The sequence below is a fragment of the Amycolatopsis sp. MJM2582 genome, from assembly GCF_000754115.1.
In the GTDB taxonomy this organism is placed as follows: Bacteria; Actinomycetota; Actinomycetes; order Mycobacteriales; family Pseudonocardiaceae; genus Amycolatopsis; species Amycolatopsis japonica.
Genome location: NZ_JPLW01000001.1, coordinates 1447156 through 1502654, shown reverse-complemented (window position 1 = coordinate 1502654; position 55499 = coordinate 1447156). Strand labels below are relative to the sequence as shown.

At 67.9% G+C, this 55499-nt stretch carries 58 protein-coding genes, 1 tRNA gene and 1 pseudogene (1 of these 60 running past the window's edge); 26 read left to right on the top strand and 34 right to left on the bottom strand.

What is annotated here, in order from left to right; translation table 11 throughout:
- From ED92_RS07375 to ED92_RS07365, 3 genes are all read right to left on the bottom strand, one after another.
- Positions 1 to 25 carry the 5' portion of an FtsX-like permease family protein gene (locus ED92_RS07375; protein WP_037336193.1) on the bottom strand. The gene continues 2510 nt to the left of window position 1, outside the view, so 25 of the gene's 2535 nt are visible here — the first part of the coding sequence; its start codon is at positions 23 to 25; the stop codon falls past the left edge of the window.
- Entirely contained in the window at positions 25 to 783 is a 759-nt protein-coding gene (locus ED92_RS07370; RefSeq protein ID WP_037334523.1) for an ABC transporter ATP-binding protein, read from the bottom strand. Before ED92_RS07370 ends, ED92_RS07375 begins: the two co-directional genes overlap by 1 nt.
- Positions 784 to 854: 71 nt before the next feature.
- Complete coding sequence (locus tag ED92_RS07365; RefSeq protein ID WP_037334520.1) at positions 855 to 1334, bottom strand: PepSY domain-containing protein; 480 nt, start codon at positions 1332 to 1334, stop codon at positions 855 to 857.
- Between the two features lie 61 nt (positions 1335 to 1395).
- Here ED92_RS07365 and ED92_RS07360 point away from each other — a divergent pair, with 61 nt between their 5' ends.
- The gene (locus ED92_RS07360) at positions 1396 to 2076 is read left to right on the top strand and encodes an MgtC/SapB family protein (protein WP_037336191.1); all 681 of its coding nucleotides are present in this window, start codon (positions 1396 to 1398) and stop codon (positions 2074 to 2076) included.
- On the opposite strand, the gene ED92_RS07355 is transcribed toward ED92_RS07360, so the two are convergent.
- Positions 2073 to 2840 (bottom strand): SDR family oxidoreductase, encoded by a 768-nt coding sequence (locus ED92_RS07355; RefSeq protein ID WP_037334517.1) that lies wholly within the window; start codon positions 2838 to 2840, stop codon positions 2073 to 2075. The genes ED92_RS07360 and ED92_RS07355 overlap by 4 nt on opposite strands.
- A gap of 121 nt (positions 2841 to 2961) precedes the next feature.
- Between ED92_RS07355 and ED92_RS07350 the strand changes: the two genes are divergently transcribed.
- The gene (locus tag ED92_RS07350) at positions 2962 to 4095 is read left to right on the top strand and encodes a hypothetical protein (RefSeq protein ID WP_037334514.1); all 1134 of its coding nucleotides are present in this window, start codon (positions 2962 to 2964) and stop codon (positions 4093 to 4095) included.
- On the opposite strand, the gene ED92_RS07345 is transcribed toward ED92_RS07350, so the two are convergent.
- The 4 genes from ED92_RS07345 to ED92_RS07330 form a co-directional block, all read right to left on the bottom strand.
- Complete coding sequence (locus ED92_RS07345) at positions 4092 to 4802, bottom strand: hypothetical protein (protein ID WP_037334510.1); 711 nt, start codon at positions 4800 to 4802, stop codon at positions 4092 to 4094. The genes ED92_RS07350 and ED92_RS07345 overlap by 4 nt on opposite strands.
- A 286-nt stretch (positions 4803 to 5088) precedes the next feature.
- Complete coding sequence (gene clpB / locus ED92_RS07340; protein WP_037334507.1) at positions 5089 to 7686, bottom strand: ATP-dependent chaperone ClpB; 2598 nt, start codon at positions 7684 to 7686, stop codon at positions 5089 to 5091.
- An 88-nt stretch (positions 7687 to 7774) separates the two neighbouring features.
- On the bottom strand, positions 7775 to 8959 hold the full coding sequence (locus ED92_RS07335) for an MFS transporter (protein WP_037334504.1): 1185 nt from the start codon (positions 8957 to 8959) through the stop codon (positions 7775 to 7777).
- A gap of 75 nt (positions 8960 to 9034) precedes the next feature.
- Complete coding sequence (locus ED92_RS07330; protein ID WP_037334501.1) at positions 9035 to 9499, bottom strand: MarR family winged helix-turn-helix transcriptional regulator; 465 nt, start codon at positions 9497 to 9499, stop codon at positions 9035 to 9037.
- A 270-nt stretch (positions 9500 to 9769) separates the two neighbouring features.
- Between ED92_RS07330 and ED92_RS07325 the strand changes: the two genes are divergently transcribed.
- The 4 genes from ED92_RS07325 (at position 9770) to ED92_RS07310 (ending at position 13982) form a co-directional block, all read left to right on the top strand.
- On the top strand, positions 9770 to 10975 hold the full coding sequence (locus tag ED92_RS07325; RefSeq protein ID WP_172843548.1) for a globin domain-containing protein: 1206 nt from the start codon (positions 9770 to 9772) through the stop codon (positions 10973 to 10975).
- Positions 10976 to 11248: 273 nt separating this feature from the next.
- Positions 11249 to 12457: a globin domain-containing protein gene (locus ED92_RS07320; RefSeq protein ID WP_369797379.1), complete on the top strand. Its 1209-nt coding sequence runs from the start codon at positions 11249 to 11251 to the stop codon at positions 12455 to 12457.
- Between the two features lie 159 nt (positions 12458 to 12616).
- Positions 12617 to 13372, top strand: a complete 756-nt coding sequence (locus ED92_RS07315) for a lytic polysaccharide monooxygenase (RefSeq protein WP_037334498.1) — start codon at positions 12617 to 12619, stop codon at positions 13370 to 13372.
- Between the two features lie 7 nt (positions 13373 to 13379).
- Entirely contained in the window at positions 13380 to 13982 is a 603-nt protein-coding gene (locus tag ED92_RS07310) for a DUF305 domain-containing protein (protein ID WP_235213212.1), read from the top strand.
- Positions 13983 to 14097: 115 nt separating this feature from the next.
- Here the strand turns inward: ED92_RS07310 and ED92_RS07305 are convergent, their stop codons facing one another.
- The 7 genes from ED92_RS07305 to ED92_RS07275 form a co-directional block, all read right to left on the bottom strand.
- Positions 14098 to 14526 carry a heat shock protein transcriptional repressor HspR gene (locus ED92_RS07305; protein WP_037336183.1) on the bottom strand — a complete coding sequence of 143 codons (429 nt, stop codon included), beginning with the start codon at positions 14524 to 14526 and terminating at the stop codon, positions 14098 to 14100.
- 5 nt (positions 14527 to 14531) lie between these two features.
- Positions 14532 to 15707 carry a molecular chaperone DnaJ gene (dnaJ, locus tag ED92_RS07300; RefSeq protein ID WP_037334492.1) on the bottom strand — a complete coding sequence of 392 codons (1176 nt, stop codon included), beginning with the start codon at positions 15705 to 15707 and terminating at the stop codon, positions 14532 to 14534.
- 33 nt (positions 15708 to 15740) lie between these two features.
- Complete coding sequence (gene grpE, locus ED92_RS07295) at positions 15741 to 16484, bottom strand: nucleotide exchange factor GrpE (RefSeq protein ID WP_037334489.1); 744 nt, start codon at positions 16482 to 16484, stop codon at positions 15741 to 15743.
- Positions 16481 to 18352: a molecular chaperone DnaK gene (gene dnaK, locus ED92_RS07290; protein ID WP_037334486.1), complete on the bottom strand. Its 1872-nt coding sequence runs from the start codon at positions 18350 to 18352 to the stop codon at positions 16481 to 16483. The genes grpE and dnaK overlap by 4 nt, the downstream gene beginning before the upstream one ends.
- Before the next feature lie 166 nt (positions 18353 to 18518).
- Complete coding sequence (locus ED92_RS07285; protein ID WP_037334484.1) at positions 18519 to 19925, bottom strand: alpha/beta hydrolase; 1407 nt, start codon at positions 19923 to 19925, stop codon at positions 18519 to 18521.
- On the bottom strand, positions 19922 to 20593 hold the full coding sequence (locus tag ED92_RS07280) for a DUF4097 family beta strand repeat-containing protein (protein WP_037334481.1): 672 nt from the start codon (positions 20591 to 20593) through the stop codon (positions 19922 to 19924). Before ED92_RS07280 ends, ED92_RS07285 begins: the two co-directional genes overlap by 4 nt.
- A 26-nt stretch (positions 20594 to 20619) precedes the next feature.
- A complete protein-coding gene (locus ED92_RS07275) occupies positions 20620 to 21387 on the bottom strand; it encodes a DUF4097 family beta strand repeat-containing protein (RefSeq protein ID WP_037334478.1) in 768 nt (255 codons plus the stop codon).
- Positions 21388 to 21548: 161 nt separating this feature from the next.
- On the opposite strand from ED92_RS07275, the gene ED92_RS07270 reads away from it, so the two are divergent.
- The gene (locus ED92_RS07270; protein WP_037334475.1) at positions 21549 to 22088 is read left to right on the top strand and encodes a YbhB/YbcL family Raf kinase inhibitor-like protein; all 540 of its coding nucleotides are present in this window, start codon (positions 21549 to 21551) and stop codon (positions 22086 to 22088) included.
- Between the two features lie 62 nt (positions 22089 to 22150).
- Here ED92_RS07270 and ED92_RS07265 read toward each other — a convergent pair whose 3' ends face one another.
- Genes ED92_RS07265 through ED92_RS07255 form a run of 3 tightly spaced genes read right to left on the bottom strand, consistent with a single transcriptional unit; the run spans position 22151 to position 23495 of the window.
- Entirely contained in the window at positions 22151 to 22585 is a 435-nt protein-coding gene (locus tag ED92_RS07265) for a GNAT family N-acetyltransferase (protein WP_037334472.1), read from the bottom strand.
- A gap of 22 nt (positions 22586 to 22607) precedes the next feature.
- Positions 22608 to 23168, bottom strand: a complete 561-nt coding sequence (locus tag ED92_RS07260) for a TetR/AcrR family transcriptional regulator (protein ID WP_016338154.1) — start codon at positions 23166 to 23168, stop codon at positions 22608 to 22610.
- Positions 23169 to 23495 carry a multidrug efflux SMR transporter gene (locus ED92_RS07255; RefSeq protein WP_037334469.1) on the bottom strand — a complete coding sequence of 109 codons (327 nt, stop codon included), beginning with the start codon at positions 23493 to 23495 and terminating at the stop codon, positions 23169 to 23171.
- Between the two features lie 153 nt (positions 23496 to 23648).
- On the opposite strand from ED92_RS07255, the gene ED92_RS07250 reads away from it, so the two are divergent.
- The 3 genes from ED92_RS07250 (at position 23649) to ED92_RS07240 (ending at position 27637) form a co-directional block, all read left to right on the top strand.
- Positions 23649 to 25943 (top strand): (Fe-S)-binding protein, encoded by a 2295-nt coding sequence (locus tag ED92_RS07250; protein ID WP_037334467.1) that lies wholly within the window; start codon positions 23649 to 23651, stop codon positions 25941 to 25943.
- Between the two features lie 155 nt (positions 25944 to 26098).
- Positions 26099 to 26611 (top strand): DUF742 domain-containing protein, encoded by a 513-nt coding sequence (locus ED92_RS07245; RefSeq protein WP_037334464.1) that lies wholly within the window; start codon positions 26099 to 26101, stop codon positions 26609 to 26611.
- Between the two features lie 30 nt (positions 26612 to 26641).
- Positions 26642 to 27637, top strand: coding sequence for a cation diffusion facilitator family transporter (locus ED92_RS07240; protein WP_037334462.1), 996 nt, complete (start codon positions 26642 to 26644; stop codon positions 27635 to 27637).
- Here ED92_RS07240 and ED92_RS07235 read toward each other — a convergent pair.
- Both ED92_RS07235 and ED92_RS07230 read right to left on the bottom strand, forming a co-directional pair.
- Positions 27631 to 28323, bottom strand: a complete 693-nt coding sequence (locus ED92_RS07235; RefSeq protein WP_152610839.1) for a CAP domain-containing protein — start codon at positions 28321 to 28323, stop codon at positions 27631 to 27633. The genes ED92_RS07240 and ED92_RS07235 overlap by 7 nt on opposite strands.
- Positions 28324 to 28444: 121 nt before the next feature.
- Positions 28445 to 28903 (bottom strand): MarR family winged helix-turn-helix transcriptional regulator, encoded by a 459-nt coding sequence (locus ED92_RS07230; RefSeq protein WP_037334456.1) that lies wholly within the window; start codon positions 28901 to 28903, stop codon positions 28445 to 28447.
- A 73-nt stretch (positions 28904 to 28976) separates the two neighbouring features.
- Between ED92_RS07230 and ED92_RS07225 the strand changes: the two genes are divergently transcribed.
- Positions 28977 to 30164 carry an NAD(P)/FAD-dependent oxidoreductase gene (locus ED92_RS07225; protein ID WP_037334453.1) on the top strand — a complete coding sequence of 396 codons (1188 nt, stop codon included), beginning with the start codon at positions 28977 to 28979 and terminating at the stop codon, positions 30162 to 30164.
- Here ED92_RS07225 and dcd read toward each other — a convergent pair.
- Together dcd and ED92_RS07215 are read right to left on the bottom strand one after the other, a co-directional pair.
- Positions 30161 to 30742, bottom strand: a complete 582-nt coding sequence (gene dcd / locus ED92_RS07220) for a dCTP deaminase (RefSeq protein WP_016338162.1) — start codon at positions 30740 to 30742, stop codon at positions 30161 to 30163. The two genes, ED92_RS07225 and dcd, sit on opposite strands and share 4 nt — an antisense overlap.
- 13 nt (positions 30743 to 30755) lie before the next feature.
- On the bottom strand, positions 30756 to 31961 hold the full coding sequence (locus ED92_RS07215) for an oxygenase MpaB family protein (protein WP_037336180.1): 1206 nt from the start codon (positions 31959 to 31961) through the stop codon (positions 30756 to 30758).
- A 110-nt stretch (positions 31962 to 32071) separates the two neighbouring features.
- Here ED92_RS07215 and ED92_RS07210 point away from each other — a divergent pair.
- A tRNA-Gly gene (locus ED92_RS07210) sits at positions 32072 to 32142 on the top strand.
- A gap of 65 nt (positions 32143 to 32207) precedes the next feature.
- Positions 32208 to 32855, top strand: a complete 648-nt coding sequence (locus tag ED92_RS07205; protein WP_037334449.1) for a YdcF family protein — start codon at positions 32208 to 32210, stop codon at positions 32853 to 32855.
- Positions 32856 to 32887: 32 nt separating this feature from the next.
- On the opposite strand, the gene ED92_RS42410 is transcribed toward ED92_RS07205, so the two are convergent.
- Positions 32888 to 33880 (bottom strand): hypothetical protein, encoded by a 993-nt coding sequence (locus ED92_RS42410; protein ID WP_152610838.1) that lies wholly within the window; start codon positions 33878 to 33880, stop codon positions 32888 to 32890.
- Positions 33881 to 34519: 639 nt separating this feature from the next.
- On the opposite strand from ED92_RS42410, the pseudogene ED92_RS43280 reads away from it, so the two are divergent.
- From ED92_RS43280 to ED92_RS07195, 3 genes and pseudogenes are all read left to right on the top strand, one after another.
- A pseudogene (locus tag ED92_RS43280) lies at positions 34520 to 34726 on the top strand (YdcF family protein); the annotation flags it as partial.
- Positions 34727 to 34856: 130 nt separating this feature from the next.
- The gene (locus tag ED92_RS07200; RefSeq protein ID WP_235213211.1) at positions 34857 to 35372 is read left to right on the top strand and encodes a hypothetical protein; all 516 of its coding nucleotides are present in this window, start codon (positions 34857 to 34859) and stop codon (positions 35370 to 35372) included.
- Positions 35373 to 35399: 27 nt separating this feature from the next.
- Positions 35400 to 35894, top strand: coding sequence for a GNAT family N-acetyltransferase (locus tag ED92_RS07195; RefSeq protein ID WP_037334443.1), 495 nt, complete (start codon positions 35400 to 35402; stop codon positions 35892 to 35894).
- A gap of 3 nt (positions 35895 to 35897) precedes the next feature.
- On the opposite strand, the gene ED92_RS07190 is transcribed toward ED92_RS07195, so the two are convergent.
- Both ED92_RS07190 and ED92_RS07185 read right to left on the bottom strand, forming a co-directional pair.
- Positions 35898 to 36551 carry a hypothetical protein gene (locus ED92_RS07190; RefSeq protein ID WP_037334440.1) on the bottom strand — a complete coding sequence of 218 codons (654 nt, stop codon included), beginning with the start codon at positions 36549 to 36551 and terminating at the stop codon, positions 35898 to 35900.
- A 61-nt stretch (positions 36552 to 36612) separates the two neighbouring features.
- Positions 36613 to 37014 carry a DUF4279 domain-containing protein gene (locus ED92_RS07185; protein ID WP_016338169.1) on the bottom strand — a complete coding sequence of 134 codons (402 nt, stop codon included), beginning with the start codon at positions 37012 to 37014 and terminating at the stop codon, positions 36613 to 36615.
- Positions 37015 to 37050: 36 nt separating this feature from the next.
- Here ED92_RS07185 and ED92_RS07180 point away from each other — a divergent pair, with 36 nt between their 5' ends.
- Together ED92_RS07180 and ED92_RS07175 are read left to right on the top strand one after the other, a co-directional pair.
- The gene (locus tag ED92_RS07180) at positions 37051 to 37443 is read left to right on the top strand and encodes a pyridoxamine 5'-phosphate oxidase family protein (RefSeq protein WP_037334437.1); all 393 of its coding nucleotides are present in this window, start codon (positions 37051 to 37053) and stop codon (positions 37441 to 37443) included.
- 34 nt (positions 37444 to 37477) lie between these two features.
- On the top strand, positions 37478 to 38005 hold the full coding sequence (locus ED92_RS07175; RefSeq protein ID WP_037334434.1) for a GNAT family N-acetyltransferase: 528 nt from the start codon (positions 37478 to 37480) through the stop codon (positions 38003 to 38005).
- Here ED92_RS07175 and ED92_RS07170 read toward each other — a convergent pair.
- The 3 genes from ED92_RS07170 to ED92_RS07160 form a co-directional block, all read right to left on the bottom strand.
- Positions 38002 to 38340: an MmcQ/YjbR family DNA-binding protein gene (locus ED92_RS07170; protein ID WP_037334431.1), complete on the bottom strand. Its 339-nt coding sequence runs from the start codon at positions 38338 to 38340 to the stop codon at positions 38002 to 38004. The genes ED92_RS07175 and ED92_RS07170 overlap by 4 nt on opposite strands.
- A gap of 109 nt (positions 38341 to 38449) precedes the next feature.
- Positions 38450 to 40135, bottom strand: coding sequence for a bifunctional UDP-sugar hydrolase/5'-nucleotidase (locus ED92_RS07165; protein WP_037334428.1), 1686 nt, complete (start codon positions 40133 to 40135; stop codon positions 38450 to 38452).
- A 120-nt stretch (positions 40136 to 40255) separates the two neighbouring features.
- Entirely contained in the window at positions 40256 to 40741 is a 486-nt protein-coding gene (locus ED92_RS07160) for a GNAT family N-acetyltransferase (protein WP_037334426.1), read from the bottom strand.
- Positions 40742 to 40891: 150 nt separating this feature from the next.
- On the opposite strand from ED92_RS07160, the gene ED92_RS07155 reads away from it, so the two are divergent.
- Positions 40892 to 41539, top strand: coding sequence for a VanZ family protein (locus tag ED92_RS07155; RefSeq protein WP_037336175.1), 648 nt, complete (start codon positions 40892 to 40894; stop codon positions 41537 to 41539).
- Here the strand turns inward: ED92_RS07155 and ED92_RS07150 are convergent.
- A complete protein-coding gene (locus ED92_RS07150) occupies positions 41480 to 42406 on the bottom strand; it encodes a bifunctional 2-polyprenyl-6-hydroxyphenol methylase/3-demethylubiquinol 3-O-methyltransferase UbiG (protein WP_235213210.1) in 927 nt (308 codons plus the stop codon). The two genes, ED92_RS07155 and ED92_RS07150, sit on opposite strands and share 60 nt — an antisense overlap.
- A 28-nt stretch (positions 42407 to 42434) precedes the next feature.
- Here ED92_RS07150 and mug point away from each other — a divergent pair, with 28 nt between their 5' ends.
- The 6 genes from mug (at position 42435) to ED92_RS07120 (ending at position 47569) form a co-directional block, all read left to right on the top strand.
- On the top strand, positions 42435 to 42986 hold the full coding sequence (mug, locus tag ED92_RS07145) for a G/U mismatch-specific DNA glycosylase (protein WP_037334422.1): 552 nt from the start codon (positions 42435 to 42437) through the stop codon (positions 42984 to 42986).
- A gap of 282 nt (positions 42987 to 43268) precedes the next feature.
- Positions 43269 to 44069, top strand: coding sequence for a response regulator transcription factor (locus ED92_RS07140; RefSeq protein WP_037336170.1), 801 nt, complete (start codon positions 43269 to 43271; stop codon positions 44067 to 44069).
- Between the two features lie 149 nt (positions 44070 to 44218).
- A complete protein-coding gene (locus ED92_RS07135) occupies positions 44219 to 46063 on the top strand; it encodes an acyl-CoA dehydrogenase (RefSeq protein ID WP_037334419.1) in 1845 nt (614 codons plus the stop codon).
- Positions 46064 to 46187: 124 nt separating this feature from the next.
- Positions 46188 to 46463: a GlsB/YeaQ/YmgE family stress response membrane protein gene (locus tag ED92_RS07130; protein WP_037334416.1), complete on the top strand. Its 276-nt coding sequence runs from the start codon at positions 46188 to 46190 to the stop codon at positions 46461 to 46463.
- A gap of 73 nt (positions 46464 to 46536) precedes the next feature.
- The gene (locus tag ED92_RS07125; protein WP_037334414.1) at positions 46537 to 46830 is read left to right on the top strand and encodes a GlsB/YeaQ/YmgE family stress response membrane protein; all 294 of its coding nucleotides are present in this window, start codon (positions 46537 to 46539) and stop codon (positions 46828 to 46830) included.
- A 22-nt stretch (positions 46831 to 46852) separates the two neighbouring features.
- Positions 46853 to 47569: a leucine-rich repeat domain-containing protein gene (locus tag ED92_RS07120; RefSeq protein ID WP_037334411.1), complete on the top strand. Its 717-nt coding sequence runs from the start codon at positions 46853 to 46855 to the stop codon at positions 47567 to 47569.
- Between the two features lie 178 nt (positions 47570 to 47747).
- Here the strand turns inward: ED92_RS07120 and ED92_RS07115 are convergent, their stop codons facing one another.
- From ED92_RS07115 to ED92_RS07105, 3 genes are read right to left on the bottom strand one after another with little or no spacing between them, the layout of a single operon-like run.
- Complete coding sequence (locus ED92_RS07115; protein ID WP_037334408.1) at positions 47748 to 49592, bottom strand: VanW family protein; 1845 nt, start codon at positions 49590 to 49592, stop codon at positions 47748 to 47750.
- Between the two features lie 30 nt (positions 49593 to 49622).
- Positions 49623 to 49916 (bottom strand): co-chaperone GroES, encoded by a 294-nt coding sequence (locus tag ED92_RS07110; RefSeq protein ID WP_007032412.1) that lies wholly within the window; start codon positions 49914 to 49916, stop codon positions 49623 to 49625.
- A gap of 40 nt (positions 49917 to 49956) precedes the next feature.
- Positions 49957 to 51765, bottom strand: coding sequence for an NHL domain-containing thioredoxin family protein (locus ED92_RS07105; protein WP_037334405.1), 1809 nt, complete (start codon positions 51763 to 51765; stop codon positions 49957 to 49959).
- A 179-nt stretch (positions 51766 to 51944) separates the two neighbouring features.
- Between ED92_RS07105 and ED92_RS07100 the strand changes: the two genes are divergently transcribed.
- Entirely contained in the window at positions 51945 to 52514 is a 570-nt protein-coding gene (locus ED92_RS07100) for a hypothetical protein (protein WP_037334403.1), read from the top strand.
- A gap of 141 nt (positions 52515 to 52655) precedes the next feature.
- On the opposite strand, the gene ED92_RS07095 is transcribed toward ED92_RS07100, so the two are convergent.
- Together ED92_RS07095 and ED92_RS07090 are read right to left on the bottom strand one after the other, a co-directional pair.
- The gene (locus ED92_RS07095; RefSeq protein WP_037334400.1) at positions 52656 to 53117 is read right to left on the bottom strand and encodes an SRPBCC family protein; all 462 of its coding nucleotides are present in this window, start codon (positions 53115 to 53117) and stop codon (positions 52656 to 52658) included.
- 35 nt (positions 53118 to 53152) lie between these two features.
- Positions 53153 to 55498, bottom strand: coding sequence for a hypothetical protein (locus ED92_RS07090; RefSeq protein WP_037334397.1), 2346 nt, complete (start codon positions 55496 to 55498; stop codon positions 53153 to 53155).
- Between the last annotated feature and the right edge of the window lies 1 nt (position 55499).

The following is a 55499-nucleotide window of genomic DNA, read 5'->3' as shown; positions in this document are numbered from 1 at the left end:
AGGTCCGGAAGGCGAGTCGCAGCATCACGCACCCGTCCTGGCCGGGCTGCCCCAGGCACCCAGGTGGGTCATGCGTTCGGCGACGACATCCGCGGTCGGCGCGTGCAGTTCGTCCGCGATCCGGCCGTCGGCCAGGAAGATGACGCGGTCCGCGTACGAAGCCGCCATCGGGTCGTGGGTCACCATGATCACCGTCTGACCGGTGGTGCGGACCGAAGCGCGCAGCAGTTCGAGGACTTCGGCGGCGGTGCGGGTGTCGAGCGCCCCGGTCGGCTCGTCGGCGAAGACCACCGCGGGCCGGGTGACCAGTGCCCGCGCGATCGCCACGCGCTGTGCCTGCCCGCCGGACAGTTCACCGGGAAGGTGCTTGCGGCGGCCGGAAAGCCCGACGCGGGCCAGCATCTCCTCGACGACGCGACGATCCGGCTTGGCACCGGCGAGCTGCTGCGGGAGCGTGACGTTCTGTTCGACGGTCAGCGCCGGAAGCAGGTTGAAGGCCTGGAAGATGAAGCCCACCCGGTCGCGTCGCAGCTTCGTCAGCTTCGTCTCGCTCATCCCGGCGAGCTCCTGCCCGTCGAGCACGACGGATCCCGACGTCGGCCGGTCCAGCCCGGCCGCGCAGTGCAGGAAGGTGCTCTTGCCCGAGCCGGAAGGGCCCATCACGGCGGTGAAGCCACCACGCGGGAACGCGAGCGTCACGCCGTCCAGCGCGACGACGCCCTTGCCGTACTCCTTGCGGACGCCGTCGAGCCGGACCGCGTCTCCGTTCCACCCAGGGTTCATGCTGAAAACCCTAGGAATCCCAGGTCGGAAGCACCCTGGGGCGAGCGTGCGTCTCCTTGGTAGGGCGGGCCCTACCTGACCGCCCCGGTCTTGGCGTCCACGTCGAGGTCGTGCTCGATCCCCTTGCCGTCACGCAAGCCGACCTGCCAGACGAGGGCACCGTCGGTGGCGCGGTCGATCTCCATCTCGTCGAGCTCACCCGGCTGCCGTTGCTGCGCGGTCTGCAGTGCCTTGACCGCGTCGACGTCCGCCTGTGCGATCTTCGCCAGATCGTCGCTCGGCTTCGCCGTTTGCCGATCGCCGAGGACCTGCCCGCCGTCCCGGCTCACGCGGATCTCGTGTTCCTGCCCGCCGGACGCGACCTTGATCGCCCAGCCGTCGTTCGCGGGCTCCACGTCGAACACCCGCCCGCCGGGCACGGCGGCCGCCGCGGCCTGGATCGCCTTCACCGGCTGGGCTTCCGGTCCCGGAGCCGCGGGCCCCGGCGGTGGCTCGGTGGAACAGGCGGCCAGCGTCAGCGCGACCGCGATGACGAGAAGTGATGACTTCATGATCCGCGCGTACCCGCCCGCCGCCGGCTCGAACCGTCGCCGGACCGGATGGCACTGTGGGGTGATGGTCTCGAACGGACAGGGCTGGCTCCAGATCGGCGAGCTGACGACGGCGTTCGCGCTTTCGGCGGCGATCGGGCTGGAGCGGCAGATCAGGGGCAAGAGCGCCGGGCTGCGGACCCAGACGATCGTGGGCACGGCGTCCGCGCTGATCCTTTTGGTCAGCAAGTACGGTTTCGGCGACATCCTCGCGACCGGGCAGGTGGTACTCGACCCGTCGCGGATCGCGGCGCAGATCGTCTCCGGTGTCGGCTTCCTCGGCGCCGGGCTGATCATCACCAGGCAGGGCGCGATCCGGGGACTCACGACGGCCGCCGCGGTCTGGGAAACCGCGGCCATCGGGATGGCGGCGGGTGCCGGCTTGCTGCTGCTGGCGGTCGTCGTGACGGCCATGCATTTCGTGGTGGTACTCGGTTTCACCTGGCTGACCGAGCATCTTCCTGGCGGCACGGGTACGACCAGGCTGCGCGTGAGTTACGCGGACGGGCAGGGCGTCCTGCGCGATCTGCTCGCGCTCTGCACGAGCCACCGATGGTCGATCACGTCCTTGCGGATCACCGACGACCGCGACGGCGAGGTGACGGTCTCACTCGACCTCACCGGCCCGGATCACGCCACGGCCCCGACCGTGCTCGCCGCGACCGAAGGCGTGCGGTCCATCGAAACCGCCGATGACGACTAGGTGCGGCCTTTGCCGCCAAAGCCTCCGCCGAGTTTGCGCAGCACCGCCCTCGGCAACAATCCGCCGACCGCGACGAGTGCCTTGTACTGCAGGCTCGGCACCGAAATCACCTTGCCGCGACGCAGATCCGCGAGCGCCTCGTCGACGACCTGGTCGACACCGAGCCAGAACGCCTTCGGTCCTGGCTTGTCCAGCCCCGCCCGCTCGTGGAACTCCGTGGTGGTGAACCCGGGGCACAGCGCCATCATGCGGATGTTCTTCGGCAGCGAGGCGGCGATGCCCTCGGTGAACGAGGTGACCCAGTTCTTGCTGGCGGTGTAGGTCGAGCCGCGGCCGCTGAAGAAACCGGCGACCGAGCTGACGTTGATGATCGCGCCCTCGCCGCGGTCGATCATGCCCGGCAGCGCGGCGCGGGTCAGCCGCAGGACGGCCGTGACGTTGACGTCGAGCTGACGCTGCAGCGCGTCCGGCGGGATGGTCCAGAAATCGCCGTTGAGGCCGAAACCCGCGTTGTTCACCAGCAGGTCCACCGGCTCGTCTTCCAAGCGGGCCTCGACCAGCGCTCGTCCGTCCACTTCGGACAGATCGGCGGGCAGGACGACGACGTCGACCCCGTGCGCCTCGATCAGTTCCGCCGCGAAGCCCTCCAGCCGGTCGACGTCGCGGGCGACGAGCACGAGGTCGTACCCCTCGGCGGCGAGCCGACGCGCGAACTGCGCACCGATGCCGGCGGTGGCACCGGTGATCAGGGCGGTCTGTGTCATGCCGCCGAACCTACTCCTCGGTCGGATTCCGGGAAGACGCTCGGCTGAGCCGGGTGTGGGGGTCACCCACCGTGGGGATTTGACGTGCAATGGCCGGAGTCGGGAAGTATCGTCCGCCCCCATGGGGAAGCACAGCAGGCGAAAGCCGAGCTACCTGCCCAAAGTCGCGGTCGGCGCGGCGCCGCTGGCGTTGTTGCTCGCCGGCCCGGCCACCGCGATCGCCGCCCAGACCGACCCGTCGATCCCGCTGCCCCTCGACCACCAGCGCGAAGGCAGCCTCGACCGCGGGGCCGGCTTCACCACCGAAGGCGACACATCCGTCTTCCGCGGTTTCTTGACCAGCACCGAACGGAACGTCTTCGGCAAGGACCTGGGCGACGCGAAGGCCGTCGCGGACGTCCGCCGCTCGGTGAGCGAGACCGTCGAGACCCGCGAGAGTGTCACGGCCCGCCCGGACAAGGTCGGCGCGCTCGGCGCGGCGAAGACGACCGAGACCCTCAAACAAGGCCAGCGCGAAGCCGTGAAGGTCGACCGCTACGGCAGCGTCGTCGCCGGGAACGAGACCGAACTCGAGCGGACCGGCGCCCGGCTGACCGAGGTCGCGCTCGACCCGCGCACCGGCGTCCCCAGCTTTGTTTCCCAGGACGGCCGCGGTCTCCGCGCCTCCGAAGGGACCTACCACGCCGTCCGTCCGCTGCCCGGGGTCGGCGTGATCAACGAGACCGACCAGCGAGCAGGCGGCACTCTCGACCGCGCCTTCCGGCTCGACGGCGGATTCTCCGGCGACCTCGGCGGTGTCCTGGAGGCCGGGCGGTCGTCCGGGCACGCGGTCGACGTCGGCGAGCTCGCGGCCGTCGGGACGACGTCGGCACAGCACGGCAACGGCCGGTTCAAGGGTGTTCTTCCGCTCGACGTCGGCTCGGGCGCCGCCTTCGGCCAGGAACACGCGTTCGGCGGCACCGTCGGCCCGGCGACCGGGCTGGTGACCACCGGACAGGACGTGGATCTGGCGCAGCACGGCGGCGGATTCACCGGAGGCGGTTCGCACACGATCAGCGGCGACCTCGGCATCGGCGAGGTCGCCGCCGTGCACGGCACCACGACGTCGTCCGTGCGCGGGGTCCTGCCCACCACCGATCCGGCGGAGGCGGGGCATGGGACGCAGTCCGGGACGCTCGACCTGACGTTGCTCGGTCAGCCGGCGCACACCGGCTACGTCGCCGGGGCGCTCCCGCTGGAACTCAAGCCGGCTTAGGCCTGCGGCTCGATGTCGTCGGCGGCCTCGGCCTGCCAGTGACGGCCCGGGGTCGACGCGTTGTCGTACTCCTCGTCGAACGGGTCCACGATGTCGGCGATCTCGCCGAGGTCACGCAGCAGCCGCTCGAGCCGCGACGGCCCGGCGTTCGGGGCGACACTCGCGAGCACCCACTCGTTCTCCAGCCACGCCACGCCGACGTCGCCGCCGAGCGAATCCGCCGCGTCGACGAGTTCCTGCGTGATCACCTTGCGAGCACCCTCGGAATCGTCCGCGAAGGCGTAGCGCTGACCGATCGGGCCGAGCATCTCGGGCATGTCCTGGCGCTGGAACGGCACGCTGGACAGCCACATCTCCAGCGGCGTCTCGTGCACGCGGTTGCAGCGCACGGCGACCACGACCGCCGGGATCTGGCCCTCGGTCTCGATGTCGAAGATGAAGACGGGGCGCCGTCCGTCTGAGGTGAAGGTGGACCCGGCCACGACGTTGACCGCCAGCTGCGCGCCGAAGTAGCCGATCGCGCCGTTGGACCACTGCCGCGGCAACCGCTCGTCCTCTTCGACGAACTGCCAGCCGCGCAGCTCGGCCCAGCGCATGCGCTCGCGATTGCGCGAGCCCTCCTTCGCCCGGTCGGCCGCGAGCAGCGCCAGCCCCGCCACCAAGGCGACGGCGGCGATGACGAACCAGATCCACGCCGGAATACCCACGACGGTCAGGGTATCCCCCTGCCCTCACCGGATGTGATCGCCGGGCGCCGTGTCGCGCGCCCCTTTCGGTGCGGCACCCGGGAAAGACCACGAAAGACGCAAGGAAAGGTCGACAAATCTCCCTGTCGCCAATGCCATGAAAGGTCCTTTCCTTGCGAAATTTGCAAGGAAAGGACCTTTCATGGCACTCAGGCGAGGGAACCCAGGCGCCTCGACCACCCCGGTGCGGCGATCACACGTGATCAGACGGACGACACGTGTGATCAGCCGGACGACTCACGAGGCCTCAGTCCACCCGCGTGACCGTCAGGGCGTCCGACGCCTCCTGGGCCGGGATGTCCACCCGGACCGTGTCGCCGTCCCGGATCTCACCGGCCAGCAGCTGTTTCGCCAGCTTGTCGCCGATCGCCGACTGCACGAGCCGCCGCAGCGGCCGCGCGCCGTAGATCGGGTCGAAGCCGTTCAGCGCGAGCCACTCGCGTGCCCCGTCGGTGACCTCCAGCGTCAGGCGGCGCCGCGAAAGCCGCGTGGCGAGCCGCTCGATCTGGATGTCCACAATGGACGTCAGCTCGTCGGTGCCCAGCGCGTGGAAGACCACGATGTCGTCCAACCGGTTCAGGAACTCCGGTTTGAACTGCCGCTGCACCACCGACATCACCGCGTCGTTGCGCTGACGCTCGTCGAGCGCCGGGTCGGCGATGGCCTGCGAGCCGAGGTTCGACGTCAGCACCAGGATCGTGTTGCGGAAGTCGACCGTGCGGCCCTGGCCGTCGGTGAGCCGTCCGTCGTCGAGCACCTGCAGGAGCACGTCGAACACGTCCGGGTGCGCCTTCTCGACCTCGTCCAGCAGCACCACCGAATACGGCCGCCTGCGCACCGACTCGGTCAGCTGCCCGCCCTGGTCGTAGCCGACGTAACCCGGGGGCGCACCGACCAGGCGCGCCACCGAGTGCTTCTCGGCGTACTCGCTCATGTCGATCCGCAGCATCGCCCGCTCGTCGTCGAACAGGAACTCCGCCAGCGCCTTCGCCAGCTCGGTCTTGCCGACCCCGGTCGGGCCGAGGAACAGGAACGAACCGGTCGGCCGGTCGGGGTCGGCGACGCCGGCCCGGGTGCGGCGCACCGCGTCCGAGACGACCTGCACGGCCTCCTTCTGCCCGACGACCCGCTTGCCGAGCTCCTCCTCCATCCGGAGCAGCTTGCCCGTCTCGCCTTCCAGCAGCCGTCCGGCCGGGATGCCGGTCCACGCGCTGACCACGTCGGCGACGTCGTCCGCGCTGACCTCCTCCTTGAGCATGACGTTCTGCTGGCTGACCTCGTTCGCCTCGGTCGCGGCCTGGAACTCCTTCTCCAGCGCGGGAATCCGGCCGTAGCGGAGTTCGGCGGCCTTGCCGAGGTCGCCGTCGCGTTCGGCGCGTTCGGACTCGCCGCGCAGCTGCTCCAGCTGCTCCTTGAGTTCGCGGACGCGTTCGATCGAGCCCTTCTCGTTCTGCCAGCGCGCGGTCAGCGCGGTCAGCGTTTCCCGCTTTTCGGCCAGTTCCGAGCGCAGCGCGGCGAGGCGCTCCTTGGACGCGGCATCGTCCTCTTTGGACAACGCCATCTCCTCGATCTCCATCCGCCGCACGGCGCGCTCGACCTCGTCGATCTCGACGGGCCGCGAGTCGATCTCCATGCGGAGCTTCGAAGCGGCCTCGTCGACCAGGTCGATCGCCTTGTCCGGCAGGAACCGGGCGGTGATGTAGCGGTCGGACAGCGTCGCGGCGGCGACCAGCGCGGCGTCGGTGATGCGCACACCGTGGTGCACCTCGTACCGCTCCTTGAGCCCCCGCAGGATGGCGATGGTGTCCTCGGGGGACGGTTCGCCGACCAGCACCTGCTGGAAACGCCGCTCCAGCGCGGCGTCCTTCTCGATGTGCTCGCGGTACTCGTCGAGCGTGGTCGCGCCGACCATGCGCAGCTCGCCGCGGGCGAGCATCGGCTTGATCATGTTGCCCGCGTCCATCGCGCCCTCGCCGGTCGCGCCGGCGCCGACGATGGTGTGCAGCTCGTCGATGAAGGTGACGACCTCCCCCGCGGAGTCGGTGATCTCCTTGAGCACGGCCTTCAGCCGCTCTTCGAACTCGCCGCGGAACTTGGCGCCCGCGACCATCGAGCCGAGATCCAGCGCCACCACGCGCTTGCCGCGCAGCGACTCCGGCACGTCACCGGCGACGATGCGCTGGGCGAGCCCTTCGACGATGGCCGTCTTGCCGACGCCGGGTTCGCCGATCAGCACCGGGTTGTTCTTGGTGCGGCGCGAGAGCACCTGCACGACGCGGCGGATCTCGGTGTCGCGGCCGATCACCGGGTCCAGCTCGCCGGCGCGGGCGCGCTCGGTCAGGTCGACGCCGTACTTCTCCAGCGCCTTGAACGTGCTTTCGGGATCCGCGCTGGTGATCCGCGCGGAGCCGCGCACCTTGGCGAACGCCTCGCGCAGCGCGTCCGGGGTGGCGCCGTGCCGTTTGAGCAGCTCGGCCACCGGCCCGCCTTCGGTGGCGAGGCCGACGAGGAGGTGCTCCGTCGAGACGTATTCGTCGCCGAGTTCGGTCGCGAGCTTCTGCGCGTGCGTCAGCGCCTTGACGGCGTTCGTGTCGAACTGCGGGCTCGACACGGTGGCGCCGGTCGCCGACGGCAACGCCGCGATCAGCGGCTCCAGCTCCTTGTGCACCTGCGCCGGATCGGCCCCGACCGCGGTCAGCAGCGGTGCGGTGAGCCCCTCACCCTGCGCCAGCAGGGCGCCGAGCAGGTGTGCGGCCGCCACGTGCGGGTTCCCCGCCATCGTGGCCGCCTGGGCCGCCGACGAGATCGCCTGCTGGGTCTTCGTGGTCGGGTTGAAAGCGTCCATCCCTCACCTCGTACTAGGTCTTGCAAAGCTCTGTCGACAGGTACAACGTCAGGAAAGTTGAGTCTGTTCCACTCAACTCCGAAAAGTTTCAGCCCCCGGTCGGGGAGACGGCCTCCGCGGGCAGCCGCGGACCCACCCGGCCGAGGCCGACGACGGCCGTGCAGGCGCACGCGGCCACGAGCACCCACGGGATCCAGACTGCCACGGAGAACAGCGCGACGACGGCCGGAGCGATCACCGCGGCGAGCGTGAACGCGTATTGGAAGGCCGCCAGATACCGGCCCCGCGCCTCCGGTGGCGCCGCCGCTTCGGCCAGCGCCCCGGAGCGCGGACCGAACGCGAGATCGCCCGCGGCCAGCACGAGGGTCGCGCCGAGCAGGTAAACCGGCTGGAACACCTTCGGCACGAACACCACCATCAGGCAGGCGAGGCACCACACCGCGAACAACGCCGAACCGGCGCGCATCGCGGCGATCCGGGTCAGCTTCCTGGTCAGCCGCAGCCCGAGGACTCCACCCAGACTGGTGACGACGGTGAGCAGCGCGATGATCGCGCCGGGAAGCCATCGAGGCCCATGCAAGGCGTTGAAGACGTACACGGGCATCCCGATGAGGAAGAAGTCCATCGTGAGCGCGAAGAGGCCGCTGAACACGATGAGCGCCAGGTACGGACGGTTCCGCCAGACCCGCGCGGGCCCCGGGCGCCGCGGCAGATGCCGAGGGGCCGGCGTGACGAGCGTCGAGAGGATGGCCGCGGCGATGACGAAGGTCGCGACGTCCAGCATCACGGCGACGTAGAGGCCTTCGCGTCCGATCCACACCAGCAGCCCGGCCGCCGCGAGCCCGCCCAGCCCGAAGCCCGCGGAGCGGACCATCGCGGCTTCGGCGAACGGCCGGTCCTTCGGTCCTTCACCCGCGACGTCGGCGATGAGCGAGAACTGCGAGCTGTAGAACAGCTGCTGTCCGGCCGCGAGCATGACGGACGCGCCGACGACCCCGGCGAACCCGCGGGCCAGCAGGAAGGCACCCACCCCGGCGGCCTGCAGGACGTGGGCGCAGATCATCACCGTCCGCGGGCCGATCAGGTCGACGAGCCGTCCGGCGAACGCGGGGACGAGCAAGCCGGCGAGTGCACCGAGAGTGACGGCGCTCCCCGCCTGAGCGAGGGGCAGACCGACCACACGGATGACGAAGACCAGCCCGAGCGGGAGGAAAAGTCCCGAGCCGAAGTTGTCGATTCCCAAGGCGACCAGCAATGCGACCCGGTTACGCACTGATACGACGCTACCGGCGTCACAGCGCTACGAAAGGTCCGTTCAGTCAAGACCGGCGGGTAGTAACGACCTGGGTCAAACGTCGCAGGTCCGCACGGACAGGGCGGCGCGGACGTCGGCGTTCATCTCCGCCAGGCGCGTGGTCAGTTCGAGGACCTTTTCGTCGTCCCAGCCGCCCAGCGCGCGCTCCATGAACTCCAGATAACCGGCCCGCCTGCGCCCCAGCTCCGCGCGCCCGCGCTCGGAGATGCTGATGATCGACGCGCGGCCGTCTTCGGGCGCCGGACGGCGGTCGACCATGCCCGCCGCGGACAGCTGGGAAATTTGACGACTTACGACCGACAGGTCCACGAAGCGTCGTTTGGCCAATTCGGAAGGCCGTGCCTCGCCGTGCTTCGCCAGATCCGACAGCAGCATCGCGGCCGCCGGATGCAGCCCGGGGTCGTCCTGCCACGCCTGCATTATCCAGGCGTGCTGCAGCTGCGAGGCGGCCTTCAACTCACGCATCAGCTCGACCCTGGCGTCGTCCGCGGAGCTCATCGGTCCCTCCTGGCTACTTGTACAGTACAACTTTATTCGGCGACACTTGCGTAAGACAACTATTTACCTCGTGAGATCGCCCACTGCGGACCGGCTTCGAGTACACCCGTCCGGAGCAACGATGCGGGCAAAAGGTCTCTCGGCGGCTAGTCTCGCGAACGAGCCGGAACTCAGCCGACCGGCCGACAGCCACTGACCGGAGAGGTGAATGATCCGTGAATTCTTCTCCAGTGGACCCTCGTACGTGAAACCGGGGAACTGTCTTCCGGTATGCGCTTCCCGATCAGCGACTCCCAGCCCGTGACGGCCGACGCGGTCAGCCCGGTCCCGCGGTCGTCGGCGCCGCGCGAAGCACCGCCCGCCGTCACCGCGATGGTGCGGCTCATCCGGGACACCTGGGCGAAGTCGGAACCCTTCATCCCGGAGATCTCGCAGTTCTTCTACGGGATGCTGTTCACCCTCGCGCCGGCCACCCGCGACTTCTTCCCGATCAACATGGAGGTCCAGCGCGGCAGGCTGGTCCGCGCGCTGGTCCACATCGTGCAGATGGTCGACCGGCCGGACGACCTCGTCCCGTTCCTGACCCAGCTCGGCCGCGACCACCGCAAGTTCGGCGTCATCCCGCGGCACTACGAGGCCGTGGGCACCGCGCTGCTCGCCTCGCTCAAGAACCACCTCGGTCCGGACTGGACACCCGAGGTCGAACGGGCCTGGGCGGAGGCGTTCACCATCGTCGCCCGCGCGATGCAGGAGGCCGCCGCGGCCGACGTCAACCCGGCGTCGTGGTCGGCGACCGTCCTCGAACACCGGCGGCTCACCTGGGATCTCGCCCTGGTCCGCGTCCAGCCCGAATTCCCGGTGCCGTATCAGCCCGGCCAGTACATGAGCGTCGAAGTACCGCAGCGGCCGAGGCTCTGGCGCTACCTCTCGCCGGCGAACGCGCCGCGCGAGGACGGCGGCATCGAGTTCCACGTGCGCGCGGTCGACGGCGGCTGGGTGTCGCGCGCCATCGTGAGCCACACGCAACCCGGCGACGTCTGGCGGCTCGGGCCGCCACTCGGCAGGCTTTCGGTCGACCGGACCGACGGCCGCGGCGTCCTGATGATCGCGGGCGGCACCGGTATCGCGCCGCTGCGCGCCATCTTGGACGATCTGGCGCAGTGGGGCGAGAACCCGAAGGTGCAGTTGTTCTACGGCGGACCGTCGCGTGAGGACCTCTACGACCTCGACGAGTTGCGCGCCCTGGCGGCCACGAACCCGTGGCTCACCGTGACCCCGGTGGTCGAACACGGCGAAGAAGCACCCGGCTGCGTGCAGGGCACGCTCGCGGAAGCCGTTACACAGCAAGGATCCTGGCCGGGACACCGGATCCTCGTGGCCGGCTCGCCCGCGATGATCCGGGCGACGGTGTCCCGGATGCTGGTCGCGGGCAGCGCGCTCGACCAGATCGCGTACGACCCCTTCACCATCGACTAGGCAATTCGATTCCACAATGGTGTTCGGCCGCGTTACGTGATCTCGTAAACACGGAGAAAAACCCACCCGATCGGCCGATCACGCATTCCTTTACTTAGTGCCAGACGGGGTTGACGGCGCGTATATCGTTTGCTCCGTTCGAGCGGGAAACAAACATTCGTGGATCCTTTCGCGACTTTCGGGCATACAGTCGAGAACCCTCGGGGGAACACGCGCACGATGACATCGGGTCTGGAGAATATGCCCGATCCAACTGGAGAAAATCGTTCACCCATGACTGCCGAAACAGTGAAGTACGAGCATCCGCCCAGTTCGTCCAGATCTTCACCGATTCCCGTCCCGCCCTTGATCGAGACGCCGACGGCGGACAAGTCCGTCCAGCTGGCCAAGCTCATCAGGGAGAGTTTCGCCGCCGTCGAAACGAAGTCCGAGGAGCTGTCCCAATACTTCTACGGGGCGCTCTTCTCCGTTTCACCCGACGCCAGGGCACTCTTCCCGATCAACATGGCCACGCAGCGAAATCGTTTGCTGCGCGCCCTCGTCTACGTCGTGCAGATGGTGGACCGGCCCGACGAACTGGCCACGTTCCTCGGCCAGCTCGGCCGGGACCACCGGAAGTTCGACGTCCTCGGCCGCCATTACGACGCCGTCGGCGTCGCGCTGATCGCCGCGTTGAAAAGGTTCTTGAAGGACGACTGGACTCCCGAGGTGGAGGACGCCTGGGTCACCGCGTACGGCGTCATTTCGAAGACCATGCGCGAGGCCGCGGGCAAGGAGGTCGGGCCGGCGTGGTGGAAGGCGACCGTCATCGAACACCGCGTCGTGTCCCGTGACGTCGCCATCGTCAAGGTGCGCACCGATCAGCCGCTGCCGTACCGGGCCGGCGGCTATGTGAGCGTCGAGGTCCCGCAACGGCCGCGGATGTGGCGGTACTTGTCGCCGGCCACCGCGCCACACGACGACGGGACGATGGAGTTCCACGTGCACGCCGTGCGCGGCGGCTGGGTCTCGCGCGCGATCGTCCACCACACCCGGTTCGGCGACGTCTGGCGCCTCGGCCCGTCGCTCGGCGCGCTTTCGGTGAGTCACACGGAAAGCCGTCCGCTGCTGATGATCGGCGGCGGTACCGGCGTCGCGCCGCTGCTCGCCCTGCTCGACGACATGTCGCGCTGGAAGAACAATCCGCCGGTGCACCTGTTCTTCGGCGGGCGCCGTCCGGAAGACCTCTACGCCCTCGACGAACTCCGCGGGCTCACCGTCACCTGCCCTTGGCTGACGGTGACACCGGTGACCGAGGAAGGCGCCGTCACCGGCGGCGACCGCGGCACGCTGGCCACGGCGGTCACGCAGCGCGGGGCCTGGAAGGAGCGTGACGTGTACGTCGCCGGGTCGCCGTCGATGATCCGGGCGACCATCGCGAAACTGCTCGCCGCGGGCACGGACCTGGGCCGGATCAAGTACGACCCCTTCACCCTGGACTGAGGTGATACTTCGTTCGTATTAGGCCGATCGGCTGTTCCACCTGGGCCCGACGCAGCAGTAGGTCAGTGAATCATTGACCACGGTCACCGGCGGATTTATGGTCTAGACCACATTGCTCCCCCTCACGGGAACACCGTCGTTCCATCCCCAGGAGCCGGCATGACCGTCAAACGCAAGCTCGTGGCAGCCGCCGCCGGTGCGATCCTCGCCCCGATCGCCATCGTGGCCATCCCGCAGGTGGCCAGCGCCCACGGCTATGTGCTGTCCCCGCCCAGCCGCCAGGCGAACTGCGCCCAAGGCAAGGTTTCCGGCTGCGGCGCCATCGTCTACGAACCGCAGAGCGTCGAAGGCCCCAAGGGGCTCCGCAGCTGCAACGGCGGCCTTCCCGGATTCGCCGAACTCAACGACGAGTCGAAGCCGTGGCCCGCCGCGTCGGTCGGCAACAGCGTGACCTTCAACTGGAAGTTCACCGCCTACCACCGGACCACGAACTACGAGTACTACATCGGCGGCACCAAGATCGCCGACATCAGCGGGAACAACTCCGCGCCGAAGGACCCGACGTCGCACACGGTGAGCCTGGCCGGCTTCAGCGGCCGCCAGAAGGTGCTCGCCATCTGGAACATCGCGGACACGCCGATGGCCTTCTACAGCTGCATCGACCTGCAGATCGGCGGCGGCACCCCGCCCACCAGCACCAGCAACCCGCCGACCACCAGCAACCCGCCCACGACGTCGAACCCGCCGACCAGCACCAGCAACCCGCCCACCGGCGGCACCTGGGCGGCCGGAACGTCCTACGCGGTCGGCAACACGGTGACCTACGGCGGCGCGACCTACCGCTGCCAGCTGGCGCATACCGCGATCCAAGGCTGGGAACCGCCGAACACCCCCGCCTTGTGGACCCGGCAGTAAGGGGGACGTGCCAGTGAAGCTGGCCCTCGTTCTCGTCGCCGGTCTCGTGGCCATCGCGGGCTGCGGGGCCGGCGATGGCTCACCCACCAACGCCGGCGCCCCGATCTCCCCGGTTCCCCAGTCGGCCGGGGCGTCCGCGGAGTACAACGACGCCGACGTGATGTTCCTGCAGATGATGATCGCCCACAACAACCAGGGCGTGGAGATCGTCAAGCTGGTCAAGGCCAAGCAGGGGCAGAAGCAGGAGCTCAAGGATCTCGCGGCCGCGATCGAGGCGACGCAGCAGACCGAGAGCACCGACATGCGGAACTGGCTGAAGGCCTGGGGCAAACCCGAGACGGGTTCCATGGACCCGAAGGCGCACCATCATCACGGTGGCGACGGACTCACCGACAAGGGCCTGCTCGACGCACTGTCCAAAAAGGATGGTCCGGAGTTCACCCTCGACTTCGCCGACATCTTCGTGGCGCACCAGCACAACGGGGTCGCGCTGGCGAGGACCGAGTTGAAGGACGGGAAGAACCCCGAGTCGAAGGCGCTGGCCCAGCGGATCCAGGACTCGCGCACCGGCGAGGTCCAGCAGATCCGCACCCTGGTCCCCGGCCAATGACGCATTTAGTCCTCTGAATGCGTGAAGTACGTGAAGGCCCCCTTCATTGCGTCTAGCGCAGTGAAGGGGGCCTTCACGTATTCACGAGGGCTGGGGACCCGCGGCATTTAGAGGACTAATTGCGCTTTTTGGGCTTCCAGACCACGAGGGCCGTCTGCTGCCGCAGGGGAACGAGATCCTTGCGGTAGGAGGCATGCACGGCCGCGGCCGTCTGTTCGGCGGTGAGGTACGCCGCCGTGAGCTCCTCGGTCAGTTCGGCGATACGCGAGCGGAGCGCGTCGACCTGGTTCTCCAGCTCGATGATCCGCTTGATGCCCGCGAGATTGACACCGTCCTCTTGGGACAGTCGCTGCACTTCGCGCAGCAACGCGATGTCCCGCATCGAGTAACGCCGTCCACCGCCGGAGGTCCGGCCCGGCGACACGAGACCCTGGCGGTCGTAGGACCGCAGGGTCTGCGCGTGCAGGCCGGAAAGCTGTGCCGCCACCGAAATGACGAACACCGGGGTGTCCTCGTCCGCACCGTGCGGCAGCCCGCCGAACATCTTGCTCACCTGCCTTCGAGAAGTTCGGTGATCTCCGGTCGCGGGTCGTGGTCGGCCATGGCTTCCGCGTACGCCTCCAGCGCTTCACGGGCCTTGTCGTCCAATTTGGCCGGGATGGCCGCCTGCAGGGTGACCAGCAGATCGCCCTGCGAGCCGTCACGCTTCGCGATTCCCTTGCCGCGCACACGAAGTACGCGACCGCTCGCCGTACCCTGCGGCACCTTCAGCGAGACCTTGCCCTCGAGCGTCGGCACGGTGATCGTGCCGCCGAGGGCCAGCTCCGTGAAGGACACCGGCACGGTGATCGTCAGGTCGAGGTCCTTGCGCCCGAACAACGTGTGCGGAGCGACGTGCACGCGGACGTACAGGTCGCCCGGCTGCGCGCCGCCACGGCCCGGTTCGCCCTGGCCCGCCAGCCGGATCCGCTGGTCGTCGGCGACGCCCGGCGGGATCCGCACGGTCAGCGTGCGAGTGCGGGTGCTGATGCCCTCGCCCGCGCATTCCGGGCACGGGTCGTCGATGATCTGACCGCGGCCGCGGCAGTCGCGGCACGGCTCGGAGAACGCGAACGCGCCCTGGCTGCGGCTGACCAGCCCGCTGCCCTGACAGGTCGCGCACGTCCTCGGGGAGGTCCCCGGTTTCGCGCCGTTGCCACCGCAGGTGGAACAGGTCGCCGGGCTCGACAGCCGCAGCGGCAGGGTCGCGCCCTTGACCGCCTCGGTGAAGTCGATCCGGACGTCGGTCTCGACGTCCGATCCGCGTTGCGGCCGGTTCGCCGTGGCACCGGCCGCGGCGCCGCGGCGGCCGAACAGCCCGCCCAGGATGTCGCCGAGACCGCCGAAGCCGCCCTGCTGCTGCCCCGCCTGGCCGAAGATGTCGCCGACGTCGAAACCGCCGCCGCCGGCACCGCCGCCCGGGAAGCCGAAGCCACCGGGACCGCCGGAGCCGAAGAGGCGGCGAGCCTCGTCGTACTCCTTGCGCTTGGCCGTGTCGGACAGCACGCCGTACGCCTCGGAGACCGCCTTGAACTTCTTCTCGGCCTCCGCGTTGCCCGCGTTGGCGTCGGGGTGGTTCTCCTTGGCCAGCTTGCGGTAGGCCTTCTTGATCTCGTCCGCGGTGGCGTCGGAGGAGACGCCCAGTTCACGGTAGAAGTCCTTACCGATCCATTCCCGTGCACTCACCGAACGTCTCCTCCTTTCACGCCGTATCGCCGATCAGCGGTTGTTCTCATCGAAAAGTTCGCCCTCGAGCGGCAGCTCGCCGCCCACCGGCGGGTCCACCGGGGCGCCACCCGGCTCGTGGTCGGTGACCCCGACCATCGCCGGACGCAGCACGCGCTCGCCGAAGCGGTAACCGCGGCGCATGACCATGGTGACCGTCGGCCCGGTGACGTCCGGGGACGTGCTGTGCTGCACGGCCTCGTGCACGCTCGGGTCGAAGGGCTCGCCTTCGGTGCCGAACGCTTCGAGGCCCGACCGCTGCAGGCTCCCGACCAGCTTCTCGCCGACCGCCTTGAAGGCACCGGTCAGATCGCCGTGCTGCTCCGCGCGCTCGAGGTCGTCGAGCAGCGGAAGCAGGTCGCCGACAACCGACGCCTTCGCGCCGACGACGACCTGCTCGCGGTCGCGGTCCACGCGCTTGCGGTAGTTCGCGTACTCGGCCTGGAGGCGCTGAAGGTCGGCGGTGCGCTCCGCCAGCTCCTTCTCCAGTCCCGTGGCCACCGACACCGAGTCGTCCACAATGGACTCCCCGAGGCCGGGGCCCGCGTGGGTCGCGGGCTCCGGCTCGGTCGATGCGGTGTCTTCACTCGGAGCGGCGTGCTTCGGGCCGTCCTGGGGTTCGGCGGCCGGGGCAGCCGGGCGGACCTCACCGGTCAGCGGGTCGATCCGCCTACGGTCCCGCACGACCACCGGTTCCTCCGGGCCCCGGCCCTCGGTTTCGTCGTAGCGTCCCGTCACTTCTTGTCCTTCTCGTCCTCTTCGACGATCTCGGCGTCGACGACGTCGTCCGCCTTGGCCTGCGAACCGGTACCCGCGCCCGCCGCACCGGCGGCGCCTTCACCGGCGGCACCTTCGGCACCCGGGGTGGCGTTGGCGTAGAGCGCGGTGCCCAGCTCCTGCGAAGCGGTGTTCAGCTTCTCGATGGACTCGCGGATCTTCGCCGAGTCGGTGCCCTTGAGCGCCTCGTTGGCCTCGTCGATCGCGGACTTCACCTTGCCCTTGAGCTCGTCGGGCAGCTTGTCCTCGTTGTCCTTGACGAACTTCTCGGTCTGGTAGACCAGCGTCTCCGCCTGGTTGCGGGTCTCCGCCTCCTCGCGGCGCTGCTTGTCCTCCTCGGCGTGCGCCTCGGCGTCCTTGACCATGCGCTCGATGTCGTCCTTCGGCAGCGCGGAGCCACCGGTGATCGTCATCGACTGCTCCTTGTTCGTGCCGAGGTCCTTCGCGAGGACGTGCACGATGCCGTTGGCGTCGATGTCGAAGGTGACCTCGATCTGCGGCACGCCACGCGGGGCGGGCGGGAGACCGGTCAGCTCGAACATGCCGAGCTTCTTGTTGTGCGCCGCGATCTCGCGCTCACCCTGGAACACCTGGATCTGCACCGACGGCTGGTTGTCGTCCGCGGTGGAGAAGATCTCCGAACGCTTGGTCGGGATCGTGGTGTTGCGCTCGATGAGCTTGGTGAACACGCCGCCCTTGGTCTCGATGCCCAGCGAAAGCGGGGTCACGTCGAGCAGCAGGACGTCCTTGACCTCACCCTTGAGCACACCGGCCTGCAGCGCCGCGCCGACCGCGACGACCTCGTCCGGGTTCACGCCCTTGTTCGGCTCGCGGCCGCCGGTCAGCTCCTTGACCAGCTCGGACACGGCGGGCATGCGGGTGGAGCCACCCACGAGCACGACGTGGTCGATGTCGCCGACGGCGACGCCCGCGTCACGGATGACGTTGTTGAACGGCTTGCGGGTGCGCTCGAGCAGGTCCGAAGTGATCTTCTGGAACTCGGCGCGGGAGAGCTGCTCGTCGAGGAACAGCGGGTTCTTGTCCGCGTCCACCGTGATGTACGGCAGGTTGATGCTGGCCGAGTTGGAGCTGGACAGCTCGATCTTCGCCTTCTCGGCGGCCTCACGGATGCGCTGGAGCGCCATCTTGTCCTTGGTGAGGTCGATGCCGCTGGACGACTTGAACTTGTCGACCAGCCAGGTGACGATCCGCTCGTCCCAGTCGTCACCACCGAGGTGGTTGTCACCGGACGTCGCGCGGACCTCGACGACACCCTCGCCGATCTCCAGCAGCGAGACGTCGAACGTACCGCCACCGAGGTCGAAGACCAGGATGGTCTGTTCCTTCTCGCCCTTGTCGAGGCCGTACGCCAGCGCCGCCGCGGTGGGCTCGTTGACGATGCGGAGCACGTTCAGGCCGGCGATCTGCCCGGCCTCCTTCGTGGCCTGCCGCTGCGCGTCCTCGAAGTACGCGGGGACGGTGATGACCGCGTCGGTGATGGTCTCGCCCAGGTACGCCTCGGCGTCGCGCTTGAGCTTCATCAGCACGCGGGCGCTGATCTCCTGCGAGGTGTAGGCCTTGCCGTCGATCTCGGTCTTCCAGTCGGTACCGATGTGCCGCTTGACCGACCGGATGGTCCGGTCGACGTTCGTCACGGCCTGGTTCTTCGCCGGCTGGCCGGTCAGCACTTCGCCGTTCTTGGCGAAGGCGACGATGGACGGGGTGGTGCGTGAACCTTCCGAGTTGGCGATGACCGTCGGCTCGCCGCCCTCAAGGACAGCGACGACCGAGTTGGTCGTGCCGAGGTCGATGCCGACCGCTCGCGCCATGGTGTGATCCTCCTGCTAGTTCGTGACCTGCACGTTCTCACCCACCTTGAGTGGGCTCAACGCAAGTTGTATCGGGATGGTGGGGCTTCCGTCAAGCCGGACTTGAGTCACCCTCACTCAACCTTGTATCCGGCTCAACGTGCGGCACGGTCGTCTTGTTCCCGGACTACCGGCAGACCGTGCCCGGAGCGGGTGTGACACCGCTCACCAGGTACTTCACCTCTTCGGAGCGCACGCAGGCCGAGTTCAGCAGCCCCGTGTGCCCGTACCCGGCGTCGACGAGCAACGTCGAGTTCTCGATGTTCCTCGCGAGCCCCTTCGCCCAAACGAGCGGCGTCGCCGGATCGTGTTCACCGCCGACCACGAGTATCGGCGCGGCGCCGCTCACTTTCTGCGGCCGCGGCAGGTACGCCGGGGGCACCGGCCAGGCCGCGCACCCGCTGGCCATGTCCCAGAACTCCGAGTACCGCCAGCCGTGCGGGGAGAGCGTCTTCACCAGTCCCTGCATCGCCCTCATGTCGGCATAGGAGGTGAACGGCGAGCCGAAGTCGTGACAGCCGATCGAGCGATACGCGCCATAGGACGGGTCGAGCTGCGAATACGGCAGCAGTCCGTCCGCGTCGCCCGCCGTCGCGGCGTCGATCGCCTTCGCCAAGCCCGGCCAGAACGCGGGCAGGATGAGGTTGCCGTAGACCCCGGACGCCATCTCCTCGGCGGTCACGTTCCGCCCGAGCTGTTTCGATGGCACGCCGCCGGGCGTCCGCATCAAGGCGTCGTAGGTGGCGAGGACGTCCTTGCCGCGAAGCACGCAGTCGGCCGACGTCGTGCACCACTGCGCGAAGTCCTTGAGGGCGCCTTCGGTCGCGACGGCTTCTTCGAGGACCGCCTGCCTGGTCGGCCGCGAATGGTCGACGGCGCCGTCGAGCACCATCGTCCGGATGCGGTTCGGATACTTCTCCGCGTACACGGCGCCGAGTTCGGAACCGTAGGAGACGCCGAGCCAGTTCACCTTCGGCTCGCCGAGAGCGCCACGGATCGCTTCGATGTCGTCCGCGGCGTGCCATGTGTCCACAGAGGACAGTGCTCGCCCGGTCCTCTTCAGACATTCCTCACCCGAGGCGCGGTTGTGCGCCAGGAGCTTGTCGTAATCGGCGCGGCTCCGGGGGAACCGGCTGACCGCCGGATCGTGCAGATCCGGCCCGCAGGTGATCGCGGGCGTGCTTTCGCCGACGCCGCGCGGATCGAATCCGATGACGTCGAACCGCTGCCGCACTTCGGCCGTCTCCGGCTTGTCCAGTGCGAAACCGCGGCCGCCGTACTTGAGCACGGTGACCCCGGAACCACCCGGCCCGCCCGGATTCGTCAGCAGCGAACCGATACGGCGCCCGGGATCGGTCGCGGGCAGTTTCGCCAGCGCGATCGAAAAACCGCCGCTCACCCGGAGGTTCGCGCATTCCAGCGTCGGCGCGTACTCGGTCGCGCACGGCCTCCAGTCGATCCCGGACGCGGCGGACGCCGGCAGCGCGGTCAGCGGAAGCAGGGTCAGCGCGGCGACGGCGGCGAGCGCTTTCATGCGGGCTTCACCGTGATCGAACCGGTGCCGGACTGGAGGTCCAGGACGTTCGCCGAAGCCTGGTCCTGCCGCACGCCACCGGTCTCGACCTTGCCGGTCTCCGCCTTCGCACGGACCTGGTACGCGCCGTCGGGAACGGTGACGACGACCTCGCCGACCTCCGCGTTCGCGGTGACCGCGCCCGGCTTCGCCAGGCCGATCTCGATGTCGCCGGTGCCGGTGCGCAGGTTGACCGGCCCGGACGTGCCCATCACCTTGAAGTCGCCGACGTCGCCCTTCAGGTCGACCGAGGCGGCGCGGGCGAGGGTGATCTTGCCGGTGCCGATGGACCCGGAGACCGCCAGCTCGCGCGGCACCACGACGTCGTAGTCCACGCCGCACTGCTGACAGCCGCCGAGGACCAGCGTGCCGTTCTCGACGCTGTACGTCTTGCCGGGATTCTTGCCGTTATAAGTCACTTCGCGGCGCAACGAGACGGGCGCGCCGTCCTCGACCCGCAGCGTGACCGTGCCGACCGGCACGTCCACCCGGATCGCGGTGATCTGCTCGGTGACGGGCGCGCCGTCACTCAGTTTCTGCTGGAATTCCCCTGTGCAGCCGACGATCCCGAAGGCGGTCAGCGCGCCGAGAGCGAGCGCGCCGAGGACGCGCTTCTCCTTGTTCCCCATGAGAAAGTATTCCCCCGATAAGTCTGTCAGGCCGCTTTGACCGTGACGCTTCCGCTGTCGGTGTTGAGATCGAGCTTGTGCTGTGCCGAACCGGACTGGTTCACCTCGATGTCGCGGTGGCCGCTGCCGGTGCCGCCGGTGACGTTGTACTCACCCGACGGGACGGTGACCTCGACCGAACCGCTGTCGGTCCGCGCGGTCACGTCGGCGCTCTTGAGGAGTTCGAGTTCGATACGGCCGCTGTCGGTCCGTGCTTCGACGTCGCCGCCGAGCCGTTCTCCCTTGATGGCACCGGAAGCCGCCTGCACCGTGACGGCCTGCCCGATATTCGCCAGGTCGACGCGACCGGCTTCGGACCGGACCTTCACCGTGCCCGGCACGTCGCGCACCTCGACCCGGCCGGAGTCGACCGTGACGTCCACAGTGGACGCTCCGGCGATGTCGAGCGCCCCCGAGTCCAGCTTGCCCGAGACCGGGATACCCGCCGGGACCACCACGTCGTAGGCGACCTCGCAGGACGAGCCGCAATCGGCGAGGACCAGGGTGTCGCCCTCCACGCGGAAGGCGTCGCCCGGCTTGCCGCCGCGGTACTCGAACTGCTGGTGGATCCGCACCGGCCCCTCGCCGGCGTGCACCTTGACGCGGCCCTCCTCGTTGTCGATGCGCACACTGCGGATCGGCTGGGCCACCTCCGCGGTGGCCTCCGCGTCGGACGGCCACCACCAGCCGAGGCCGGTGAGGACACCGACACCGATCAAGGCGATGCCGCCGATTGCGAGGAGTGGGCGCGCCATGGTCTTGAGTCCCTCCAGAGCAGGTTTTCGTGTAACCCGACGCTAAGGGCACCACGACGGCTTGGACATAGGGGTAACCCCCGGATTCGTCCCTGAACCCGCGCCCGGGGCCTCGGGGTCATAACCTGGCTCCGTCATCTGTTCAACGACCAGGAGGACGCATGCCGCAGGCACCCGATCCGTACAGCTTCCTGCCCGATCTGCCTGCCTTCACCCTGAGCAGCACCGACATCGAAGAAGGCGGCTTCCTGCCGACACCCCAGCTTTCCGGGATCTTCGGCGCGGGCGGCGAGGACCGTTCCCCGCAGTTGTCGTGGGAGGGGTTCCCCGCTGAGACCAAGAGCTTCGCCGTGACCTGTTACGACCCCGACGCCCCGACGGCGAGCGGATTCTGGCACTGGGCGGTGTTCAACATCCCGGCGTCGGTGACCGCGCTCGCCGCGAACGCGGGCGACGAAACGGGCTCCGGTCTGCCGGAGGGCGCTGTCACCCTGAAGGGGGACGGCGGCGTGAGGCAGTTCCTCGGCGCGGCTCCGCCGCCCGGACACGGGCCGCACCGGTACATCTTCACGGTGCACGCCGTCGACGTCGAAAAGCTGGAAGTCGGCGAAGACGCGACGCCGGCGTTCCTCGGCTTCAACCTCTTCGGCCACGCGATCGCCCGGGCGTCGCTGACGGCCCTGCACGAGAACAAGGGCTGATCGGTCCAGCGGGTCGTGAGTGGCGATTCGGGTTCTAACCCGAATCGCCACTCACGACCGCCCTAGACCTGCCCGTTCGCCCGGCCCCGCTCCATGTACTGCCCTTCGGGCGGGTCGCCGAAGCCGAACTGCCGGTACAACCCGTGCGCGTCGGCGGTGTGCAGCATCCACCGGAACTCCGCGCCCGGCCCGTTGTCGATCATCTCCCGGACCAGTTCCTTGCCGAGCCCAGCGCCACGCGCGTCGTCGACGACGAAGACGTCCGCGAGATAAGCACTGCCGATGGTGTCCGAGAACGCCCTCGCGAAACCGACCAGACGACCGGTCGAGGTCTCGTACGCCCCCACGACGCGCCAAGCGTTCCTGAAGACCTTCTCGACCAGTTCGCGGTCTCGCCACTTGCCCCAGTAGACGCCGGTGGACAGGTGCTTCCACACCACGTCGAGGTCCACCCGTGCCGGGTCGTCATCCAGTTCGTACGCGCCGACGATCCTCATGATCCGAACGCTACCCAGCAGGTCAACGAGGTTTCAGCAGATAGTCCACCACCGGCCGCAGTTCCTCCGCGGACGGCGGCTCGTCGTCGATGAGGCCCTGGATCAGCAGGCCGTCGATCCCGGCGAGGAACACCCGGAACGCGACCTCGTCGTCGTGCCGGACCATCGAGGTGAGCACGTCCAGCCAGCGCCGGGCGGCCGGCCGCAGCTCGGGTTTGCGCGCGGCCAGCAGGTACAGCTCGTACTCCGCCATCGTCCGCCCGCGGCGCGGGCCCAGCGCCTCCGCGAGCAGCCCGGCGACCTCTTCCGCACCGCGGCTGCCGCGCGAGCGGGCGCGGTCGATCATCCAGTAGACCTCGGTCGCCATATCCCGCGCGCACGAGATGAGGGTGGCGATCAGCAGGTCGTCGAGGCTCGAGAAGTGATAGGTCGTCGAGGCCGTCGGCACGCCGGCCTCGGCGGCGACCGTCCGATGGGTGACGCCGGCGACGCCGTCCCGTTCGATCACCCGCAACGCGGCCGCGATGATCTCTTCGCGCCGCTTCTCGCCCCTGGCCTTGCGGCCGTCGACCTGGATCTTCACTTAGTGCGCGCTCCCTGCCTCGATCAACACGACGCCGCCGACCACCAGTACCAGACCGGCGATCACGGAGAGGTTGACCGGCTCCTTGAAGAACACCATCCCGACGGCCGCCACCAGCGCGACCCCGGCCGCGGCCCAGATCGCGTACGCGACGCTCACCGGCACGCCCGCCTTCAGTACATACGCGAGCGCGACGAACGCGACGGCGTATCCGACGACCACGACGATCGACGGCCCCACCTTGCTGAAGCCCTCGGAAAGTTTCAACGACACGGTCGCGGATACCTCAGCGGCGATGGCCAAAGCCAGAAGGAGATACGCACCCATGTCACAAAAACTACCTGGACGATCGTCTTAAAACAAAGAGAGGCGTACACCACATCGGTGGGACTTGGGCGCGGTCAGTGGGTTACCCATCAGTAAGAAGCATTAGTCTGCCCCCACCACCACACGCTTCACTCGGACGAAAGGCACCCGAAGATGGGCGCTGTACAGCTGACGCTCGGCGGGATCGCGGTCCTGCTCGGCGTCGTCGCCTGGGGAATGTTCTTCGCGACCATCGCCCGCTTCGTGCGGGTGATCCGCCTCGGTCAGCCGGACTCGACCCGCAACGGCCCGTTCATCCCGCGCATGAAGACCTTGATCAAGGAATTCGCCGCGCACACCCGAATGAACAAGGTCAAGAGCGTCGGCCCGGCGCACTGGCTGGTCATGTGGGGCTTCCTGATCGGGTCGCTCGCGCTGTTCGAGGCGTACGGCGAGGTCTTCGTCCCGACGTGGGGCTGGCCGATCCTCGACGACTGGTCGCTGTTCCAGCTGCTCATGGAGCTGCTCGGGGTCGGCACCATCGTCGGCATCCTGGTGCTGATCTGGATCCGGCAGAAGAACCACCCGCGCCGCGCGGACCGGCAGTCCCGCTTCCAGGGCTCCAACTTCAAGTGGGCGTACTTCATCGAGGCCGTCGTGCTCATCGAGGGCATCGGCATCATCGGCGTCCGTGCCGCGAAGTCCGCGCTGAACGTCCACGAGACCCCGATCTGGGCCGCGTTCGTCTCGCACCCGATCGGTGAACTGCTGCCCGCCAGCCCGGACCTGGTCTCGGTGTTCGCCTTCGTCAAGCTGATGAGCGCGACGATCTGGCTGTTCGTCATCGCGCGCACGATGACCATGGGTATCGCCTGGCACCGCTTCAGCGCCTTCTTCAACATCTACTTCAAGCGCGAGGCCGACGGTGGCGTCGCGCTGGGCGCGCTCAAGCCGATGATGAGCAACGGCAAGGTGCTCGACCTCGAAGAAGCGGACCCGGACGAGGACACCTTCGGCGTCGGCAAGATCGAGGACTTCAGCTGGAAGGGCTGGCTGGACTTCTCCACCTGCACCGAATGCGGCCGCTGCCAGTCGCAGTGCCCCGCGTGGAACACCGGCAAGCCGCTCTCGCCGAAGCTGCTCATCACGCAGCTTCGCGACCACGCCTACGCGAAGGCGCCGTACCTGCTCGCGGGCGGCAAGCGCGACATGGCCGGCGACGAGGTCGGTCTGTCCGGCGACAACATGTACGCGGGTATCGACGTTCTCGCGATCGCCGAGTCCCAGAAGGCCCTCATCGGTGACGACGGCGGCGTCATCGCCCCCGAGGTGCTGTGGTCCTGCACCTCCTGCGGCGCTTGCGTCGAGCAGTGCCCGGTGGACATCGAGCACGTCGACCACATCGTCGACATGCGCCGCTACCAGGTGATGATCGAGTCCGCGTTCCCCAGCGAGCTCAACGGGATGTTCAAGAACCTGGAGAACAAGGGCAACCCGTGGGGGCAGAACGCCAAGGACCGGCTCGCCTGGACCGAGGACCTGGACTTCGAGGTGCCGGTGTTCGACGGCGACCTCGGCGACACCGAGTACCTCTTCTGGGTCGGCTGTGCCGGCGCGTTCGAGGACCGCGCGAAGAAGACCACGCGGGCCGTCGCGGAGCTGCTGCACATCGCGGGCGTCAAGTACACCGTGCTCGGCTCGGAGGAGTCCTGCACCGGTGACCCGGCCCGCCGCGCGGGCAACGAGTTCCTGTTCCAGATGCTGGCGCAGCAGAACGTCGAGATCCTGAACTCGGTGTTCGAGGGCCGCGAACGCAAGGCGCGCAAGGTGGTCGTCACCTGTGCCCACTGCTTCAACACCCTCGCGAACGAGTACCCGGAGCTGGGCGGCCAGTTCGACGTCGTGCACCACACGCAGCTGCTCAACCGCCTGGTGCGGGAGAAGCACCTGACCCCGGTGGCCCCGGTCGCCGAGGACGTCACCTACCACGACCCGTGCTACCTGGGCCGCCACAACAAGGTCTACGACGCTCCCCGTGAGCTCGTCGGCGCTTCGGGCGCCCAGCTGCGCGAGATGCCGCGGCACGGCGACCGCTCGATGTGCTGTGGCGCCGGTGGCGCGCGGATGTGGATGGAAGAGAAGATCGGCAAGCGGATCAACGTCGAGCGCGTCGACGAAGCGCTCGGCACCGCCCCCTCGAAGATCGCGACCGGTTGCCCGTTCTGCCGCGTGATGCTCACCGACGGCGTCACCGCGCGCCAGAGCGACGGGCAGGCGAGCGAGAAGGTCGAGGTCGTCGACGTCGCCCAGCTGCTGCTGACCGCCGTCAAGCGGAAGCCAGAGCCGCAACTGGTCCCGGCGGGCGCGCCCTCCTTGGACGCGGTCTCGGACGCCGAACTCGACGGAAAGGCCGACACGCCGACCGACGAAACGGCCACCGGAACTCCGCTGCCCGAGGAAGACAAGTAGAACGTCACACCCGGAGGGGACATTCTCTCGCACATAATGCGAGAGAATGTTCCCTCTTGTTTTATCCCGGTGCGGTTATTTCGTTCCATTACCCGTTCGGCGGTACACCGTGGCGATAGGCTGCAGCGGATCCGGAAAAAAGGGGCGAGGAATCAATGGGCAACCGTCACGAACTCCGCTCGGTCAGAGAGCACCGGCTCGCCACACCGGGATCGCCGACCGTTCGCCCGACCGCCCGTATCCCGTCGTCCGCGGCACTCGCCAGAGTGGCCCAGGAAGCGACCATCCCCAGCATCCCGGCCGCGCGGCGGCCGCCGCGACAGGAACGGAAACGCACGCGCGTCCGCCCGTACGTCCGCACGGGCGGACGCACGCAGTCCAAGCGGAACTTCGCGATCGAAGCGATGATTTCCGTCCGGAACGACGCACCGTGGACCGCCCCGGGATTCAGCGTCGAATTCCATTCCGTGAGATCACTCTGCCGTCGTCCGACTTCGGTCGCCGAAGTGGCCGCGTCCTTATGTGTTCCACTCGGCGTTGCAAAGGTCCTTTTGGGTGACATGGCCGAACTCGGTTTGGTCACCGTTCACGAAACGCAGGCTGAATTCGACGGTCATCCGGCACTCGCCTTGATGGAACGCGTCCTGCAGGGATTGCGTCGCCTGTGAGATCGGCGCACCCGCACTACGCTACGCGAGGTGAGTGAAGAATCCGGTGACGAAAGCACGCTGACCGTGGTGCTGGCGGGTGGGGTCAACCTCGCCATCGCCGTGCTGAAACTGATCGCCGGGATCATCACCGGCTCCGGCGCGATGCTGTCGGAGGCCGCGCATTCGGTGGCCGACACGATCACCGAGGTGCTCCTGCTGACCGCGCTGAAACGGTCGGACCGCCCCGCCGACCGTGTCCATCCCTTCGGCTACGGCAAGGAGCGGTACTTCTGGTCACTGCTCGCCGCGGTGTCGATCTTCGCCTCCGGCGCGATGTTCGCGCTCTACGAAGGCTTCTCGACGGTCTTCGGCGAGGCGACCGAGCAGACCGATCCGATCGTCGGCTACATCGTCCTCGCGATCGCGTTCGCCCTCGAATCCGTCTCCTGGTTCCAGGCCGTGCGGCAGGTGCGCCGCGACGCCGCCGACTCCGGCCAGAAGGTCTCGGTCTACCTGAGGATGATCGACGACCCGGCGCCGAAGACCGTCCTGTTCGAAGACTCGGCCGCGCTGATCGGCCTGCTGCTCGCGTTCGCCGGGATCGGCCTGCACCAGCTCACCGGCTCGCACGTCTGGGACGGCGCGGCGTCGATCGCGATCGGCATCCTGCTGGCGCTGGTCGCCTACGTGCTCGGGCGGACCAACCGCGGCCTGCTGATCGGCAGGCAGGCGGATCCCCGGCTGGTGCGCGGGGTGCGGGAGCACCTGAGGAACGCGCCGGAGATCGAGGCCGTCGTCGACCTGCAGACCATGCTCATGGGCACCGACCAGGTACTCGTCTGCGCCCGTGTCGACTTCGACGATGCACTCGGCGCGGCGGACGTCGAACGCGCCTGCGTCCGGATGGCGACCGAGCTGACCGGGACCTTCGGCGACGTCACCGAGGTGTTCATCGAACCGGTCCCGCGCACGGACGCCGAACTGCGCGCGGCCGTGCTGGCCCGCTACGGCGACATCGCCGAACGGTGGGACAAGGGTCAGTAGCCGAAGTTCTGCGTCCAGTACATGCCCTTGGTGTTGACGCCGACGCCGATCTTCTTCAGCTTGCAGTTCAGGATGTTCGCGCGGTGGCCCTCGGAGTTCATCCAGGCGTCCATCACCTTGGCGGCGTTCGACTGGCCCTTGGCGATGTTCTCGGCGCCGGGCTTGTCGTAGCCGGCGGCCCGGATGCGCTGGTCGAACGTGACGCCTTCCGGCGTGGTGTGCGAGAAGTAGTTCCGCGCGGACATGTCGTCGCTGTGGCCCTGCGCGGCGGCGGCGAGATGCGACTCGTTGCTCACCGGCGAGCAGCCCGCGTCGGCGCGCTCGGCGTTGACGAGGTCGATGACCTGCCCGGCGAGCGAGCTGTCCTGCGAACGGGGCGGCTCCGGAGCCTTGCTCGAAGTGGGCTTGGGAGCCTCGGAAGACTTCGCGGGCGGCTCGGCCGCGGCGGAGGACGAGCTGGGCGGGGCGGTGGACGACGTGGGAGCCGCCGAGGACGATGTCGGAGCGGCCGAGCCAGGCGCGGAACCCTCAGGCGCCGGAGACGACGTCTGACCGAAGTAGGCGGGCGGCTTCGCGAGGGCGTCGCCCGGTCTGCCCTTCGTGTCGGGGACGCTGAGTGAGAGATTGCTCAGCGCGGTGCCCTGGAACCGATCGGTCACCATCAGGTAGCTCGCACTGGCGATCACCCCACCCAGCAGGACGCTGAGCGTGACAAGCAGTAACCGGCTTCGTGTTCTATTGGGGGACACGGGGCCGAAAACTATCACGAACTGGTTACGGCAATACCCCCGAAAGTAGTAATACCGGTCAGCGGCTGAGGCGGCCCGTGGAGTCGTGCGTGATCGCCGCCGCGTCGGCGAGGAACCGGATCACGGTCTTCAGCTCGTCGTCCGTGTAGTTCTCGCAGGCCTCGCGGACCGACTTCACCAGGTGATCCCACAGAGGCGCGGCGGCGGCCATCCTCGCCGCGTCGATCTCGATCAGGACCTTTCGCCGATCCTCGGGATGCGGCTTCCGGGTGACGATCCCCTTGCCTTCGAGCCTGTCGATGAGCGCGGTGATCGAGGCCGGCGCGAGCCCCGACAGCTGCGAAAGAGCCTTCGGCGTCTGCGGTCCGAAGCGGGCGAGGTAATCGGTCACCTTGCTTTCGACGGCCGAAAGTCCGCTCAGCTCGGCGATGGCCGTGTGGAACATGACCGTCTCCGTCGACAGCGCGCGCGACCCGTTGAGGATCCGCTCGACCAGTTCCGCTCGCTCGCTTGACACATCGACCAGCCTAGCGGAGTCTTTAGTTCGATAGAACGAATTAGTTTCTAAGAGATTCGATGGGGTGAACGATATGGCGAAGGTACTGATCGCCGGCGGGGGTATCGCGGGCACGATCACGGCGATCGCACTGCACGAGACGGGCCACGAGCCGGTGATCCACGAGGCGTACGACCGGACCGCCGAAGGGGTCGGCGCGTTCCTGACCCTGGCGGTGAACGGCCTCGACGCACTGGCGCCGCTGGGACTGAAAAGCCTGGTCAAGGGCCTGGGATTCGATACGCCACGGATAAAGATGCATCTCGGCGACGGACGTGAACTGGCGGATTTCGCCCTCGGCGGGGCGCTCGAGGACGGCACCGTGAGCCAGACCGTGCTGCGCTCCGAGCTGTATATCGGCCTACGCGACGAAGCCGTCAGACGCGGCATCGAGATCCGCTACGGCAAACGTTTGGCCGACGCGCGCGAGACCGGCGACGGCGTCCTCGCGACCTTCGAAGACGGCTCATCGGCCGAAGGCGACCTGCTGATCGGCGCCGACGGGCTCCGCTCGCGGGTGCGGACGATCATCGACCCGAAGGCGCCGTCACCGCGCTACGTGCCGCTGCTGAACACCGGCGGACTGGCCGAAGGCCTGCGGCTGGACGACGAACCCGGCGTCATGCACATGACGTTCGGCAAGCGGCTGTTCTTCGCCCATGTCGTCCACCCGGACGGGGGTGTCTGGTGGTTCGCGAACGTCCCCCGGAAGCGTGAGCCGTCGCCGTCCGACCTCACCGTGACGGCCACCTGGCGCGAGGACCTGATCCGGGGACTGGCGGTGGACCGCACCCCGGCCGTCGAGATCGTGCGCGCGACACGCGAGATCTACCGGCCGTGGGCGACGTACGACTTCCCGAGCGTGCCGACGTGGCGGACGGACCGGATGGTCATCATCGGCGACGCCGCGCACGCGACCTCACCCGCGGCCGGGCAGGGCGCCGCGATGGCCATCGAGGACGCCGTCACGCTGGCGCGATGCCTGCGTGACGTGCCCTCGATCCCGAAGGCGCTCGCCGTCTACGAAGGCCTGCGGCGCGAGCGCGTCGAGGCCGTCGTCGAGCGCGGCAAGCGCAACGGCGACGACAAGGCGGCCGGGCCCATCGGGCGGGTGATCCGGGACTTCTTCCTCACGCGGGCGTTCAAGAACCCGCCGACGGAGGATCCGAACGCCTTCATGTGGCGGCATCGGATCGATTGGGAAGCCCCGGTCGCTTCTTAGCGCCAGGTGTCTACGCGGTGGAAATTCTTGTACGCGCGGCTCGGGGTCGGGCCCCGCTGCCCCTGGTAGCGCGAACCGGCCTCGTTCGAGCCGTACGGGAACTCCGCCGCGCTGGACAGGCGGAAGATGCAGAGCTGGCCGATCTTCATGCCCGGCCAGAGCGTGATCGGCAGGTTCGCCACGTTCGACAGCTCGAGGGTGATGTGGCCGGAGAAGCCGGGGTCGATGAAGCCCGCGGTGGAGTGCGTCAGCAGGCCGAGGCGGCCGAGGGAGGACTTGCCCTCCAGGCGGCCGGCGAGGTCGTCGGCGAGCGTGACGGTCTCGTAGGTGGAGCCGAGGACGAACTCGCCGGGGTGGAGCACGAAGGGGTCTTCGCCCTCCTTCTCGACCAGCGAAGTCAGCTCGTCCTGCTGCAGCTGCGGGTCGATATGCGTGTACTTGCTGTTGTCGAACACGCGGAAGAAGCGGTCGAGTCGCACGTCGATGCTCGACGGCTGGACCATCGTCGGGTCGAACGGGTCGACGCCGAGACGGCCGGCGTCGAGCTCTTTACGGAGGTCACGGTCGCTGAGGAGCACGCGATCAGCGTAGTCAAGCGGCCTTCATGTGCCTGCCGTAGGTCGGGTCGAGCCCGAACACCTTGGTCACCTGCCGTAGATAGTGGCGACGGCCGGCCGCCCCGATCAGCTCCTGGAGCGCCGTCGCGCCGGGCACCACCCTCCGCACCGTCTCGGCGGCGAAGTTGACCCCGGCCGCCGCGACCACGGCCGCCTGGGCGATCGGATCGTCGGGCAGTTCGAGGAAGTCGGCGTTGGTCTTGCCGAGCAGGAGCCTGCTGATCGCCCCGTGCCCCGCGACCGACACGTGCGCGAGGACCTTGCCGAGCGCGCCGCGGCCGTCGCCGATCCCGGCGTGGGCCTTCATGAGGGCCGCGGCGAGCCGTTTGGAATCGTCGTCGGGAATGAACTCGGTGGTCGCGAGCAGCCACAGCAGCCGCCAGGCGTCGTCCTCGCCGGCGGGCAGGAGTTCCTCGTCGACGCCCATCAGCCAGCCGACATAGCGCCAAAGATGCAGGATGTCGGCGCGCTCGCGGGCGCTGTAGCGGAGCCCGAGCAGTTGCGTGCCGAAGACGTAGACGAGGGAGAAGAGCAGGAGCGTGCCCGCGGTCTGGACCTGGTTGACCGGCCTGTCCCACGCCGCGTAATCCCAGTCCTTGCGGCGGTTCATGGCCGCGCGGACGTGGGCGTGCACGATCCGCACCCGCAACGCGGACTCGTACCCGCGCCCGCCGGGCACCAGCGCGCCCGGTGTCGTCACGTGGATCCACCACGTCGCCGTCTCGACGAGACGTCGTGCCGCCTTGTACTCGATCTCGCCGGTGCCGACGAGCGACTTCGTGGCGCGCGAAGCGAGATAGCCGCCCATCAACGAGACGTCGCCGAGCGGGAAGAGGCCGAGCAACCCGGCACGCGTGATCGCCCGCGCTCCACGGTCAAGGCGGTCCCGGTCGACCCAGTACGGCGTCGCCTCGACGTCGCGAAAGAAGGCTTCGAGCTCCGTCGGCGGACTCTCGACGCTGTCGATGCCTTGACGCAGCGCCTGTTCGAACTGGGGCTGCGCGCCCTTTCGCAGCAGCGGCACCAGCACGTCGGCCGCCGGGTCCTCGCGCTGCGCGAACTGCCGCAACCGGGCGACCTGGCGCTCGTCGCCCCTGATGTCGCCCTCGATGAACAACCTCGACGCGACCCGGAACCCGCCTTGACGGAACAGTTCGGGGTCAGGCAGCCGCTCGCCCATCCGGATCACCTCCGAGGTAGACAACAAGTGTTGTCACTTTCGGCGGCGACGTCAAGATGGGCGGGGTCTTGGCAAGGAGAGATCCGGGCCATGTATGCTGGCCGAGCACTGCGGATGTAGTTCAATGGTAGAACATCAGCTTCCCAAGCTGAATACGCGGGTTCGATTCCCGTCATCCGCTCTCACGCGAAAGCCCCAGGTCAGTGGATGTCCACTTTAGACCTGGGGCTTTCGCTTTGGAGTCCTATGACCTTGCCGGACGACCTCCGCCACGACGTCCAGACGCTCTGGGACTACCACGACATGCGGCACGAACTACGGCCCGCCGACGTCGGGATCGGACTCGGCAGCCACGACCTCGGCGTCGCCACCTGTGCCGCGGAACTGTTCCATGCCGGGATGTTCCCGCTCGTCGTCTTCACCGGGGCCAACGCGCCGACCACCGTCGAACGCTTCCCGCGCGGCGAGGCGGTGCACTACCGCGAACACGCGCTTGACTTGGGCGTGCCGGATGACGCGATCTTGGTCGAGACCGAGGCGCGGAACACCGGGGACAACATCACGCTCACTCGCGCGCTGTTGGAGTCACGCGGCATCGAGGTCGGGTCGGTCGTTCTCATCTCTCGGCCGTATCAACAGCGGCGGGCTTACGCGACCTGCAGGAAGCTATGGCCCGGGGTGGACGTCATCTGCGCTTCCCGGCCGTTGCCGCCGGATGACTACGTCGCGAGCATCGGCGATGTGAACCGGGTGATCAACATGCTTGTCGGTGATACACAACGGATCACCGTCTACGCGGAACGCGGTTTCGCGATTGCCCAGGAAGTTCCTGCAACAGTCAAAGAATCTTACACCCAATTGATAAGGCAGGGATTCACAAAGAGACTGCTTTGACTCTCGAGCGGGAATCATTTATTCCTAACAAGTCAACCAAGAGTTGCGGCAGATTCTCTCCAAATTTTGTTAAGTTGACGAACCGCGTCATACGCACCGATGAGATCTTCCCTTGAAACAGGTTTAGCATGAGCAATACTATTACGAACCGCTCCAACCGTACCAATTTCCTCTTTGAATAAATCAAGAAATCTGCGACGAGCTGGCGTGAAACCATCTTGACTAATTCGGTAGTATGACCCCAGCTGTAAACTCTCCGAAAGCTGCTCCCAGTTGTTCAGTATGCCCAGCTTTAACACATCGTCAGTTATCATGTCAAGCGACACGCCGCCAGCATCGGTAGATCCATTCGACTCTGCAGATGAAACGCGATCGCGAGACTCAACGGAATCTGTTTCACGATCAGGCGTCCACTCATCGTGTTGCCCACCATTAACCGGATCATCGCTGGTCGAATCACCGTGTCGCTCGTCAATATCGTGAACCTTCTTGTCTATCAAGCCAGGCAGTTCCGAAGCGCGCTGATCATTATAAAAGTGACTATGACTGACCACACTTGTTTGCTGGGACGAAACTTGCGAGACGGCAGAAGCAAATCTAACCTCTAGAGCCTCCTGGCGCGCCTTGATCACTTCAGCCTCAGCCTTTGCGGACTTTACCTCTCTTTTTATGCTTATCAGGTTAAATATGTTCAACTCAGACAAATCCGGCAATAGCAGAAAGCCAACCAAAACAATAAATGGGACTAGATCTTGAGTCGCCCACGGATTGCATAAAGTCACAACTGACGAGTTGGCAGCCGCAGTATCGCGGCAGATTTCAAATGCAGACCACCGGTAGCTTAACATCGCCAATAGCACGAGAAGTACCACCAGCAAGAATGCGGCACCACGCCTCAACTTCGTCACCCAAGCCAGGCCAGCGGGACCCGATTCGCCTGGCTCCGCTTTCGCGTCCACCACTTTAACGGGGTCCGGCGAGACAGCGTCCTTACCGGCCTTATCCGACGAGTCATCTTGGGTCATGCAGTTGAGTCGCCGACTGAGGCATACAAGTTACACACCTGCCGGACTTGGCTCTATGGGGTCAAGGCGCCGCCAGCGGCGGCGCGCACGTCACCGCCCGTACGGCGGGCTCCGTCCCATGGCGGACGCCGGGCGAGCCCGCCGACGAGGCAGCACCGCACAGCGCGCCGCCGCTACCGGAGACCCATGGAACATGACGTCAGATCATCCGACCCACCTGACCGCGTGGCAGTGGTCACCGGGTGTCCCTCGCTGCTCAGCGCCTAACACCGTGTCGCCCGCATCAAGGCGGGAAAGCGTGCCTTGACACGACCGGCCCGGCGCTAGAGATGGCAGGGGCGAGGGAAGCGGAGCAAACAGGCACAAAGACGCAGGTGGAGACAGGGGAACGTTGGGCCATTCAGGGGGTCAGCCACGGTCAATCGTGGCCACCCGAGCAAGCATCGTCCGCAGGTCAGGGCCTTCCAGTATGAGCACCCTTGGTTCCCAAGCTGAATACGCGGGTTCGATTCCCGTCATCCGCTCTCACGCGAAGCCCCAGGCCAGTGGATATCCACTTAGGACCTGGGGCTTTCGATTTGGGCCCCTATGATGGCCGCGACCCTGCCGGACGACGTCTGCGCCCCACGTGCGATTTTGGTCGTTCTCATCTCTCGGCCGTACCAACAGTGGCGGGCTTACGCGACCTGCAGGAAGCTATGGCCTGGGGTGGACCTCATCTGCGCTTCCCGGCCGTTGCCGCTGGATGACTACGTCGCGAGCATCGGCGATGTGAACCGGGTGATCAACATGCTTGTCGGTGATACGCAACGGATCACCGTCTACGCCGAGCGTGGTTTCGCCGTGATTGTGTGGATTTCGGGACATCTGACGTCCCAAAATCCACACAGTCACGCGTCACCGGCCCTGTCACGACCTGAGCCGAAGCCGGGGACCCGTCCCGCGCCCCGCGATTACCTTCTCCACCGTGCGGAAAATGCCGAGCGACAGTACGGCCGCGGCCTTGCTGACCGTGCTGGCCGGGTCGCTGATCCTTCCGCTCCTCCTGGTCGGCGGGATCTTCCTCATCGTCGGCTTGAACACCGGCAGCACCCCGGGGCCGTACACCGTCGTTTTCGCCAAGGCGGGTGACGAATGCGGGGCGACAGGCCAATATCTCGACGCGTCCACAGGGGACCCGCTCAGGTGCATGGGTCCGGGAGTGCTGCGGGACGCCTCGCTCGAGTTCCCCGGTTTCTCCCGCGAGCAGAACGACGAGATTCGCCGCTGGCTGGCCACGTTGGCGGAAGACGGCGAGCTGAGCGTCTTCGACCATCGTTCGGTCCAGACCAGGATCGACGGGATCGCGGCCGGATTGCCGCCGGGGGTCCGTGTCGAGCGGGAATCCGGCTCGACGCGGATCTGGATCGGCTCGGGCTTGACGGTCGCCGGCCTGCTCTTGCTCTCCGGCTTCGCCTGGCGGTGGCGCCGGAACCGCCGGGCCGGTTATTGATTTCCCCGCGTCGTTACCGTGCCAGGTATGGAAATCCGGGAGTTCGCCCAAGACGACTGGGCACAGGTCTGGCCGATCGTGCGCGAAGTCGTGCGGGCGGCGGACACGTACACCTACGACCCGAACCTCACCGAGGACGACGCCCGCGGCACCTGGGTCGAGACGCTGCCTGGCCGGACGGTGGTCGCGGTCGAGGGCGGCCGCGTGCTCGGTACCGCCAAGATGGGGCCGAACCGCGGCGGGCCCGGGTCCCATGTGGCGACGGCCAGTTTCATGGTGGACAAGGACGTTCGCGGCAAGGGCATCGGTGGCGCGCTGTGCGCGGATGCCCTGGATTGGGCCAGGGAACGGGGTTACGCGGGGATGCAGTTCAACGCGGTCGCCGAGTCGAACGCCGCCGGGATCCGGATCTACGAACGGCTCGGGTTCGAGATCGTCGGGACGGTGCCGGGCGCGTTCGAGCACCCGACGCTGGGGCGCATCGGGTTGCACGTCATGTACTGCGACTTCGGCCGGGGCTGAGCGTCAGCCTTCGACGAGTTCCCAAGGGGCGTCGGCGCTCGGCCGGTCGTACACCTGGCCGGGCGCGGCGCTCAGCACCAGCGCGACGTCGGGATACAGCGTGACGGCGTGTTCCATTTCGAGGGCTTCGACCTCGAAGTCCTCGCTCTCCGGGACCTGGAAGCCGACGAGCAGCCAACTTCCGTCCGCCTCGCGGACGACCTGGCGGACGGCTCGCACCGGGGCGGCGGGGTCGGTGGAGATCTCGGCGAGTTCGGTGCTCACCTGGACTTCCTCCAGCGGCGAGCCGGGATGCGTCCACGCGGCGAGGCGGGCGGCGCGCACCAGGAGGTCTTCCTCGTCGTCGTCCGAGTCGGCGACCGAACTGAGCAGCCACGTGCGCCGCTCCGGATCCCAGTCGGCGGCCATGCCGGTGGGGAGGCCGGCCAGCGCGGCGATCTCCGGGATGAGCTCCACCGCGTCCCGCAGGGGCAGCGCGCCGAACGCGTCCTTGTTCTCCTCCATGTCCTCGGAGAACTCGTTGCCGTCGCTGATGAACCAGTCGCCGTCGTCGTCCAGGACGACGAACGCGAGGTTCGACGGATCCTCCACCAGCGACCGGGAGATGATCACCGGCGACTCGGGATCCTGACTCATCGGCCAGTTCTCGCTCGACATGCTGGGCTCCCAACGGGGTTGTCCGGCTGTGGGGCCCCATCCCACCACGACCGGCGGAAGCTCATTCGCTGAGGTCGTACTCGTCGACGTCGAGCGCGGCCGCCGCTTCGGTGAGGAACGCGATCACGGCGGGCGAGAGGTGCCAGCCGAATTCCTCGCCGCCGTCACGGTGATGGAAGTAGCGCACCACCTGCAGCACCGCGCTCACGCCTTCGTCCACCAGCCGCCGGATTTCCGGGCGGACCGGGGCGAGCCTGCCGATCACGCTCTCGATCTGGTCGTCGACCGGTTCCGAACCGCGATGCGTCACCTTCCAGGCGTGCATCCGCGGCAACCGGTGTTCGGCGGACCGCGAACCCAGTACCAGCACCTCGTCGGGCTCCATGCCGAGCCGCGCGGTGATCTCCCCGGCGGACACGGTTTCGCTCTTCAAGGCGAAGTAGCAGTACTGGTGGACCTTCATACGCCCGGCACCCTAGCTTTCGGGCAGGCTGACCAGATGAAACGTGATCAATCGCTTATCGAACGGCTCGCCCGGGAGCGCAACGCCTGGTTGTGCACGCTCCGCGGGGACGGATCCCCGCACGTCACGCCGGTGTGGTTCGTGTATCTCGACGACGTCTTCTGGATCGGGAGCGGCGAGCGGAACGTCAAGGTGCGCAACATCGACGGCGATCCGCGGGTCAGCCTCGCGCTTGAGGACGGCGACGCTCCGGCTGTCGCCGAAGGCGTGGCGCGCGTCCATCGAGGAGCTCTGCGCGAAGACGTCCTCGCGGCCCTGGCGGCGAAGTACGACGGCTGGGCGGCCGGAGTTGAGATCGCCCCGTTCGGCGCCAGAGTGCTGCTGGAAGTCCCCGTTAAGCGGTGGCTGCTCGAGGGTGTCGCCCAATAGTCTGGAAAGTCCGATACCGATCTTGGGATGGACGATGCTGACCGGTGAACTGATCCGCTTGCGCCCGCTGGAACCCGAGGACGCGGACACGCTGTGGCGCTGGCACAACGACCCGGAGGTCACGCGCTGGCTGCCCGCGGACCACCCGGAATCCCTCGCCCAGATCCGCGAACGCTTCACCCACCGGAAACCCAACAGCTTCAGCCAGGTGGATTTCGCGATCGAGAGCCTCGCCGTCGGCACCTTGATCGGCACCTGCACCCTGCGCGACGCCACCCCGGAGCAGGGCCGCGCGGAACTCGACATCTACCTCGGCGAGAAGGACCACTGGGGCGGCGGCTACGGCACCGACGCCATGCGCACGCTCTGCCGCTACGGCTTCGACATGATGCGGCTGCACATGATCGCGCTGTGGGTCGTGGTCGACAACGAGGCCGCGATCCACATCTACAAGAAGCTCGGGTTCCAGGTGGACGGCAGGCATCGGCAGTCGTTCCGCGGCCAGAACGGCCAGTGGCACGACGAGTACCTGATGAGCCTGCTCGAAGGGGAACTCCGCTAGTCGTTCAGTCCTTTCGTGAGCCTGGCGGGTGCTTTCATCCGCCAGGCCTCCTCGATGAGTTCGCTCAACTGTGCCTTCTCCACCTTCTCGAGGTCGACGAGGATCGCGCCGTAGCCGTCGTAATGCGGCGTGGTGAAGTACGCGGGGTCGCCGGAAGCCAGCAGGGCCTCCTTCTCCGCGTGCTCGCACAGCAGCATCAGCCCGCCCTCGGCCTCGGTGCGTAGCCGGGCGAAGTTCTTGCCCGCGACCTTGAGCGACGGCGTGCGGTACGACGTGGACTCCTCGACCTCCGGCAACCTGCCCGCCAGAGCCACGACTTCTTCCCAGGTCGTCATGGCGGACATTGTGCCCTGGGTCACTGACAAAACCACCCCGTTGACGTCATGAAAGGGCCGTTCAGGACGAAAAACGTCAGGAACAGCCCTTTCATGACACTCGCGGGAGCTACGGCAGGACGGTGATCCGGTCCGCGGGCGGCGGAGCGATGCCCGGGTGCGCCGCGAAGTACGCGATCAGCGCGTCCAGGTCCACCGGACCACCCGACAGGTTGGTCCCCTTCGTGAACTCGGTGAAGCCGTCCCCGCCGGCCGCGAGGAAGTTGTTCACCGAAACGCGGTACGACGCCGCCGGGTCGATCGGCGCGCCGTCGAGCGTCAGGTTCGAAACGCGCGAACCCTGTGCCGCCGACGCCGAGTACGAGTACTTCAGCGACTTCGAGATCTGCAGCGTGCGCACGACGCCGTTGGCCTGCCACTGCTGTTCGAGCACGTTCTTCAGGTTCGCGCCGGTGAGCGTGATCGTCTGCATGATGTTCGCGAACGGCTGCACGGCGAACGCCTCGCCGTAGGTCACGACACCGTCGCCTTCGCCGGCGGGCGACGACGCGTAGGTGAAGTCCGTGCGGATACCGCCCGGGTTCGTCATCGCGATCTGCGCGCCGTTCGATTTCGTGGCTTCGAGCTGGGCGTCGGCGATGACGTCGCCCAGCGGCGACTCACCGGACGCGGCGCCCTTGGCGACCAGGTCCGCGGTGATGGTGCCGACGGCCTTGTTCGCGATCGGCGCGGCCTTGGTCTTCGCCTCGTCGATCAGCTTCACCACGTCGGCGTCCGGGGTGACGTCGCGGGTGACGATCTGGTTGTGCGCCTTGGTCTCGCCGCGGACGACGTCGCGGGTCCGGCGGTCGATCTTCAGGTCGACGACCGACAGCAGACGGCCGAACGACGCGCCCTGGATCACCGGACGCGGTGCGCCGTCGGGATCGTTGATCACGCAGTTGTACTGCTGGTGGCTGTGCCCGGTGAAGATGGCGTCCACTTTGGACGTCACCTTCTGCGCGATCGCGGTCGCCGCACCCGGCTTGACCTTGCACTCGTCCGGACCGGCGGTCTCGGAGTTGTCGCCCTGGTGCAGCAGTACGACCTGCGCCTTGACCCCGAAGAAGTCGAGCAGCTTGGCCGTGCGGTCGATGGCCTGGACCTCTTCGCCGAACTTGAGGCCCTTGATCGCCTCCGGGGTGACGACCTGCGGCAGATCCTTCAGCGTGGCGCCGATGACGCCGATCGGGACGCCGCCGGAGACCTTGATGCTGAACGGCAGCAACGCCGGGACGCCGTTCTCGTAGTACACATTGGACCCGAGGAAGGGGAAGTTCGCGCCCTTGAAGGATTCGCGGAACTGGCAGCCGTCGGTGGGGTGACAGCCGCCGTGCTGCATCCGGCGGAGTTCCTTGAGGCCCTCGTCGAATTCGTGGTTGCCCACCACGGAAGCCTCGACGCCGAGCCGGTTCAGCAGCTCGACGGTCGGCTCGTCGTGGAACAGCGCCGAGATCACCGGCGACGCGCCGATGCTGTCACCGGCCGACAGGACGACCGAATTGCGCGCTTCGCCGCGAAGCTTCTTCAGGTGCGTCGCGAGGTAGGCGGCGCCGCCAGCGTTGACGGTACTGCCGTCGGGCAGCGTGACGCGGCCGCTCGAACCGGACGGCGGTTCGAGGTTGCCGTGCAGGTCGTTGAACGTGATCAGCCGGACGTCGGTGGTCGCCGACGCGGCGGACGCGGGCGCGGCGACGGCGGCCAGCGCGGTCAGCGCGGCACCGGCGACGACGGCCAGCCGGGTGGAGAGCTTCATTGTTGGGCGCACGGCGGAGGAGTCTGCCTTGCGGGTTTGACCTTCACCAGAGGAAAAAGGAGGACGATAGGCAACCGTCACATGGCGCGCGCACTGCCGTCGAGCAGTACCCGCGAGCCATTAACTGCTACCGGCGGTAACAGGTAAATAAAGACGCTCACGCCGCCGGGTGACGTCGTTCGGCATCGGCTCCAGTTCACCCGTCGCGATGAACCCGAGCTTCAGATACAGCCGCCGCGCCCGGTCGTTGTCCTCCGCGACGTGCAGCCACACCTCGCGCGCGCCGTCGTCCTCGGCCGCCGACCGCACCTCGCCCATCAACCGGGTGCCCAGCCCCCGGCCCCGGGCTTCGGGCGCGACCCACATCGAGTAGAGGATCCAGCCGTCGTCCCGCGCCCGTCCGGCGACGAGACCGACCGGACGCTCGTCGTCGAAGGCGGCGAACCAGACGTCGCCCGCCAGCTTCGCGAGCCACTCCTCGTCGGATTGCGCGCTTTCGGCCGCGGCGATCGAGCCGTAGTTCTCGGGAGTGTCCGTCAGGGCACGCAGGCGGATCTCGCGGAAGACGTCGAGGTCCGAGGGGACGAGCCGTCGAACGAGCAACATCCGGGCAGAATCCCACGTCGAGCGGCGGATCGGGGAACGAATATCGCCGATCGGCCAAGATCGGGGTCGGCCACTCGGCCGATCCGGCGCCGTCCGCCGCGGCCCTTCGACCGAAGTGGCGGACCCTTCGTGATCCATAACGTCGTGGTCATGACGAACGCACAGGTCACCGCCCTGCAGTACGGCTTGATCGGCTTCTTCGCGCTCTGGGCGACGGTGCTGATCCCGCAGCTGATCGTCCTGCACGCGCGGCACGGCCGAGTGCGGCTTCGTCCCGTCCTGACCATGGCCGCCGTACTGCTCTACGCGACCATGACGGTGGCGGTGACCTTCCTGCCGCTGCCCGGCCCCGGTGTCAAACGGCTGAGCCAGACCGTGCAGCTGAACCCCTTCCAGTGGGTCGCCGACATCCACACCGAACTGCTCAAGCACGGGCTGCCGATGGCCGACTGGTTCACCACGCAGACCTTCCAGCAGGCCACCATGAACGTGCTGCTGTTCGTCCCGCTCGGTTTCTTCGCCAGGACGCTCTGGAAGCGCGGCCTCGTCGGCACGACACTGATCGGCTTCGCCGCTTCGCTGCTGATCGAGGTCACGCAGCTGACCGCGAACTTCGGCACCGCGCCCTACGTCTACCGGATCTTCGACGTCGACGACCTGCTCAACAACACCGGTGGCGCGATGCTCGGCTGGATCGCCGGGGCCCTGCTGCTCAGCCTCGTGCGGAAGCCCGTTCCCTCAACGGTCGAGCTTCAGCTTCCGCGCCGCGAGCGGGTCGATCTCGCCCAGGTCCGCTAGCCTCGCCTGCCGTCGCTGGGCCGCGCGCCGCGCGGCCCGCCGGTCTTCCGCGATCACCAGCACGGTGGCCACGACGAAGATCAACGCGACCAGGCCGAGGATGAGCGAGAGCTGCAAAACGCCTCCTCGGAACGACCTTGTGTGCGAGATCACAAACAGTACGCACATCGTGCTGAGTTGACCACCCCTTGAGACGAAAGTGGGTGTCGCAGGCCACTCGGGGCTCGCCGAGAACCAGGTCCGGTCTTCGGTGTGCCAGCGTTCGAAGGTCAGGCCTGCGCTGGTCAGGGCAGCTTTCAGGGTCTGCAGGTCCAGCCGTCGGCAGGTGAACGCCTGGCTCCACCACCGGATGCCCGCCGAGTACCGCACGACGGCCGAGAGCAGGTCGCCGTCACGGACGACCTGACCGAGCCGGACGTCGACCTCGCCGAGCGTGCCGCCCTGACCGTCGCGGACCGAGTCGAACCACTCCGGCGGATGCCATTCGACGAGCACCCGCCCGCCGGGCGCGACATGCGCGCGGGCGGTGGCCAGGAAGGCCGCCCGATCGGCTTCCGAGGCGGTGTTGACCAGGTGGCTGCCGAGCAACACCACGTCGAAGACCCGGCCGAGCCGCAGGTCTTCGATCTTCGAGCACACCGTCTCGGCACGGACGTGGGCGAGCATCTCCGGCGAATCGTCCACCGCGACCACCGGATGGCCGAGCTCCAGCAACGCGTGCGTGACCCGCCCGGCGCCGCTGCCGAGCTCCAGGATCGGGGCCCCGGGCGGGGCCGCCGCGTGCACGATCCCCGGCTCGTCGCCGGGCGGCAACAGCCGGTACACCTCCACCGAACAGCCGTCCGCCGTGAACGCCCCCTGCTCCATACCCACCAGCGTGCCGGAAACTGGCCCGGTGAGGACCAAACCGACCAAGGACGAGCTGGCCGCCGCCTACGGCAAGACCATCGACGACGTCATCGCGCCCGATCTGGACGTGTTGTTCTGCGGGATCAACCCCGGCCTCTACTCGGGCGCCCTCGGCCTGCACTTCGCGCGGCCGGGGAACCGGTTCTGGCCCGCGCTGCACCGCGGCGGCTTCACCCCGCGTCTGTTCGACCCCAGTGAGCAGGAGGAACTGCTCGGCCTCGGTCTCGGCATCACCAACGTCGTCGCGCGGACGACAGCGCGGGCCGACGAGCTGACGCCGGATGAGTTCCGGGAAGGCGGCCGCCTGCTCACGGCGAGGGTCGCCGAATTCCGCCCACGCTGGCTCGCGGTGGTCGGGATCACGGCCTACCGGACGGCGTTCGGCCTGCCGAAGGCGAAGATCGGCCCGCAAGACACCGAGATCGGCGGAGCGCGGGTCTGGGTACTGCCGAATCCGAGCGGGCTGAACGCGCACTGGACGCCCGCGGCGCTCGGGGACGAGTTCGGGCGCCTTCGGGCCGAAGTCCACTCTGAGTAGTGAACGGGTCAGGATCTCCCGCCGGCGCGCTCATTCGAGCAAGAGATCCACAACCAGCTGATACGCAGAGTTTGCTGCGACGAAGCGATACATCTATGAGGGGGATATCGCGTCACGTGCTCCGACCTACCGACTCGTAATAGTTACGAGGTGTCATCTCTGTCCGGTCCCGCAGGGGGGACCGGTTGACGAGGGTGACCACGCCGGGGGGCAGTGGTCACCGAATGGACTTCCGAGTCCTCTCGTCCGGAGATGGCGGGCACGAAAACGGAGGGGTCCGTGATGCGAAGCATCGAGCCGAACCGAACGCAGGCCGGCAGGCCTGGCGGACTGTCGCCAGGCGGCCGCGGACTCGGCGTGGCCGCCGTCGATCCGATCCCGATCTTCTGCGAGGGGTTGAGCTCGCTGGTCCACCGCACGCCGGGACTGACGTGGCTCGGCCACGCGGCGAGCCATCATGCCGCGCTCCAGCTGTGCGAACAGCTCAAACCGGACGTCATCGTGCTGGATTCCGCGCTCGACCCGAACTGCCATCTGTCCCGGCTGCTCAGCGGCGGCGACCCGGCGCTGGTCATCATCACGATGATCAGGGACACCAACCGCACCCAGCAGTACCTCGCCGCGGCGATCGCGGCGGGCGTGCACGCGATCGTGCCGAGGGCGACCGACGGACGGCACCTGGCCGAGGCGATCCGGCGCGCGCACAGCGACCGCCGCTACATCGATCCGACGCTGGCCGCGCTGACGGCGCGGCCGAAGCGCCAGCCCGTGCTTCCGAAACCGGGCGACGCCCCCAAGCCGGCGACCGCGCGCGGCCTGATGCCGCTGTCCCGCCGCGAGTACCAGGTCCTGCAACTGGTGGCCGAGGGGCTGGAGAACTCCGGGATCGCGAAGATCCTGTTCCTGTCCGTCGAAACCGTGCGGACGCACGTCAAGAGCATCTTGCGCAAGCTTTCGGCCCGCGATCGCACGCACGCCGTGACGATCGCGTTCCGCTCCGGCATCCTGGTGGCGAACCCCGACGACGCGCACACCCCGGTCGAGCCGGCCGCCGCGGCTTCGATCGCGCCGTCACCCCGATGAACCAGCACCCAGGCCCCCCGAATTGCTGATTTACACATCACAACAGTGGCCATTCACTTGCCGCCGGTTACCCACAGGTAATATCCTGATGTTACCGGCGAGTAGGGACGTGTGCCCGGCCGGGGAGCCGAACACATTGGAGTGACGAAATGGGCCACTACAAGAGCAACGTCCGAGACCTGGAGTTCAACCTCTTCGAGGTCCTCGGCGTGCAGGACCGCCTCGGCAAGGGCGTCCTCGCGGAATCCGACGAGGAGACCGCCCGCGGCGTGCTGACCGAGCTGAACAAGCTCGCTTCCGGTCCCCTCGCCGACTCGTACGCCGACGCGGACCGCAACCCGCCGGTGTACGACCCGAAGACCTTCTCGGTGAAGATCCCCGAGTCGTTCAAGAAGAGCTACCAGGCGCTGATGGACGGCGAATGGTGGCGGCTGGGCCTGCCGAACGAGCTGGGCGGCTTCGGCCTGCCCCCGACCGTGCAGTGGGCCGCGGCCGAGCTCATCCTCGGTGCCAACGCGCCGCTGTTCATGTACATGGCGGGCCCGAACTTCGCCGGCATCGTCGACAAGAACGGCACCGACGAGCAGAAGCGCTGGGCGCAGATCATGATCGACCGCGGCTGGGGCGCCACCATGGTCCTCACCGAGCCCGACGCCGGTTCCGACGTCGGCGCCGGCCGCGCCAAGGCCGTCAAGCAGGAGGACGGCTCCTGGCACATCGACGGCGTGAAGCGGTTCATCACCTCGGCCGAGAACGACATGGTCGAGAACATCATGCACCTGGTGCTGGCCCGTCCCGAGGGCCCCGGCATCGAGACCAAGCCCGGCACCAAGGGCCTTTCGCTCTTCCTCGTGCCGAAGTTCCACTTCGACGGCGAGACGGGTGAGCTGGGCGAGCGCAACGGCGCCTTCGTCACCAACGTCGAGCACAAGATGGGCATCAAGGCCTCCACCACCTGCGAGCTGACCTTCGGCCAGCACGGCACCCCCGCCAAGGGCTGGCTGCTCGGCGAGGTGCACGACGGCATCGCGCAGATGTTCCAGGTCATCGAGTACGCCCGCATGATGGTCGGCACGAAGGCCATCGCGACGCTGTCGACCGGCTATCTCAACGCGCTCGAGTACGCCAAGGAGCGCGTCCAGGGCGCGGACCTGCCGAACATGCTGAACAAGGCGGCGCCGCGCGTCACCATCACCCACCACCCGGACGTCCGCCGCTCGCTGATGCTGCAGAAGGCGTACGCCGAGGGCCTGCGCGCGGTGTACCTCTACACCGCGACCTTCCAGGACCAGGTGTGGACCGGCGAGGGCGACGAGGCTTCGCAGAAGGTCGCACACGGCGTCAACGACCTGCTGCTGCCGATCGTCAAGGGCGTCGGGTCCGAGCGCGCGACCGAGCAGCTCGTGCAGTCGCTGCAGACCCTCGGCGGGTCGGGCTTCCTGCAGGACTACCCGATCGAGCAGTACATCCGTGACGCGAAGATCGACTCGCTGTACGAAGGCACCACGGCCATCCAGTCGCTGGACTTCTTCTTCCGCAAGATCGTCCGCGACAAGGGCGCTTCGCTGGCCTACGTCGCCGGGGAGATCACGAAGACCATCGAGTCGGAGATCGGCAACGGGCGGCTCAAGAACGAGCGCGGTCTGCTCAAGCAGGCGCTCGAGGACACCCAGGGCATGCTCGGCTCGCTGATCGGCTACCTGACCTCGTCGCAGGAAGACCCGCAGAACATCAACAAGGTCGGCCAGCACACGGTCCGCCTGCTGATGTCGGTCGGCGACCTGCTCATCGGCTGGCAGCTCATCAAGCACGCCGAGGTCGCCATCGGCAAGCTCGACGCGGGCGCGTCGGCGAAGGACGTCCCGTTCTACGAGGGCAAGCTCGCCGTGGCGTCGTTCTTCGCGAAGAACGTGCTGCCTGAGCTGACGTCGCGTCGCGCGATCGTCGAGGCTGCGGACAACAGCCTCATGGAGATCCCCGAAGCCGCGTTCTAAACGGTTTCGTGACGAAGAGCCCTTTCCGGTCCGGAGGGGGCTCTTCGTGGTTTCGAGGGGGTTTTCCGGGGGAATTTCCGTGCTGAGTCCGCCCGTTGGCGGAGACCTCGGCAAAGGAGTCTCAATGACAGTCACCGGCATCATCACGGCGATCGTGGTCGGCCTGATCCTCGGGGTGCTCGGCAGGTTCTTCGCCCCCGGCAAGCAGTCCATCCCGATCTGGCTGACCATCGTCGTCGGTATCGTCGCCGCCTTCGTCGGCACGGCGATCGCCCGCGGGCTCGGCTACGCGGACACGAAGGGTTTCGACTGGCTCGAACTCATCACCCAGATCGTCATCGCCGGGATCGGGGTCACGCTGGCCGCCAACCTCTACGGACGCCGCGGTGTCACCCGGTAAGGGGTCTTGAGGCGCGACGAGCCGGTTTCGGTGTCACCGTGGGTTCACTCGATTCTCCAGCGAAGGAGGGACCATGTTGGGTGGCCTTTGGGGCATCATCACCACGATCGTGGTCGGGCTGATCCTCGGCGTCATCGGCCGGATGATCGCGCCCGGCGATCAGAAGATCCCGATGTGGCTGACGATCGTCGTCGGCATCGTCGCCGCGTTCATCGGCAACTGGCTGGCCGGCGTGTTCGGCGTCCGCGACACCGCGGGCATCGACTGGATCCGGCACGCCTTCCAGGTCGGCGCGGCCATCGTCGGCGTCATCGCCGCGGCCGCGATCTACGCCAAGGTCAAGGGCGGGCATCGCGCCGCGACCTGACCCAGGACTACGGTCGGCCCCTGTGACCACTCGACTCGAACTCGGTGGCCAGGGGCTGACCTCCCTGTCCGGCATCTCCCTCCCCGCGACGCTGGAGTACCTGGATCTGTACGACAACCGGCTCACGTCCGTTCCCGACGAGCTGTGGTCGCTTTCCGGACTCCGCGTGCTGAATCTGGCCACCAACCGGCTGACCTCCGTCTCGTCCGCCATCGGCGCCTTGCGGAATCTGCACACACTGGATCTGGGGCACAACGAACTTTCCGTCCTGCCGGACGAACTCGGCGAGCTTTCCGGACTGACCGAATACCTCTACGTGAGCGACAACCGGTTGACCGAGTTCCCCGCCGCGCTGTGTTCGCTCGGACGGCTGAAATACCTGGGGTGCACGGACAATCGCATCCCCACCCTTCCGGAGGATCTTTCCGGCCTGACGTCGCTGCGCGAATTCCGCTTGTACGGCAACGGCTTGACCGGGATCCCGGAATCGATGGGGACGCTTTCCGCGTTACGCGAGCTGCATCTGCGGAAGAACCTGCTGACTTCGTTGCCGTCCTCCATCGGGGATCTGAGCGAGCTGCGTCAGCTCGACCTGCGGGAGAACCGGCTCACCTCGCTGCCGGAGTCCATCACGCGGCTGTCCAAATTGGACAAACTGGATCTGCGGTGGAACAAGGAGCTGCGCGAACCTCCGTGGCTCGCGGACTTCGAGGCGCGAGGCTGCATGGTGCTGCGGTGAAGCTCAGGCCCGTTGGCGGAGCTGATGACGCACTCCGAAAGTGGCCGAACGCGTGAACCCGCCCTGGCCGAAGGCCCCGCTATCGCGGTGGCAGGGCGCCTGATCCGCCATCGTGACGGGGAAGACCAGGCGGCGCCCTGCCGACGTCGATCGCGGAGGCGGGTTCACCTATAGGCACTCAGGCGCAGATGATCGCGGTCCTCGGCGAGTAGGTCGCGTTACGGGTCTCCCGGCGGACCTCCGTACCGGTGACGACGTCGACGAGCACGCGGGTGTCCGAGGTGCTGAACCCGGCCGCGCCGGGATCCGGGACGCAGCCGGGCCCCGAGCCCATCTGCACCGGCTGGGGGACGTACGAGTGCCGCTCGCCGGCGACGCTCTGCACCGAAAACCGTTTCGTACCCCAGATCCGCACCGTCACCGAGCCGTTCGCGGGGATCACCTGGAGCGCGATCCCGGTCGGGGCGTCGTTGACGATCTGCAGCTCGACCGGCGAGCCGTCGGTGTTGATCGCCTTGGCGTCGCGCGCGACGGGATACCGGTCCAGGTAGTTGTCGTGCTCCAGATGGCCGCCGTCGGCGAGGCCCGCCAGGTACGCGGCGTTGTAGAGCGTGGTCGCGAGCTGCGAGACGCCGCCGCCGACCACGACCGGCCCGGTGCCGTCCTCGTTCACCGGGGCGGGCACGTAGCCCGCGTCCGCCGTCCTCGCCCCGGACCGCGCGCCGAGACTGAACCGCTCGTTCGGCTTCACGATGGCGCCGGAGACCCTGGCGGCCAGCGTCTGCACGTTCGTCATCGCCGACCCGCTCAAACCCGACGTGGTGAACTCGCCGATGACCTCGTTGATGCCGAGGACGTTCGCCGCCTCGGTGCTGACGGCCGGGCTGCTGGCGTCGTAGACCGCTTTCAGCTCCCGCTCTTCGCTCTTGGCGAGCGTCGAGGTCAGCGAGGAGAACGTGAGGTCCCAGTTGACCTTTCGCGCGTCCTTCGACGGCTGGACCGCCGGCCTGTCGCCGACGAAGACGATCTGCGCGTCCGCCCCGTCGGTCTCGGTCTCCTTGAGCTGCGGCTGCGCCACCGCCCGCAGTTTGCCCTGGTCGATACGGACTTCCAGGTTGCCGTCGTCGCGCGGGGCGAACTGGAAGGACCCCGCGATCACGTCCGGTTTCAGCGTCGCGTCCTTGCCCTCGCCGCGGATGACCAGTGGCTTCGCGACGGCCGGGACGACGATCTTGACGAGCGCCGCGTGCACCCCCGGCGAGGTCGCCTTCACGGGCGCGACGTTCACCTTGAACTCGACACCGTTGTCGCTCAGCCAGCCCTCGGTGACCGCGGTGACGGCCTCCTTGAGGTCGGCGAGGGTCTGCCCGTTCCGCGGTTCGACCGCGGCCGGGACGACACCGCCGTCGGTCCCCGCGACCGGCTGGAAGGTGATGTTCCCTTCGACCGGCGGACGGTTCAGCTTCGTGGCGGCGAGGTCCGAGACGGCCTTTTCGAGCTTCGGCGCGTCGGTCCAGGTGACGACGCCGACCTCGCGGCTGGTGAAGAACGACATCAGCCGCGTATACGGGCTCAGTGGCTGGTGACCGGCGCGGCCCAGTGTCTGCGGCCAGTCCAGGCCGAGGCCGGACGACGTCGGGTACAGCACCGTGCGGACGTCACCCGCCCGCACCCGGACCGGCTCGATCAGCCTCGGCTCCAGCTCACGGCGAAGCTTCGACTCGGCCTCCTTGTGCGTGAGACCGCCGACGTCGATCCCCGCGACCGTGACGCCGCGCGGGACGTCACCGGCGCTGACGATCAGGTCGACCGCGTACAGGAGCACGAACAGGCCCATGAGCACGCCGGTGACCATGAGGGCCTTGCCGAGGCCCTTGCGGAACTTCGACGCGGGCGTCGGCGGCGGATGCACCACCCTGTCGCCCTCGAAGAGCTCGTCTACCAGGCCCTCGTCGGTTTCCGGGGCCGAGAGGAGATCTTCGGTGAACAGGTCGGCGCCCGGCTCGTCATGGTCTTCGCGCACCGCCCCTCACCACCCCTCCCGTGGCTCGAGTTACAGGTACAACCCCGTGCCGTGTTCGGTCCGTTCGGTCGCCACGGCGTGGATGTCGCGTTCCCGCATCACCAGGTGCCCCTCGCCCTGGATCTCGACCTCGTGCTGGTCGTCCGGGTTGAACAGCACGCGATCGCCGGTCTTGACGTTCCGCACACTGTTGCCCACGCCCAGTACATCACCCCACGCGAGCCGCCGCGCCACCTGCGCCGTGGCGGGGATGACGATGCCGCCCGAACTTCGGCGCTCCCCGTCCTCGGGGGACAGCTTCACGAGCACCCTGTCCTGCAGCATCTGAATCTCGAGTTTCGGCCGATCTGACACAGGTACGACTCTACTTACCCGGGTCGCCCGCCATGACCAGGCTCAGCACGCTTTCTCCGCCGGTTTCGAACCGCACCGGCACACCCCAGTCCTGGCGGGTGATGCGGCAGGCGGGATGCTCGCCGCCGTCGTCACAGCTCGCCGCCTGCGCGACGACCTGCAGCACCCCTCCGGTGACGCCCTCGGCGAAGCGGAGCTTGCGGAACAGGTCCGTGCCCACTCCGGCGCCGTCGGCGAGCAGTTCCGGCGGCGACGCGCTGATCTCCAGCCGCGTCGACGGGCCGAACCGGTCGTCGAGCTTCTCGCCGGGCGGCGGGGTGAAGACGACGGAGAACTCCAGCTCACCCGGCGCGAGCACGGTCGGCGGACGGCGGACCGCGTGCGCGTCCCCGGCCACGGCCTGCTCCCCGAGCGGCACCGGCCCGATCCGGCCGCCCGCCGACTCGACGACCAGCAGTTCGCCGTCGTGCATCAGCAGTCCGGACGGTTCCGCGAGTCCGGTCGCGAGCGTGGTCACCTGGCGGGTGAGCGGGTCGTAGCGGCGGATGGCGCCGTTGTAGGTGTCGGCGATCGCGACGGTGTCGCCGGGCAGCACCGCGAGGCCGAGCGGATGCTGCAGCAGCGCCTTGTCGGCGGGTCCGTCGACGTGACCGAAGGAGAACAGGTCGACGCCGACCGCGGTGTGCACGGTGAACGTCTCGCCCTCGGGCTGGATCCAGCGCAACGCCGACGTCTCCGCGTCCGCCAGCCACAGCTTCTGCCCGTGGGGCGTCAGGCCGGACGTCTGTGCGAAGAACGCTTCGTGAACGTCGCCGTCACGCAGGCCCTCGACGGTCGTGCCCGCGAAGCGGCGGATGGTGCCCGAGACCGGCTCGAACACGCTCAGCGTGTGGTTGCCCGCCATGGCGACCACGACGCCGCCCGCGGGACCCCACCAGGCGACGTCCCAGGGGCTCGTGAGGTCGATGTCGAGCGCCTTGCCGGTGTCGACGCCGTCGCGCCACTGGCGGCCGGTGCCGGCGACCGTGGAGACCTCGCCGGTGATCAGATCGATACCGCGTAGCCGGTGACCGGCCGTGTCGGCGACGACGGCGTGATAACCCGCGCGCTCGGCGACCTCGTACGGCAAGAGGGTGATCCCGGACGGCTCGGTGAAGCTCGCCAGGTCGAAGGGGCCGTCCTGCGCGCCGCGCTCACCGCTGCCGAAGCGGCGGATGATCGTCTCGCCGTCGGAGGCGAACTCGACGATGGAGTGGTTGCCCATGTCGGCGACCAGGATGCGGCCTTCGGCGGTGGTGACGGCCTTGCTCGGGAACCGCAGCTCGGTGCGCTGCTCCTCGGCCGGGACGTACGGGCTGCCGCCGCGGCGGAGCGTGCCCTTGGCCTCGTGGGTCGCGACGAGGTCGGCGATCACCCGGCGCAGCGCCTCGGCGTGCCCCTCGCCGGCGGCGACGTGGACGACGTAACCCTCGGGGTCGACTACGACCAACGTCGGCCACGCCTTGACCGCGTATTGCGACCAGGTGGTCATCTTCGGGTCGTTGAGGACCGGGTGGTGCACCTCGTAACGGCGCACGGCGGCCTCGATCGCGGCCGCCTCGCCCTCGTGCAGGAACTTGGGCGAATGCACGCCGATGGTCACCAGGACGTCGGCGAACTCGGCCTCCAGCGGGCGCAGCTCGTCCAGCACGTGCAGGCAGTTGATGCAGCCGCTGGTCCAGAAGTCCAGCAGGACGACGCGGCCGCGCAGCCCGGCGAGCGTGATCCGCTCGCCGCCGGTGTTGAGCCACCCGTCACCGGCGAGCTCGGGGGCACGCACACGGGACTGCGTTCGTGGGGAAGTCACGACATGAGTGAACTACACGCGTGGCCGTGCTGTTCCGAGGTCCAGGCGTTGAGAGGGCGAGCTCACCCCTCGGGAGGAGGCCCATGTGGGTGATGAGGGAGTGGTGTTAAAAGGGAAGGCGCCTTCGCGTTGCGCAATTTAGGCTCGAACACATGTCCACTGTTGAGCACGCCTTCACCATCGAGGAGGCACACGACCTCCAGGCGAGCTTGGCCGAACCCGTGCGTCCCGGGTTGAGCGAGGCCGAGCTCGACGACGTCGAAGCCCGCTTCGGCTTCCGGTTCGCCGCCGACCACCGGACGTTCCTGTCCGCCGGGGTGCCGATCGGCGACCGCTGGCCGGACTGGCGCTGCGGCAACCCCGATCAACTGCGAAAACGCCTAGACTGGCCGGTCGACGGGGTGCTTTACGACGTCGAACACAACGGCTTCTGGCTGCCGGACTGGGGCATGCGCCCGATCGACCTCGCCGACGCGCTTTCACGGGCGCGATCACACCTGGCGCTCGCGCCGCAGCTGGTACCCGTCTGCGGGCACCGGTATCTGCCCGGGATCGCCGGGAGCACGGGCTATCCGGTGCTGTCGGTGTATCAGACCGACATCGTCTATTACGGCTACGACCTGCGGGGATACCTGCAGCACGACTTCTGCGGCCGGCCGCTGGGCCCGCCGCCGGAGGGCGGGCCGCGGCGCGTCGAGTTCTGGTCGCGGTTCGTCGAATGAACGGTCCGTTCATGACTTGAGTTTGTGGAGTGGGGCCGCTACATGTGGTGGCGTTGAGCGTCGGGTGTCACCACATGTGCCCCAAGTGGTAGCAAAGGTCCCTTGCTCTTTTCGGTGATCCGGCACCGGCCGTGGTATGGGTCAGGACTCGGCGGCGGCCTTCAGCCGGGCCAGCGTCGCGGCGATGTTCGCCCGGTTGGCGTCGTCCCGCTTCCAGACCCCCGTGAACAGCGACGTCGGCCCGCGCAACCAGCCCGGCCGCCGGTCCCACGTGCTCTCGACGGCCACGCAACCGTCGCCCGACGCCTCGATGTCGTACTGCCAGCGCGCGACGGGAAGCCCGGCGACGGTGGTCACCTCGAACGCGAACCGCTTGCCCTCATCGGCGTCCGTGATCGTCGAGAGCGTGCTCCAACGACGGAGACCGCGGCGGTTCCGGCCGCGGAACTTGGCGCCGACAGCCGCCCCCGCGGCTCCCACCCAGCGGTGTCCCTCGTACTCCTCGGCCATGCCCGCGAGCGCACCCGGGTCACTGACCAGTGAATACACCTTCTCGGGCGGTGCGGCGATCGCGATCTTTCCGGTGGCGCTGGGCTCCGTCATGACATACCTCCGTACTGAGGGTATGTGAAATACCCTCAGTTGTCCCGGCGGAGCATGCGACTGATCCCGGCCGCGACCGTCGTCGCCAGCACCCAGCCCGACGCGGTGAACCCGGCCGCGACCCAGTTGTCCATGCCGTGCATGTACCAGCGCGACTTGTTGCCGAAGTCGACGATCGGGACCAGCAGGTCGATCGTGTACAGCACCGGATTCCACTGCAGTCCGGTGTCGTCCTGGTTGACCAGGCAGCGCGGCCCGCTCACCGTGAGATTGGGTTTGGTGACGCAGTCGTCGACCCCGAACCCGAACCACAGACTGCCCAGCACCAACAACGTCAACAGCCAGCCGAGCGCACGCACCGGACGGAAGCCGTAGCCGACCATCGACCGCTGCAACCAGCTCCACACGTGCACGCCGGGCCCGAAGAACTTGAAGCCCTTCGCGAGCGCCTCGTACCGGAACTGCTGTTTCTTCAACAGCACCGTGGATGCGTGCTCTTCATTACCGGACGCGCGCAGCGTCGCCGCCAGCTGGTCGTAGGGGCCCGGGCGGTAACCGTCCATCGCTTTGCGCAGCAACACGATCCGATGGTCGATCGCCCGGTCGTCGTCGAGTGCGATGTCCTCTTGCAGTGCGTCGTAACGGAAATCCTCCAGCTCGATCCCCGTCGCCGACGCCCAGAACGCCTCGTTGTCGCCCAGCGTGCCGCAATGCGCCCGGCGCAGCACGATCCGGCCGTCCGGCGGCACGGCGGGCGTGAGCAGGAATTCGTCGGCCGACACGTCACTGCCGTCGAGCGCGATCCCGTGCTGTGGCAGGGAACCGAGCCGCGCACCGCGGAAGTCGACGCGTCGTGCGATCTGCGCGCCGTCGAGGTTGACCCCACCCTGCGCGACGAACGGGCGCTCCTTGTTCTCGGTGAGGATCAGATCCCGGCCGATCCGCGCGGTGCGGACGTCCAGCGAGTAGCTGGTCCGCGTGCGCGCGCCGGGCTCGGTCAGGCTCGTGCCGAAAAGGTTCACGCTGCCGCCGATCTCGGCACCCTGCAAGCGCAAGGTGCCCTGGACGGTCGCGTCCGTGAGCTGGAAGTTGCCCGCGATCTTCGCGCGCCGCGCGGAAAAGACGTCGCGGCGCGGGTGCAGGAACATCGAGTTCCACGCCAGCACGTTGCCACCGACGGTGATGTCGGCCATGCGCAACTGACCGGACGGCACCCGCAGGCTCGTCGCCTCGAGATCGCCGCCGATGGTGGTCCCGTCGAGATGGATCGCGCGGTCGTAGTAGGGAATGCTCTGCCCGCGGACGACCTGGACCTCGGCGCCCGCCAACCGCAGCGAACCGCCGATGCGGGCGTTGACCATCCGCAGCGTCCCGGTGGCCTGCATGCCGTCGCTAAGCTCGAGGTTCCCGTTGACCGTCGAGCGATCGGCGACCAACGCGGGCCGAGGATCGATGTACGGATCGTTCGATTTCCACGCGTCGACGACGATCGGCCCGGACTGGTTCACCGAGAGCTTGGCCTCGCGCAGGATGATGTCACTGTCCACAGTGGCACTCGGCAGGTACATGATCCCGCTGGCGGAGAAGCGTTTCCGCTGCGCGGCGGGCCCGTAGTTGTCCACCTCGCACAGCAGACTGCCGCCGATGTGGATGCCGTTGCCGTTGAGCGCGAAGCCGTCCCGGTTGTTCAGCGTCGCTCCGGAGAAGTTGACGTTACCGCCGGCCCGCATACCCGGGATGCGGACTTCTCCGTTGGCCACCAACCGATACGCCAGTAGCGCGCCGACGATGTTGACCCGGTCGGCCTGGATCGCCTTTCCGCGAGGATGCGTGATCACCGTGCGGGTCAGCACGACCGAACCCTCGATGACCGCGTCGGTGAGATTGACCGCCGCGTTCGGCATCCCGCGCTCGCGATCGTCGCCGCGCTGGACCGTGGTCTCCTCGATCTCGTGCTCGGCGTCGACGTGCACGACACTGCGGATGAGGCGGACGTCGTTGCGGGTGCGGAGGTTGCGCGCCTTGAGCCCGGGCAGCCAGCACTTGCGGAACACGAGCCCGAGCAGATGCGCCTCGCGGACGTCCGGCGGATGCTCGAACCGGCACCGCTCGAAGCGGAACAGATACTTGATGTCGGCGGCGCGCAGATCGAGCGTCCCGGTGATGTACGCGTCCTCGACCTGCACGATCGGCGCGTTGGTCGCCTGGCGGCGCCACCGGAGCAGCCCCGTCGTCCCCGGCTTCATCAGCTCGGACGCCGGGACCTCGTACCGCTTGTCGGGGTTCGGGTCGAACGGGTCGAGCGGCGGCAAGGACGTGTCGCCGTTCTGGTCACCTTCCCCCGGATCGCGCGGCCCGTTGTTGCGCCGAAAACCCGGCATG

Coding starts and splice junctions, on each gene's coding strand:
- ED92_RS07255 (WP_037334469.1), bottom strand. CDS start 23,495: ATGGGTGCGTATCTCCTTCTGGCTTTGGCCATCGCCGCTGAGGTATCC.
- ED92_RS07245 (WP_037334464.1), top strand. CDS start 26,099: ATGGGCAACCGTCACGAACTCCGCTCGGTCAGAGAGCACCGGCTCGCC.
- ED92_RS07165 (WP_037334428.1), bottom strand. CDS start 40,135: ATGAAGCTCTCCACCCGGCTGGCCGTCGTCGCCGGTGCCGCGCTGACC.
- ED92_RS07285 (WP_037334484.1), bottom strand. CDS start 19,925: ATGAAAGCGCTCGCCGCCGTCGCCGCGCTGACCCTGCTTCCGCTGACC.
- clpB (WP_037334507.1), bottom strand. CDS start 7,686: ATGGACGCTTTCAACCCGACCACGAAGACCCAGCAGGCGATCTCGTCG.
- ED92_RS07160 (WP_037334426.1), bottom strand. CDS start 40,741: ATGTTGCTCGTTCGACGGCTCGTCCCCTCGGACCTCGACGTCTTCCGC.
- ED92_RS07180 (WP_037334437.1), top strand. CDS start 37,051: ATGAAACGTGATCAATCGCTTATCGAACGGCTCGCCCGGGAGCGCAAC.
- ED92_RS07215 (WP_037336180.1), bottom strand. CDS start 31,961: ATGGGCGAGCGGCTGCCTGACCCCGAACTGTTCCGTCAAGGCGGGTTC.
- ED92_RS07175 (WP_037334434.1), top strand. CDS start 37,478: ATGCTGACCGGTGAACTGATCCGCTTGCGCCCGCTGGAACCCGAGGAC.
- ED92_RS07100 (WP_037334403.1), top strand. CDS start 51,945: ATGTCCACTGTTGAGCACGCCTTCACCATCGAGGAGGCACACGACCTC.
- ED92_RS07315 (WP_037334498.1), top strand. CDS start 12,617: ATGACCGTCAAACGCAAGCTCGTGGCAGCCGCCGCCGGTGCGATCCTC.
- ED92_RS07350 (WP_037334514.1), top strand. CDS start 2,962: ATGGGGAAGCACAGCAGGCGAAAGCCGAGCTACCTGCCCAAAGTCGCG.
- ED92_RS07205 (WP_037334449.1), top strand. CDS start 32,208: ATGACCTTGCCGGACGACCTCCGCCACGACGTCCAGACGCTCTGGGAC.
- ED92_RS07125 (WP_037334414.1), top strand. CDS start 46,537: ATGTTGGGTGGCCTTTGGGGCATCATCACCACGATCGTGGTCGGGCTG.
- ED92_RS42410 (WP_152610838.1), bottom strand. CDS start 33,880: ATGACCCAAGATGACTCGTCGGATAAGGCCGGTAAGGACGCTGTCTCG.
- ED92_RS07130 (WP_037334416.1), top strand. CDS start 46,188: ATGACAGTCACCGGCATCATCACGGCGATCGTGGTCGGCCTGATCCTC.
- ED92_RS07155 (WP_037336175.1), top strand. CDS start 40,892: ATGACGAACGCACAGGTCACCGCCCTGCAGTACGGCTTGATCGGCTTC.
- ED92_RS07195 (WP_037334443.1), top strand. CDS start 35,400: ATGGAAATCCGGGAGTTCGCCCAAGACGACTGGGCACAGGTCTGGCCG.
- ED92_RS07355 (WP_037334517.1), bottom strand. CDS start 2,840: ATGACACAGACCGCCCTGATCACCGGTGCCACCGCCGGCATCGGTGCG.
- ED92_RS07330 (WP_037334501.1), bottom strand. CDS start 9,499: ATGAGCTCCGCGGACGACGCCAGGGTCGAGCTGATGCGTGAGTTGAAG.
- ED92_RS07185 (WP_016338169.1), bottom strand. CDS start 37,014: ATGAAGGTCCACCAGTACTGCTACTTCGCCTTGAAGAGCGAAACCGTG.
- ED92_RS07140 (WP_037336170.1), top strand. CDS start 43,269: ATGCGAAGCATCGAGCCGAACCGAACGCAGGCCGGCAGGCCTGGCGGA.
- ED92_RS07270 (WP_037334475.1), top strand. CDS start 21,549: ATGCCGCAGGCACCCGATCCGTACAGCTTCCTGCCCGATCTGCCTGCC.
- ED92_RS07095 (WP_037334400.1), bottom strand. CDS start 53,117: ATGACGGAGCCCAGCGCCACCGGAAAGATCGCGATCGCCGCACCGCCC.
- ED92_RS07170 (WP_037334431.1), bottom strand. CDS start 38,340: ATGACGACCTGGGAAGAAGTCGTGGCTCTGGCGGGCAGGTTGCCGGAG.
- ED92_RS07305 (WP_037336183.1), bottom strand. CDS start 14,526: ATGTTCGGCGGGCTGCCGCACGGTGCGGACGAGGACACCCCGGTGTTC.
- ED92_RS07325 (WP_172843548.1), top strand. CDS start 9,770: ATGCGCTTCCCGATCAGCGACTCCCAGCCCGTGACGGCCGACGCGGTC.
- ED92_RS07150 (WP_235213210.1), bottom strand. CDS start 42,406: ATGGAGCAGGGGGCGTTCACGGCGGACGGCTGTTCGGTGGAGGTGTAC.
- ED92_RS07090 (WP_037334397.1), bottom strand. CDS start 55,498: ATGCCGGGTTTTCGGCGCAACAACGGGCCGCGCGATCCGGGGGAAGGT.
- ED92_RS07275 (WP_037334478.1), bottom strand. CDS start 21,387: ATGGCGCGCCCACTCCTCGCAATCGGCGGCATCGCCTTGATCGGTGTC.
- ED92_RS07135 (WP_037334419.1), top strand. CDS start 44,219: ATGGGCCACTACAAGAGCAACGTCCGAGACCTGGAGTTCAACCTCTTC.
- ED92_RS07280 (WP_037334481.1), bottom strand. CDS start 20,593: ATGGGGAACAAGGAGAAGCGCGTCCTCGGCGCGCTCGCTCTCGGCGCG.
- ED92_RS07225 (WP_037334453.1), top strand. CDS start 28,977: ATGGCGAAGGTACTGATCGCCGGCGGGGGTATCGCGGGCACGATCACG.
- ED92_RS07200 (WP_235213211.1), top strand. CDS start 34,857: ATGCCGAGCGACAGTACGGCCGCGGCCTTGCTGACCGTGCTGGCCGGG.
- ED92_RS07365 (WP_037334520.1), bottom strand. CDS start 1,334: ATGAAGTCATCACTTCTCGTCATCGCGGTCGCGCTGACGCTGGCCGCC.
- dnaK (WP_037334486.1), bottom strand. CDS start 18,352: ATGGCGCGAGCGGTCGGCATCGACCTCGGCACGACCAACTCGGTCGTC.
- ED92_RS07265 (WP_037334472.1), bottom strand. CDS start 22,585: ATGAGGATCGTCGGCGCGTACGAACTGGATGACGACCCGGCACGGGTG.
- ED92_RS07320 (WP_369797379.1), top strand. CDS start 11,249: ATGACTGCCGAAACAGTGAAGTACGAGCATCCGCCCAGTTCGTCCAGA.
- ED92_RS07110 (WP_007032412.1), bottom strand. CDS start 49,916: ATGCTGCAGGACAGGGTGCTCGTGAAGCTGTCCCCCGAGGACGGGGAG.
- ED92_RS07190 (WP_037334440.1), bottom strand. CDS start 36,551: ATGTCGAGCGAGAACTGGCCGATGAGTCAGGATCCCGAGTCGCCGGTG.
- ED92_RS07250 (WP_037334467.1), top strand. CDS start 23,649: ATGGGCGCTGTACAGCTGACGCTCGGCGGGATCGCGGTCCTGCTCGGC.
- ED92_RS07370 (WP_037334523.1), bottom strand. CDS start 783: ATGAACCCTGGGTGGAACGGAGACGCGGTCCGGCTCGACGGCGTCCGC.